Raw genomic sequence first — 53,887 nt, 5'->3', positions numbered from 1 at the left:
TAAGATAATCCTCGATAGCTCAATGGTAGAGCACTCGGCTGTTAACCGAGTTGTTGCAGGTTCGAGCCCCGCTCGGGGAGTAAAAAACAGGTTATTCGATATGAATAGCCTGTTTTTTTGTTGCGGCTCATAAGAGCGTACTTAAAAGCTTTTGACATGGAGGGACTTCAGTGTTAATATAATAACACTATGAATGGAGGTAACCTTTGATGACACGGGAAGAGAAAGACAGGGTTGAATATATTGCTTCGAACTTTCAGTTTGAAGGAAAATTGATGGGGCTGATCCCATGGGGGAACGGGCATATAAATGATACCTATTTGCTGACTTATGGTATTGGAAAAATGGGGTATATTAGGGTAATACTTCAGAGGATGAATAAAAATGTTTTTCCCCATCCGGTGGAACTGATGGAGAATATTGTAAATATAACAACTTTTCTTCACAAAAAGATTGAGGAGAATGGGGGCGATCCATATCGTGAAACGCTGAATGTGATTCCGGCGAAAGACAATATGCCTTATTATAAAGATTCGGATGGCGATTATTGGCGGGCTTTTGTATTTATTACTGATGCTTCCAGTTATGATATGGTGGAGAAGCCGGAGGATTTCTATCAGAGTGGTCTGGCCTTTGGAAAGTTTCAATGTCTGCTGGCTGATTTCCCTGCAGAAAAGCTGCATGAAACCATCGCTGATTTTCATAATACGAAACGGCGACTTTCCAATTTAAAAAAGGCTGTAGAGGAAGATGTGGCCGGAAGGGCGAATGAAGTGTCAAGGGAAATTCAGTTTGTTTTGGACAGGGAGAGTGACGCCGGCTTTTTTGTCGATTTGATTGATAAAAAAGAACTGCCGATACGTGTCACGCATAATGACACGAAATTAAATAATATCATGATAGATAATTACAGCGGTCAGGGGATTTGTGTGATTGATCTGGACACGACAATGCCGGGACTTGCAGCCTATGATTTTGGAGATTCTATCCGATTTGGCGCCAGCACGGCCAAAGAGGATGAGCCGGATCTGAGCAAGGTGAGCTGCAGTATGGAGCTTTTTGAAGCTTATACAAAGGGTTTTATCGAAGGATGTGACGGAAGGCTTACCAGAAGGGAACTGGAATTGCTGCCTATGGGGGCGAAGATGATGACCTATGAGTGCGGCATGCGTTTTCTCACGGATTATCTGCAAAATGATATTTATTTCAAAACATCCAGAGAGGGGCACAATCTGGACAGGGCACGCACCCAGTTTAAGCTGGTGGAAGATATGGAAAGTAAGTGGGAGCAGATGTGTCGTATTGTAAAAAAATATATTAAGTAGAGAACAGGTTTTTTATTTTTCAATCCGACTCTGTTTTCTGTATTCATTTGGACTAAGCCCGCATATCTTTTTAAAGGTCTGGGAAAAATAGCTTGGTGAGGAAAAACCAAGGAACCGGCTGATAAAAGAGAGCGGGTAGTCATCGTTTTTAAGGAGTTGTTTTGCCTCCTCAATTCTGCAGGAGATCATATAATTTATCGGTGATATTCCATATTCTTTTGTAAAAGCATGGACCAGATAATATCTGCTGACATGGCTCATTTCCACTAAAATATCCAGATTAATATTTTCACGATAATGGGTTTCGATATATCTTCGAATTGTAGTGCATAAATGTGAAGATTTTTTTGCACCGGAGACAATGGACATGGATAATCCCGTCTGGCGGAGAAGCAGAATCACCAGGATTTCCATTAGATCCTGGCAGATAATATCATGGTTAAAATCTTTATTTTCAATTTCTTTAAGCATACTTTGAAGATAAAATAAAATTTTATCCCGGATCGGACGACAGTTTACAATGTAATATTGTTGATTCCAGGCACTTGTCTCCGAAAGCTCGAAGCCCTCAATGCCAAGAACGATATATTCCATCGGGTTTGCATTTAAGCTCATTTCCGTATGGAGGACATGGGGATTGACGATCACAAAATCATTGGCGCCGACGGGATGGAGTTGATTTTCTATAAAAAACTGGCCAACGCCGTCAGTGACAAAAAACAGTTCACAGCAGTTGTGGGTGTGGGGCGTGCTATGCCAGTCGCCGCCGTATTTAGCTGAACTGATGTAAAGCAGTTTGGCTGAAGTGCGGATGTTTTTATTTTCATTTAAAGTAATATCATAACGATTTGTGCTCATATGCTGTATACCTCCAATTTGATTATAATATAGTCTTTAAAAACAAGCAATATAAATAGTCATATTGCATAAAAAAATAATCAAAAATATATATGTATTGGACAAAAAAACGGAAAATAACAATATATATAAAAAAGATAGCAATAAAGCGGTTGAATAGAAAATGGAATGGACTATACTAAGATTATATAGACGGAACGACTATTTTATCATTTAAGGAGGAGAAAAAATGAAAAAGAGATTATTAAGTTTGCTTTTATGCACAGCCATGGTTGCAACAGCTCTGGTTGGCTGCGGCGGCGGCTCAAAAGAGACGAAGGCTGCTGAGACAAAAGCAGAAGAAACAAAAGCCGGGGAAACAACGGTTGCGGCAGAAGATGTTACCATCAAAGTTGCAGCAATTGAAACCGCTTATGGTTCTGAGATGTGGCAGAAGGTATGTGAAGCGTTTACTGAGCAGACAGGTATTAAAGTTGAATTGACAACGGATAAAAAGCTTGAGGATGTCATCGGACCTTCCATGCAGGGCGGAGATTATCCGGATGTTATTCACCTGGCAACAGGCCGTGAAGCCGCTTTGACAGAACAGTTCATCAAAGGTAATCTGATTGCAGACATCACAGATGTATTGTCTATGCAGATTCCGGGAGAAGAAGCTATTGTTTCTGATAAAATTGCAGGCGGATTCACTGAGACAGCTCTGACAAATCCTTATGGCGATGGAAAAACTTATCTTGCACCGATGTTCTATTCTCCATGCGGACTTTTCTACAACGCAGGTCTTTTAAAAGAAAAGAATTGGGAAGTTCCTACAACATGGGATGAAATGTGGGAATTAGGCGATAAAGCCCTTGAAGAAGGCATTTATTTATTCACATATCCGACAACCGGTTATTTTGACGCATTCTTCTATGCGCTGATGTATTCGGCCGGCGGTCCTGAATTCTTTGATAAGGCCACAAAATATGAAGAAGGTATCTGGGATACAGAAGAAGCTAAGACATGTTTCGATATCGTTGCTAAATTAGCTAAGTATACAAATCCAATCACACCGGCTCAGGCAAATGACGAAGATTTCACTCAGAATCAGCAGTTAGTGCTTGACAATAAAGCAATCTTTATGCCGAACGGCACATGGATCGTCGGCGAGATGGCAGAAGCTCCTCGCGCAGAAGGTTTTGAATGGGGTATGACAGCGCTTCCGGCGGTTGCGGAAGGCGGAGACCAGTACAGCTATACATGGTTTGAGCAGGCTTGGATTCCATCCGGCGCTGCAAACGTAGATGCTGCAAAACAGTTTATAGCATTCCTTTACAGCGATACAGCATGTGAAATCTTTGCAGAAGCAGGCGCTATCCAGCCGGTTCTCGGCATTGCTGATAAACTGGAAGGCGATAATGTTATGTTCTACTCCATCTATGATAATGGAGCAAAAGCAGCTATGGGTAACTTTGCAGCATTCGAAGCTATCCCGGGCGTAGAAGTACGTACCGCATTCTTTGACCCTGTAAACTCCTTAGTATCCGGTGAGATGACAGAGGAACAGTGGATCGAAGGCGTTAAGGCGGCAAGCGATCAGATGCGTGCTAATTTAAAATAGTCGATAAAAGTGTTTATTTTGATGGCGGCGGGCAGGAGTATCTGTCCGTCGCTTTTCAATATAAAAATTTAAGGAAAGGGACGACAGCCTATGAAAAAAGATAAAAAGTTAAGTCGGTTTTTGCTGCTTTGTATTGCTCCGGCGGTTATACTTTTTTTCATTTTTATGATCGTGCCTACGTTTAATGTATTTCGAATATCTTTATATGAAAAGGGAGCTTATACGCCGGATGAAACCTTTGTCGGGTTAAAAAATTTTCAAATGCTTATTTCGGATACAAGATTTATCCAGTCCATGCAAAACATGATTTTGCTGGTTGTCGTAGTCACCATCATTACTTTTGCTTTTGCATTAGTATTTGCGGGGATTTTATCAAGAGAAAAAATTAAAGGGCAGAATTTTTTCCGGATTATATTTTACATCCCGAATATTTTGTCTGTAGTTGTAATTTCAGGTATTTTTTCCGCAATTTATAAACCGGAAAATGGTATGTTAAACAGTATTATCGGATTGTTCAGGGATATGACAACCCCAATTCTCTGGAAAGGCGAAAAGCTTGTTATGGTCAGCGTTATTATTGCGATGGTGTGGCAGGCTATCGGCTATTATATGGTTATGTATATGGCGTCCATGGCCAGTGTGCCTCAGAGTTTATATGAAAGCGCCAGTCTGGACGGCGCCGGACGTATTGAACAGTTTTTCCATATCACCATTCCATTGATTTGGACAAATATCCGTACAACCTTAACATTTTTTATCATTTCGACAATTAATATGGCATTCCTATTTGTCAAAGCAATGACCTCCGGCGGTCCGAACGGGGCGTCAAATGTTGCGCTGAACTACATGTACAGTCAGAAGGATGCCGGGTTATATGGATATAGTATGGCGATTGGCGTTGTGATTTTTATTTTTTCTTTCGCACTCTCTGCGTTGGTTAATAAAGTTACTGAGCGCGAGCCGCTGGAATTCTAAGGAGGAAGGATAATGAAAAATAAAAAAGAATCCACTTCCGCAGAACGCATATATAAAATATTTATTTATGTGGCTTTGCTGACACTGGCTATTGTGATCATTGTCCCGGTGGCCTGGGTGTTTATGGCTGCATTCAAGGAGAACAGAGAGTTTTATGGAAATCCGTGGACCCTGCCCGCCGGTTTATACTGGCAAAACTTTGTAAATGCGTGGAATACGGCGAAAATGGGCGAGTATATGCTGAACTCGGTGCTTGTGACGGCTTTGGCACTGCTCATTTTATTGGCGGTGGCATTGCCGGCAGCCTATTGTTTGTCGAGATTTAATTTCCGGGGCCGGAAGTTTTTAAATGGCTGTTTTATGGCCGGATTATTCATTAATGTAAACTATATTGTTGTTCCAATCTTTTTGATGCTGAGGGACGGGGATTTATGGCTTACAAAAATGATAGGCAAAGGATTTTTGCTGAATAATCTGATTGTTTTGGCAATTATTTATGCGGCGACGGCACTGCCGTTTACTATTTACCTGCTTTCCGGATATTTTGCGACTCTGCCTCATGATTATGAAGAGGCGGCCTATATTGACGGGGCAAGTTATCGGCGGGCGATGTGGGATATTATTTTTCCTATGGCAAAACCGTCGATAATTACGATTATTTTATTTAATTTTCTGTCCTTCTGGAATGAATATATTATCTCAATGACTTTGATGAGTTCGGCTACCGGGCAGAAAACTTTGCCGGTAGGACTGTTAAATTTGATGCAGGCACAGCAATCTGCGGCTGAATATGGTATGATGTATGCAGGGCTTGTATTGGTTATGCTGCCGACCCTGATTTTATACATCTGCGTGCAAAGTAAATTGACCGAAGGAATGACTGTAGGCGGATTGAAAGGATAGGTGAAGCCATGGAATTTTGGAAAGAACATGTAAAAGTCCGGGTTATGTTGATCGCATTGTTTTTTGTTGTGGGTCTTATCCTTGTTTTTGCGGGCTGGAAAATGACCGGAAAACTTGCTGGCCTGGGTCTTATGATCGTGGGAGTGATTTTATTGTTGGCAGCGTTACTTATTTATAATAAACCATTTGAGACACCGAATAAGAAATAAACAGTAAGGAATGTTGGAGCATGAAGCAAAACGAGACATTGAAAACCGGGCGTGTAACGATTCCGACAAATTTGGATGTGGTGCCGGAAACAATTGAGATTTTAAAACGGTGGGGCGCTGATGCGATCAGAGATTGTGACGGAACAGAGTTCCCGGAAGAATTGACACATACGGGTGCAAAAATTTATGCGACATATTATACGACACGTAAAGATAATGAATGGGCGAAGGCGAATCCGGATGAGGTGCAGCAGTGCTATATTATGACCGGATTTCATACGGCGGTGGACGGAAGGCTGGAAATCGGACTGATGAAAGGGGTTTCTCCCGAATTAATGCAGGTAAATACACGGGATGATATGAAGCGGTGGTGGGAAGTTATTGACCGTTCCACAGGAGAAATTGTTCCGGCAGACCAGTGGTATTATGAGGAGGAGAGCGGCTGCGTTATTATAGAGAATCCGGTGAAGTTTCATGAATATACGGTGAGCTTTCTGGCCTATATTATATGGGACCCGGTACATATGTATAATGCGGTGACCAATGGCTGGAAGAATTTCGAGCATCAGATCACATTTGATGTGAGGCAGCCAAAGACTCATAAGTATTCAGTGGAGCGCCTTCGACAGTTTTGTGAGGAACATCCATATGTTGATGTCATTCGATATACTACATTTTTTCATCAGTTTACGTTAATTTTTGATGAGCTCAAAAGGGAAAAGTTTGTGGACTGGTACGGCTATTCCGCATCTGTAAGTCCTTATATTCTGGAGCAGTTTGAGAATGAGGTCGGATATCCGTTCCGCCCGGAATATATTATCGATGAAGGTTATTATAATAATCAATACCGTATTCCGAGCAAAGAATTTAAGGATTTTCAGGCATTCCAGCGGCGTGAGGTGGCAAATCTTGCAAAGGAAATGGTGGATATCACCCATGAATACGGCAAGGAAGCCATGATGTTTCTGGGGGACCATTGGATTGGTACGGAACCGTTTATGCCTGAATTTCAAACTATTGGCCTGGATGCGGTCGTGGGCAGTGTGGGCAATGGGAGCACGCTGCGGCTCATATCCGATATATCCGGGGCAAAGTATACGGAAGGTCGGTTTTTGCCATATTTCTTCCCGGATACCTTCCATGCCGGCGGTGACCCTGTCAAAGAAGCAAAAATAAATTGGGTAACGGCGCGGAGGGCGATTTTGAGAAATCCGATTGACCGTATCGGATATGGCGGTTATCTCAAACTGGCGCTGGAGTTTCCGGATTTTATTGACTATGTGGAAAGCGTATGCAATGAGTTCCGCGAACTTTATGAAAATGCCCGGGGGACGGAACCCTACTGTGTAAAGACCGTTGCAGTATTGAATTGCTGGGGTAAAATACGCAGCTGGGGCTGTCATATGGTGCATCATGCTCTGTATCAGAAGCAGAATTACAGTTATGCCGGTGTGATTGAGGCGCTTTCCGGCGCAGCCTTTGATGTTCATTTTATTTCTTTTGATGACATCCGGGCAGATGAACATATTCTGGATGATGTTGATGTCATTATTAACGTGGGTGACGGTGACACGGCACATACCGGCGGCCGCGAGTGGGAAGATGCGGATCTGACTTCCAGAATACGGGAATTTATCTATAATGGCGGCGGTTTAATCGGCGTTGGCGAGCCGTCGGGCCATCAATATCAGGGACATTATTTCCAGCTTGCCAATGTGCTTGGCGTGGAAAAGGAGACCGGGTTTACTTTAAATTATGATAAATATAATTGGGAAGAACATGGGGACCATTTTATTCTTGCGGATATTACAGAATCGGTGGATTTTGGCGAGGGTAAAAAAAATATTTATGCCCTTGAAACTGCGGAAATTTTGGTTCAGCACGACAAGGAAGTTCAGATGGCGGTGAATTCCTTTGGAAAAGGCCGTGCGGTTTATATCAGCGGCCTGCCTTATAGTTTTGAAAACAGCCGGATTTTGTACAGGAGTATTCTCTGGAGTACCCATAGTGAAAAAGAACTTTATAAGTGGTTCAGCACAAATGTTCATGTGGAAATTCATGCTTATGTGAAGAATGGAAAGTATTGCGTTGTCAATAATACCTATGAACCGCAGGATACAGTCGTATACCGGGGGGATGGAACCAGTTTTGAACTTCATATGGAAGCAAATGAAATCCGATGGTATGGGATGGAGGAATAGTAATGGCAAGTTTAAAATTAAAAGATATTAAAAAGGTATATCCTAATACAGAAAAAAAGAAAAGCAAAAAAGGAGAGCAGGATAAGAAAAGTAATCTTTTGGTGACGGAGGAGGGCGTGGTTGCCGTCCAGGAATTCAATCTGGATATTGCGGATAAAGAATTTATCGTATTGGTCGGACCTTCCGGCTGTGGAAAATCCACAACACTTCGTATGGTTGCCGGATTGGAAGAAATTTCTTCCGGAGATTTGTATATTGACGGTAAGCGGGTCAATGATGTGGCGGCAAAGGAGCGGGATATCGCCATGGTATTTCAGAGTTATGCCCTTTATCCGCATATGACTGTATTTGAAAATATGGCCTATCCGCTAAAACTGAAGAAAATGGATAAGGCAACGATTGAAAAGAAAGTTAAAGAGGCGGCGGAAATCCTTGGAATTACCGAGTATCTGGACAGAAAACCCAAGGCTCTTTCCGGCGGTCAGAGACAGAGGGTTGCGATTGGCCGGGCGATCGTAAGAAATCCAAAGGTGCTTTTAATGGACGAGCCTCTCTCCAACCTGGATGCGAAACTTCGGAATCAGATGCGGGCAGAGATTATCAAACTTCGCAAACGTATCGATACCACGTTTATTTATGTTACCCATGATCAGACAGAAGCCATGACTCTGGGGGATCGGATCGTTATCATGAAGGATGGCGTGATTCAGCAGGTGGGGACACCGCAGGAGGTATTTGATCATCCGGCCAATCTGTTTGTCGCCGGATTTATCGGCATGCCGCGGATGAATCAGTTTGATGCGGAATTGATAAAGAAGGACGGAAAATATGCAGTGCAGATTGAAGGCCTGACGGTTGTGCTGTCGGAAGACAAGCAGCAGCGGTTGATGGAAAAGAATGTGGAACCGCAGCCTGTCCTGCTTGGCGTTCGGCCGGAACATTTAGTGCTGGATATGGAATCGGATGCCGTTATCCGGGGAACGGTGGATGTTTCTGAAATGATGGGCAGCGAAATACATTATCATGTAACAGCTCAGGGAAAGGACACAATCATCATTGTTCCGACAGTCGGGAGCCGCTCTTTTATCCCTATGGGCAAAGAGATCACATTTACATTACAGGGCAGTGTGGCCCATATTTTCAATAAAGAAACCGGAAAAAATCTGGAATTTTAAGTTTTTGGGGCGGCGGTGAAAGCCGCCCCGTAAAATATCGCATAATCAACAGGTTTGAGGCTGTGCAGGCCAATATTTTGCGTGATAAAAACCGGAAAAAGTCGGTCAAAAAAGTAAGTAAAAAATAAAAAAATGTCTTGCCAAACAAATGGAGATATGGTATGATAGTTTTTGTTGAGGCTCCATGGTCAAGCGGTTAAGACACCGCCCTTTCACGGCGGTAACAGGGGTTCAAATCCCCTTGGAGTCATTTAGTTATAAGCCGATGTGGCTCAATTGGCAGAGCAGCTGATTTGTAATCAGCAGGTTATCGGTTCGAGTCCGATCATCGGCTTTTATACCTTGTCGCGCGAAGCTTGACGAAGCGCGTCTATGCGAAGCATCTGATATCTGGGATGCCCGAATGGGTATACCTTGTCGCGCGGAGTTTGACGAAGCGCGTCTATGCGAAGCATCTGACATGCGGTATGCCCGAAGAGGTATACTATATTATGGACCTTTAGCTCAGTTGGTTAGAGCAACCGGCTCATAACCGGTCGGTCCTGGGTTCGAGTCCCCGAAGGTCCACTCAGGAGAAAGTAAGGCCTGTAGAGTTTAAAAATTTTTAAAATTAAGATTGATATATTGAATCAGAAATGATATAATATATGCATGTGGGATCTTAGCTCAGCTGGGAGAGCATCTGCCTTACAAGCAGAGGGTCACAGGTTCGAGCCCTGTAGGTCCCATTTTTGTGCCGGCGTGGCGGAACTGGCAGACGCACAGGACTTAAAATCCTGCGATCCTAACCGATCGTACCGGTTCGATTCCGGTCGCCGGCATTGATAGAAGAGGCTTCAAACCCTTATAAAAACAAGGGATTTGGAGCTTTTTTCTTTTGAAAAAAGATGTACAAATATGTACAGTTGCTGAAAGCGTTTTATATCAGGATTTTAGACATCTGTGAAATATCTCTTTCAGAAACTTGTTCGCCTATATAATGCTGTGTCATAGCCAAATTTGAATGGCCGAGAAGCGGTTGAATGTCAGTAACCTTAACGCCAGCATCAAAAAGCATGGATGCACCCGTAAATCGAATTTTATGACTCGAAAGATATGGAATACCAATCTCATCACAATACTTCTTTAAACGGCGGTTAAATCGGTCTGTATTCAGCGGCTTCTCGTTATGCATAAAGAGTAATTCACCATCTGGATTCAGTTCATACATCTTTTTGAGTATCTCTAGCCCCCTATCGGAAACAAGCTCCGTTCGTACACTATAGTCGGGGTTGCCCTTTGGAGCTTTAAGTACCTGTTGGGAATGGCCTAATGTCATATCACTTTGTAAGGTGCGTTCTTCAACAAGCTGGTGCCGGATAGTGACAGTGTGGCCATTTTTAGGGTGCCATGACAGGGCTTTGATTTCTCCAACCCGGAAAATCCCGCAAAATGCAAGCTGAATAGCGAGTACGTAAGCATCGGGCTCCAAGGTGCCTAGATAACTGAGCAGCTTTTTTCGTTCTTCAAGTGTGTAGGCTTTTTTTGAGGACGTCGGCGGCTTAAATTTTAAATCATTGCTTGAAATGGAAAGGATAGGATTAGATTCAATGATTTCGTTTAATACCGCATAATTGAAAATCCCGTTTAATAAAGATTTGCGGTTATTGAAGTCTTTGCGGGTAATCAATCCGTTTCCAGTCCATACATGAAAAAGTTTTAAAATATGTCGCGGCTTGATTGATTTCATCTGCATATTTGCAAATTCAGAATCCGCAAATAAACGTCTCCATAAACCTACATCCTCTTCAATCGTCTTATTCGATACAATCCCTGTGCTTTTTCTGTAAACAAGCCAGTCCTTATACACGCTTTCCAGAGTATCATTGAAATAATAAGTATAGAGCTTATCAATCAATTCCTCTTCGTTTCGAGCGATAAATTGAGGATTATAGGACTTTACCCGTCCATCCTTGCAGGTGTAAAATTCCTTTCGTTTTTTGTTTTTGAAATAAATTTCATAAACTAAGTTTTTCTTTTGCCTTTTCGTCATATCTGTATATTGCACTATCTCTGATGCATTTAATGTACCATTTTCCAGGAATGTTTGCAAGGATTTGATAGCGTTGTATGCGGATTTTTGTTCTTTTGTTAAGTTTAAAGCTTGATGTACCATTAGAATATCTATCAGCGGTATTAACGCTATCTCCTTTCTAGTATTTTTAAAACGTATCAGTCAGTCGCACGTAAGGGCGCATGAGTGCGCCCTAAGTGCTTTGTGCCAGCTTAGACGCTAAGCAATAGGTGAACAAGGGAAGCGTATTATTTATAATAAAAATTTTTCTTTAGAAGAATGTATCCCTCGTTATCTGGATGTATTAGAATAACGGTGTCCGGGCCTTGTTTATCGAGGTCAGCCGGTTCTATTATGTATTCTTTGCTTTCACTTTTTGTCTGGGTTGTCCGGGTTGAACTTTTACTTGTGCTTTTTTTGATTGCGTTTTTATATCCTATCAGCTCTGCAAAATACTTTTGACTTTCCGGCTCTCCCAAACCGCCAAGAAGCACTTTAAAGCGAAAATTAGCCATTAAAGCCTTTGTTGTATCATGACCATATAAAATGTCTAAATCGGCCAGATTCTGGGTCATTATCATAACTCTACAGAGTCTTTTTCTATATTTTCTTAATGCTTCTAGAATGGTTCCTGCATCAATTTTTAAGCTGGCATATTCATCAAGAAAAAGAAGTATATTTTCGCTCTCATCTGTAACCTTTCGATTGCTTATATATTGCATTTGCAAACTTGTTATGATATTTAATAGTGGGCTATATAACTCAATTTTTGGGTCCTCAATAATAACAAAAATATTGTATTTTTCTATCATCTTACCTTCTATGGATTTTTCATCCGCTGTTGGTCTTCTGACGGATTTTTTTATTTTCCCGTTTGTTGCAAAGAGCTTGATTGCATCATCACAGCTTTGCTTGCAACCGCTTATATTTTGCGCCGAAACTCCCTCAAATGAGTTGATATATGTGATTGCATCTTCGTTTTTAGTTTCATCTATTGCCTGGAATAAGTTTGGATAACTTGAACCCACTATCTTTTTGCATATTGGTATAAAATCCATTCCAGTTCCGTAAAAAGCGATTAAAGAAGCTGTTAAAATCTTTCTTCCGTTTGTCAGGAAATATCTTGCATTTTCGTTCATATTTGGAACCTCTGGTATAAGTAAAAATGCAAGCTGTTCAAGGGCTTCGTTTTTATCTTCTGCGGTTTTTAAATCATCAATAGCACCAAATATATTGTATGGTGTTGTGTCGGGGTCTTCTGGTTCATAAATGATTTTGTTCGGCATATCTGGACAATTTTTACAAATATCCCCGGATATATCTATTGTGAAACTTGTGCCTGTCCAACTCCTTAAAGTTGGTATTCCTATTGCGGATGTTTTTCCTGTACCGCTTGCCGCAAAAACAGCTATAGAACCTTCACTGCCTGTTGGCGAAAATATAATTTGCCGCCCCAACTTGCCGAAGAGCACTCCGTGAGCTTTATCTGCCGGAGCTTTTTTTAATTCTTTTAATATTTTTTTTTGGTAACTCCGGCGTATATAATCAAATAAAGTAAATACAAGCATTAATACTGCCATAATAACAACTGGCATGGCTATTTTTTCTGTTATTATCATTAACTTTTACCACCTCGCTATAGTTCTGTCTGTTCTGTCCGTCGGATTGCTCCAACGATTTAGGTTTTGCTCCCTTTTAATAATTCTGTTTTTCTTTAGTTCCCGGATGCTCAAAGCTCTTCCTTTAGAATCTCTTTGAGTAGCTCCGTTTAAGATATCTGTTTTTTTACAGATAGATAGCGCTTCTAATTCTCTGGCAAGGTCTTCATGGAATGTCTTTAAGTCATCCCTTCCTACACACTCTTTAGCGCAGAAGCTTTTTTCTCCTTTTCTTTCTATCACTGGAAGAAAAGCAAAATGCATATGGTCTGTGGTTTCTGATTTATGAATATAGGCACTTATACAAACATCTTCACCCATTCCGCTTTTGGTTCCATATCGGTCAATCAAGAAATTGTAGGTTGCCTGAAAAAATGCAGCCTTTTTTTCTTCCGGAAGATTGGCCGGTGCGTCCACTATCCAGCAGCACATTCTCACAGCATCTTTTCGCAGTGTTCTTCCATTCATGATTTCTTCGATTTTTGATTTGATGTAGGCCGTTTGTTTTCCTCTGTCCGGGGCAAGATTTGTACGGTCTTCATCCAATCTGTTTTGATCAATATCAGGATTGCCATAATGGCCCTTGCTCACACTTCTTTCGTAATGTGCGCAAAGGTGCCCTATGTCCTTCATGTCTGAAAATTTTTTCATATTCGCCATATTTTGGCTCCTTCCTTTTTATATCCGGGGGGAGTATATTGAGAGTGTAGCATGTTATACTTTGTCACATCGTTCCAAAGTATCCCCTCATTTACACTCGGTAACATGCCAGAGAAGCATCTCTGGACTCTCTTTTTTCATCCGAAAATCGGATGAAAAAGGGGGCTGTTTCGCCCCCATCCGATAAAATTTGATGATTAAAAACATCAAATTTTATCTTTCCCCCTCTAAAATCAGAGTGTGTCATTTTCCAAGCAGTGCTTAGAAACGATAAAATCGTTCTGAACAGCATAGCCTCTTGAAGAAGCATAAAATTCAAGTTCATTTTTCATTTGTTGAAAGATTACCATTTGATTGTTTATAAAACACAGATTTACTTTCTGTGCTGAGCAGTTTTCAAGAACCTGACAAACAGAATGATAAAATGCACTTAATTCGGATAAATTAAAGTCATTTAATACATCTAAATTTAGAATATTAAGTTTCACTGTTTCACCCCCTTACATTTTGGTTTCATTATTAATATGAGAGATTATCTTGAATGAAGAAATTCTCGTTTGACGAGTTGGCTATAGTTCGCATATTATGGCGGGGCTGATTGACAACAGCCGTTAAAGTGAATTTTTTTTACGCTTGCCACGGCAAACACTCCTTTCTGGTCTGGCATATATAATATGGTATTTCAAGTTTGCTGAAGACTACCATTTCCGGTAAACGGTTTATCTTGTCACCGTCTCACCCAGAGGGCAGGTGGGGCAAGTACCTGAGACATCTATCTATTTTAGACAGAGGTAATTTAATCTGTACGAGTCCCCCTTCGTTTTTGGCTCACTATTAATATGGGAGATTATGTTGAATGAAGAAATGAGATAGATTTTCAAATAAAAAACGCTTGAATGTTCAAGCGTTTACGATTGTAGATAAAGTATTTGCAAATGTCTGGATTTTGTAATATAATAAAGGGACAGTATATCTTAGCGTTTATTAGAAGTAAGGATAAGAATAAAGACATTGTTAAAAAAATGTCATACAGAAAGCGGAAATGATTTCCGCTTTTATTAAATCATCGATAAATATAAGAAGATGTTGTAACACCTGAGTTGTGGTCTTGAGGCTTGGAAGAAAAATATTGAAATGGATAAAAATTAATGCTAATAAGAAGTACACTGATAAAGCGAGATGTCTTTGGCTTTATTTGTTTATTTCTTTTTTATTTGTTCGATTCAAAAGGTAATCTACAGAACATTTATAGTGATCGGCAATTCCGATAAGAACCGTCAAGGGCATATTTCTATCGCCGGATTCATAATGAGAGTAGGCACGTTGGCTGATATTTAATTTTTTTGCGAGCTCTTTCTGTGATAAATCACTATCTTCCCTTAAACCTTTAATACGTTCCAGATTCATAATCTTCCTCCATGAATTTTATTATACAGAGAACAGTATGTTCTAATTGATTTTGAGAACAACATGGGCTATAATAAAATTTGAGCAGATTGAGAGGGAGGTTGGAGACATGGAATCTATGTATGAACGTTTGACAAAAATTTTTTCAGAAGTAGAAAATTTGAGAATTGCATCAAAAATATTTTCTGCCGGTTTAGAGGCGGAAGGAGAATATTATTCTTTATCTGTTTTGGATGTGTATCATACTATTTTGTCGGGAGTAGAAAAAGAATTACAGGATATCATAACGGACATAGAAAAAGAGAGCATGAAGGAGTAAAAAGTTGTACAAAAGTTGTACAGTTAGTATCAGAGATAGCGCAACCCTCCTTTCTAAGCGGTTTTATTTGATGTTTAATGGTTCGATTCCGGTCGCCGGCACTCATTTTATTCAGGAGAAACATTGAATTTTCAATGATTCTCTTATTTTTTTGTACTGAAAAGTTTGAACACCCGTTGAACACCCGATTATATCGAAAGGCCGGGTTCATATATGCCTGTGAAACATTAATTAATTCTTACAAAAAACTGTCAGGTGAAAAAATGTCAAAAAAACGATGGGAATTTTTTTATATATATGGTACACTATAGGTATTACAGAAAAAGAGAATTTATTAAGGAAAAGGAAATATATATTGGAGAGAGGTGAAGAACATGGATAAAAGAAGATCCAGATTATTTGCAGCGCTTTTAATGGCCGTCTTTATGATGACCTCTGTTTTTGCAGCACCGGCAAATGTGTATGCGGCGGAGGAGACAAACGAAGAGACAAAAAAGGAAACAAAAAAGCCGAACATTGAGGTGAAAGCAAAGACAAAGGACAGCATAACCCTGAAAGTGGAAGAAGGGTATGAATATGCGATTCAGATAACTAAAGATGATAAAACTGAGTGGAAGTGGGCTGAGGACAGTCAGTACACTGAGGATGAGGAGACCCATGAGCGGATAGAGGTTACTTTTTCTAAGTTGGAAGAAGGAGAAACCTATATTTTTGGAAAACGTGCTCAGGAGGATAAAGATGGAAAGATACTCACTCAGAAAGTTGAGTTGAAGATTTCTGAGTCGGGGGAAGATTCAAAGAAGTCGGATGAACCGGCTATTGAGTCAACTGAACCGGCCATCGAGTCAACTGAACCGGCAACAGAGTCGACAGAATCGACTACGGAAGCAGCGACACAATCCGGCGATCAGAATGTGCAGTCGCCGAAGGAAACGGAGCCTCCGGTAAGCGTGAGCAGTCCAAAAAAAGCATCGGCGAATGGTGTAACAGAAAACAAAGAAACAGAATCGAAGGAAACGGAATCAAAGCAGGAAGATGCAACAAATCCGGCGAACAATAATTCTAATGTCCCGAAGGAAAGCAAGTCAAATCAGGAGAGCGGAGCATCCCGGTTGGCACCGGCCGCTGAAGCTCCGGAAAAGCCGGAAGTAGCGTCTTTCACAGATACGACTGTTCAGTTGAAGAAAGTCGAGGGACAGGAATATGCTCTGATAAATGCCGATGGTAAGGCGGATTCCTGGGATAAGACAGGATTTTTCGAAAATCTGAAGCCGGATACGGAATATAATTTTGTAACACGGGTGGAATATGATTCTTCAACGGCGGATGAAAGTAAAATGAGCGAAACTGTGACTGTTCATACAAAACTTTCTGCGGCAGCAGCACCGGCCATTCCGAAGATGGCCTCCAGAACAGAGACATCGATTACATTGGCTGCGATAGAGAACGGGGAATACGGCCTTGTTCAGATGGATGCCGTAGCTGAGAATAATGAGGGCATTGCCGCCCAGTCTGAGGAAAACATTCTCTGGCAGGATAGTCCTGAATTTACCGGTTTAAATCCGGGCACGGAATATATGTTTAAGGTGCGGATGAAATTTGATTCGGCGACGGCGATGGAAAGCCTTGCCAGTGACAGCTTTATCCTTCAGACATTAGTTCCGTTTGAAGGCTCTACAGTCACCGGCGTGGCCATGGACGGCGTTTATGTTTCCGGCACTAAATTAACGGCGACAGCAGTCGGCAATGGAATGGACAATGTAAATCCAACAGAGGGAGACAGCCGTTGGATTCCGCGGACATGGAACTGGGTGCAGAGCTCTTTCAATTCATGGAAAGAGAATTATACGATACCGTTTACCCTGGTTGAAGTCGGCAATTATCGGTTAAACGTAGATTTCGAACGGGAAGAATATACAGATGGAGCATGGAAAGCGACAGGCGTTGTGCAGACATATACAATCGGCTTTAAAGTAACGGCTGCTCCGATAACCCAGTATACGATCACTGCGACATCCAATGGAAATGGAACGATTGATCCTCAGGGCAATATCACAGCCGAACATGGCAAAGATTATACGTTCACATTTACGCCAAATAATGGCTATAAAGTAGCTAAAGTTTATGTGGACGGCGTTGAAACAAAGGTTGAAAATAACAAGTACACCTTTAAGGCGGTTAGTACAAATCATACGATTTCCGTAACCTTTGAGCTGGCCAGAAAGCTTGATTCTCCAAAGACAGGGGATAGTATGAATATGCCGTTGGCTTTTGGTGTTTTAGTGGTTTCCGCAGTGCTGTTGGCAGGTATATTTATATATAGCCGAAAGAAAAAAGTTAAACGTTAAAAAGTGATAAAAGACTTGTTCAGAGTTTTCAAAAAAAGCTCCGAACAGGTCTTTTTGGGTGTGTTGACTATGACGGCTATTTTGCTATCAATGGTTTAATTTTTATCGATGTTATTTTTGACGGTATTGCAACTTGATAAAAAATAAAATAGTGCTTGACAATAGGAGAAAACTATTGTAGAATAATTACTGTTGTTAAGACGTGTGCGTTTAGCTCAGCTGGATAGAGCGTTTGGCTACGGACCAAAAGGTCGGGGGTTCGAATCCTCTAACGCACGGCAAAAATCGACAAACTTCGGTGAGGAGTTTGTCGATTTTCTTTTGTGACGGGATGTATTTTCGGTCTTGACTTTACATAGGAAAGCAGGTATACTTGATAAAAACTTGTTATTAGATGTTGGCCTGAAGCAGGCTTTCATTAAAGGGGAGTAGTTGAAATACACCGTCAACAAGCGCGGCCCTGGGGGTCTGGTGGTGTATACCATAGAGGAATGGTAACGAGACTTTTAATGTATCTATTTGATGGAAGATGGGAAGTCTAAATAGATACATTGGAAGTCTCTTTTTTTCGCTGAGACTGAGGAACGGCGGAAAGGTTTGGCCCATGAAGGAGGAATGAGTATGAAAAGTTGGTATCAACAAACAGAGGGAGACATTTTAGAAAATCTTCATGTGACAAAAGACGGACATACGCCGGAGGCGGCGGCAGAGCTCCTCGAAAGTAAGGGGAAAAATGTCCTGGAGGCGGGAAAAAGGAAAAGTACGCTGCAGGTATTTTTATCCCAGTTTGCCGATCTGCTTGTGATCATATTAATTATTGCCGCAGTGATTTCTGCTTTTACGGGCAGTGGGGAAAGCACGATTGTTATTATAGCGGTCATAATTTTGAACGCAATTTTGGGAACAGTGCAGCACAAAAAGGCGGAAAAATCGCTGGATAGTCTGAAATCCCTGTCCTCGCCGTCAGCGAAGGTGATCCGCGGAGGCCGGAAGATAGAGATTGCTTCGAAGGATGTAGTGCCGGGGGATATTTTGCTGTTGGAGGCGGGCGATTTGGTGGTGGCCGACGGCAGGGTTTTAAACGGCTATTCTCTTCAGGTAAACGAAAGTTCTCTTACCGGGGAATCCACCAGTGTGGATAAATCGGAAGGTCTTATTGAGGGGGAAGTACCTCTGGCGGAACGCTCCAATATGGTCTATTCCAGCAGCCTGGTGACCTATGGGCGGGGCGTCGTTGTGGTGACGGGAACAGGGATGGATACGGAAATCGGCAAGATTGCCGGTCTTATGAATGCAACAAAGGAAAAAAAGACGCCGCTGCAGGTGAGTCTGGATGAGTTCAGCAGTAAACTGGCCATGGTTATTATGGTCATTTGCGCTATTGTTTTTGCCCTGAGTCTGTATCGAAAGATGCCGGTTCTGGATGCAATGATGTTTGCGGTAGCGCTGGCTGTGGCAGCGATTCCGGAAGCTCTGAGCTCAATCGTCACTATCGTGCAGGCGATGGGAACCCAGAAGATGGCGAAGGAACATGCCATTATCAAGGAATTAAAAGCGGTAGAAAGTCTGGGCTGTGTGTCAGTTATCTGTTCGGATAAAACGGGAACGCTGACTCAGAATAAAATGACGGTTCAGGATATTTATATCGATGGAAGTGTCATTGCCCCTGAGGAAATAGATATAAAAAAACAGCTGCATCGCTATCTGCTTTATGATGCCATTCTCACCAATGATTCGACAATCGTCGACGGCAAGGGGATTGGGGATCCGACGGAATATGCCCTTGTCGAGATGGCGCGGAAAATTGATTTGCCGGATACGGCGATTCGGGATATGATGCCTCGAATCGAAGAGATTCCTTTTGATTCCGACAGGAAATTGATGACGACCAAGTATCGGCTCCATGGGGTCCCTACTCTGTTGACAAAAGGCGCGCTGGATGTGCTTTTGGAGCGAACGACCCGGATACGGACTTCGGATGGAATTCGGGAATTATCAGAAACGGACAGGGAAAAGATTTTAGAGCAGAATCTGCATTTCTCGGAAAATGGCCTGCGGGTTCTGGCTTTTGCCTATCGGGAGGCGGAAGAAAATGAAAGTCTTTCGCTGAAATCAGAAGATGATTACATTTTCCTGGGATTGATTTCAATGATTGACCCGCCGAGGGAAGAATCGGCCGAAGCGGTTGCCGATGCAAAGCGGGCCGGGATCCGGCCGATTATGATCACGGGCGACCATAAGATCACGGCTACGGCGATCGCCCGGCAAATTGGTATTTTTGAGGAGGGTGACATGGCTGTCACCGGGCCGGAACTGGATGCTATGTCGGATGAAGAGCTGGATAAGGCAATCACAAAAATATCCGTATATGCCAGAGTATCCCCGGAAAATAAAATACGAATTGTCGACGCATGGCAGCGGCGGGGCAATGTTGTGTCCATGACAGGTGATGGCGTCAACGATGCGCCGGCTTTGAAAAAAGCAGATATCGGTGTGGCCATGGGCATCACCGGGACTGAAGTATCGAAGGATGCCGCCTCTATGATTTTGACGGATGACAATTTTGCAACTATCATCAAGGCAGTGGCTAACGGGCGGAATGTGTACAGAAATATAAAAAATGCCATCGGTTTTCTGCTCTCAGGAAATATGGCGGGGATTCTGAGTGTACTCTATACGTCGCTTATGGGGCTTCCGGTGCCGTTTGCGCCGGTGCATCTGCTTTTTATCAATCTTTTGACGGATTCTCTTCCGGCTATTGCCATTGGTATGGAGCCGGCCGAAAAGGATCTGCTTTCCGAGGAACCGAGAGATCCGAGGGAGGGTATTCTTACAAAGAAATTTATGGGAACGATTTTGATCCAGGGGGCGTTGATCGCGGCTGTGACGATGGCGGCTTTTTATGTGGGGCTTCGACAGGGAAATTCGGCTCTGGCCAGCACGATGGCCTTTGCTACATTGACAGCAGCCCGGCTGTTTCATGGATTTAACTGCCGGAGCAAGCATTCGATTTTTAGGATCGGGTTTTCGGGCAACTGGTATAGCCTGGCGGCCTTTGCGGCGGGTATGATTTTGTTGAATTTAGTATTGTCCGTAACCTTGTTAAAACGATTATTCCTCGTGTCCGCATTGACTTTTGGACAGTTGGGAATGATTTACTTTTTTGCGATAATCCCAACAGTGATTATCCAGATTTACAAAATTATATGTGAACGTTAAAACAGCCGCCGCAGTTTTGCTGAAACTGCGGCGGCTGCCTTAAAAACTTAAAAAATTAAGGTGCAGGATAGAAACCGCTTGGTGATTCGCTCAAATTAATCATGATATTTTTCATTTGAGTGTAATGCTCTAAAATGACTTTATGGGTTTCACGTCCGATACCGGAGGCTTTATAACCGCCAAATGGAGCGCCTTCCGGAATGGAGTTATATGTATTTACCCACATACGGCCGGTTTCGATACCTCTTGCGACACGGAGTGCCCGGTTGATATCCCTTGTCCACACAGCGCCGCCAAGGCCATATTCGCTGTCGTTGGCCATTTCTATAACTTCTTCTTCTGTTTTAAATTTCAGGATGCAGGCTACCGGCCCAAAGATTTCTTCCTGTGCTACCCGCATATCATTGGTTACATCGCCGAGGAGCGTTGGACGCATAAAGCAACCATTGCCGAGTTCGCCATCGGTGATCGCTTCACCGCCGCAGAGGATCTTAGCGCCTTCAGATTTTCCGATATCAATGTAGCTGAGAATCTTTTTGAGCTGTCCCCCGTTAATTTGGCTGCCCATTTGGGTGTCTGCTTCCCATGGCATACCAACTTTGACTGCATTGAAACGACGCACAGCTTCTTCAACAAATTTATCATAAATGCTCTCCTGAACAAATACCCGGGAACCTGCGCAGCATACCTGTCCCTGATTGAAAAGAATGCCCATCTGAAGACCATCCATGGCCATTTCAAAATCACAGTCTTCAAAGAAGATATTTGCGGATTTTCCGCCAAGTTCCAATGTTGATGGAATTAACTTTTGAGCTGCGGCGAGGGCTACATCTCTGCCGACTTCCGTTGAACCGGTAAAGGCAAGTTTACGGAAGCCTTTGTGTTCAAGCATATACTGTCCGGCTTTGGAACCGGAACCGGTAACGACGTTAAATACTCCGGCCGGAATGACATCCTGAACCAGGCGTGCAAGTTCCAGAACACTTAATGAAGTCGTGCTGGACGGTTTAAATACGGTACAGCATCCGCTGGCAAGAACCGGTGCCAGTTTCCATGCAGCCATGAGGAATGGGAAGTTCCATGGAACAATCTGCCCGACAACGCCGATAGGCTCTCTCAAGATCAGGCTTAATGTATCATTTCCCAACATATTGGCGCTGCCCTCCTCGGCCATGATACAGCCGGCAAAGTAACGGAAATGCTGCGCAGATAATGGAATATCCACGGCCATTGTTTCCCGGATCGGCTTACCATTATCGAGAGACTCCACCATCGCTAAATGTTCTGTGTTTGCGTCAATAATGTCGGCAATTTTATTCAGGATGGCCGCCCGCTCATTAACAGGAACATTTTTCCAGGTTTTAAAGGCATCCCATGCGGCATTTACCGCGCAGTCTACGTCCTCTTTTGTTGCTTCGGCACATTCGGCCAAAAATTCATTATTGGCCGGACAGGTGCTTTTAAAAGTACGGCCGTCGGAAGCATCTTTCCATTCGCCGCCAATAAATAACTTATACTTTTCCTGAAGATTTACTTTTTTCATTTTATGACTCCTTTCTTATACATGAAGATAATTATGGTTAATTGTAAAAAAAATAACGCTGACACTCAACCGGATTTATGCAGTTCTGCCACACGTTGTAATTTTATTATACAATATAAGCAATTGTCTGTCAACTTAAGTTTATTTATTAACATTATCTGACAAAATAATAACATAAAACTGTCGTTCGGTTAAGCAGAGAAATGATATTAAGAAATTTTATCAGTCCGGAGTATAGACAAATTTAAAAAAGTATAGTATCCTTGTGGTTAGTTAAAGCTAACGTTAGTCAAAACTAATCAATGAAGGGGTGAACAGAAATGCTGACATGGTGGCGGCATCAGCCTTTAGAAGTAAAAATTGCGGGGCAATGCGCCCCGGTGTTGGCGGGTGTGAAACCGTCCAATATGCTAGTCCTGGAAAATAAACATATTAGAGATGTTGTTCGGACTCTGGAAGGGACCGGATTATCCCGGCGGTGTCTTTATGCCGGGAATGAAAAAAATATATGGCTGCTTTATCGAAAAGCGGCTCTCGAAGAAATCGTATTCCGCAAAGAAGAGCGGGAATTTTTAGAACAACAAGGTTATGCGGATGACTGTCTGGAACAGATGCTGGTGCGTTTGGGGCAGCGTTTTCGGGAATACCGCAAAACACAGGATATTCCGTTTCCCCATGAGATGGGTGTGTTTTTAGGATATCCGATGGCCGATGTAAAAGGTTTTATTAAATACGGGGGAAAAAATTATCTCTATTCAGGCTACTGGAAAGTGTATGAAAATGTGGAGGAGAGAAAGCAGTTGTTCGAAAGTTATGAACAGGTACGAAGCGTTTTTGTTCAGGAGGCGGAAAAGGGAAAGAATCTCTGGGAGATTACAAGTGAATGGCAGTGTATGACTGCGTGATAAGGATAACAGGAGGAATAAAAAGATGAGTGAGATTATGGTTGTATATTGGAGCGGTACAGGAAATACGGAAGCAATGGCGGGATTTGTCGGCCAGGGAATTAAGGAGGGCGGAAAGGAAGCAAAGGTCGTATCCGTCAGCGAGGTTGCGCCGGATGATTTAAAGGATTGCCCGGTATTTGCCCTGGGCTGCCCGTCTATGGGCGCGGAACAGCTTGAGGAAACGGAGATGGAACCTTTTGTTGAAGCGGTCAAAGCCTTTGCCGACGGGAAGACCATTGGCTTATTTGGGTCTTACGGCTGGGGAGACGGCGAGTGGATGCGTACCTGGGCAGCAGATATGGAAAGCGCCGGAGCACGTGTGTTTGGCGGAGAGGAAGCCATTTGTCAGGAGGCTCCGGATGAAAGCGCCCAGGAAGCATGCATTGAATTGGGAAAAGATTTAGCGAAAGCGTAAGGCAGGTGTTTGAAAAGTGAGTATCGTAATTGTAGGCGGGCATGACCGGATGGTTAGCCAGTATAAAAAGATTTGCAAAAATTATAATCATAAGGTGAAAGTGTTCACCCATATGTCCGCGGACTTAAATAAGCAAATGGGGAGACCGGATATGTTCATTTTGTTTACAAATACGGTCTCGCACAAAATGGTGCGCTGCGCTGTGGATGAGGCAAAACGCAGCAATGCTCAGGTCATTCGATGTCATACGAGCAGCAGCGCGGCATTGACGGATATACTTGAAAATGTCAGATAAGAGAAAAAGGGCCGCTCCGAGAAGAGCGGCTTTCTTATTCCTTCTGTTTTTGCGTATTATTTTTTCCCATGGCAACATGCGTTTTGATAGCCTGAAAACTTTCCGGACTGATGACATGTTCGATGCGGCAGGCATCCTGAACGGCAATTTCGCTGTCCACACCAAGATATTCCAGCCAGCTCGATAATAAAGTGTGACGTTCATAAATCGTTTCGGCAATCTGGAGTCCTTTTTCGGTTAAAGAAATGTGACCATGTTCACTCACGGTGACATATCCATTCTCGCGGAGGTTTTTCATAGCCACGCTGACGCTCGGCTTCGAGAAGCCGAGTTCGGTTGCAATATCGATCGAGCGGACCTGCGGTTGGCGCTGACTTAAAATGAGAATAGTTTCCAGATAATTTTCGGCAGATTCTTGTATTTTCACGAGTAACTCCCCCTGTCCAAAAATATTATTTTTATTATAACACATGAAAGGTGAAAAACAAAGTAAAAACATTTTGGGAAAAAATTCTCAAAAAAGTCTTGACAATGAGGTTAGACGGTGCTAATCTAAGAATAAGGTTAGAATTTCCTAACTCAGAAAGAAAGGGAGAGATGATGATGCCTTTAACAATGGCGAAAGCCGGAGAAAAGAATACAATAGTAAAGATTGGCGGAAAAGAGGAAGTACGTCGTTTTCTGGAAAGTCTTGGATTTGTTGCCGGGTCCATTGTTTCAGTAGTTTCTGAGATGAATGGAAATGTTATTGTCAACGTGAAGGGTTCACGAGTGGCGATCAGCAGGGAAATGGCCAATAAAATCATGATTTAGGCAGGAGGAAGAGAGGATGCAGACATTAAAGGATGTAAAATGCGGTCAGAGTGTGTCCGTAGTGAAGCTCCACGGCGAAGGTGCGGTAAAGCGCCGGATTATGGACATGGGTATTACGAAAGGCACGGAAGTCTATATTCGCAAAGTTGCACCTCTGGGAGATCCAGTGGAAGTGACTGTCAGAGGATATGAACTGTCTTTGAGAAAGGCAGATGCACAGATGATAGAAGTACAGTAATGTACTTTTTTTAACGACCATAGGTTAGAAATGACTAATCATAGGGGAAAAAGGAGGATGTTATTAAATGTCGATTAAGATCGCACTTGCGGGTAATCCAAATAGCGGTAAGACCACTTTGTTTAACGGATTGACCGGTTCCAATCAGTTTGTCGGAAACTGGCCGGGTGTTACTGTAGAGAAAAAAGAAGGGAAACTCAAAGGGCATAAAGATGTTGTTATTATGGACCTTCCGGGTATTTATTCCTTATCGCCATACACGCTGGAAGAGGTGGTTGCGAGAAATTATCTGATCACAGAGCGGCCGGACGTCATTTTGAATATTGTAGACGGCACAAATCTTGAGAGAAATCTTTATCTGTCCACACAGCTCATGGAGCTCGGGATTCCGGTGGTTATGGCTGTCAACATGATGGATATTGTTGAGAAAAACGGGGATCACATCGATGTGAAGCAGCTGAGTAAAGATTTAGGCTGCGAAATCGTTGAGATTTCTGCTTTGAAGGGCACGGGAATTATGAAGGCGGCGGAGAAAGCCGTCAGTGTTGCATCGAGAAATACATCCGCGCCTGTACATAAATTTGCGCCGGAGATTGAAAATGTTCTGGAAGATATTGAGAATATGCTGGATGCTTCAATTCCGGAAGAACAGAAACGATTCTATGCCATCAAATTGTTCGAGCGGGATGACAAAATAGCTCAGACAATGAAGACGGTGCCGGACGTTGAAGAAATCATTAAAAAAGCCGAGGATGCTCAGGATGATGATTCTGAAAGTATTATCACCAATGAACGTTACGGATATATCACTTCTGTGATCGGAAAGAGTTATAAAAGGGCCGGCAAAGGGCAGCTCTCCACATCGGATAAGATTGACCGTATTGTAACCAACCGTATTCTGGCCCTGCCGATTTTTGCGGTGGTTATGTTTATTGTATATTATGTTTCTGTAACAACGGTAGGAACGATAGTAACGGACTGGACAAATGATGTGCTGTTTGGGGAAATCATTCCTCCGGCCATTGAAAATGTGCTGGTAAGTATTAACTGTGCCGGATGGCTTCAGAGCCTTATCCTTGACGGTATTGTTGCCGGTGTGGGCGCGGTGCTTGGCTTTGTTCCGCAGATGCTTGTATTGTTTATTTTCCTTGCATTTCTGGAAGCCTGCGGTTATATGGCGCGTGTGGCGTTCATTATGGACCGTATTTTCCGTAAATTTGGTTTATCCGGAAAGTCGTTTATTCCGATGCTGATCGGAAGCGGCTGCGGCGTACCCGGGGTTATGGCATCCCGTACGATTGAAAATGATAGAGACCGTAAAATGACGATCATGACGACTACCTTTGTTCCTTGCGGTGCGAAGCTGCCGATCATCGCTTTGATTGCCGGAGCATTTTTTAACGGCTCTGCATGGGTTGCAACCAGCGCTTATTTTGTGGGTGTGGCGGCAATCATCTGTTCCGGTATTATTTTAAAGAAAACAAAAATGTTTGCCGGAGAACCGGCCCCGTTTGTTATGGAACTTCCGGCTTATCATATGCCGACGGTACTCAATGTTCTTCGGAGCATGTGGGAGCGCGGATGGTCCTTTATCAAAAAAGCCGGTACAGTGATTCTTTTATCAACCATTGTTCTTTGGTTCTTAATGAACTTCGGATGGGTGGACGGCGCCTTTGGCATGCTTGAAGCAGAACAGCTTGACAGCAGTATTCTGGCTTCTCTCGGAAGTGTTATTGCTCCGCTCTTTGCTCCGCTTGGCTGGGGCGACTGGAAGATGGCTGTTGCGGCAGTTACAGGTCTTATCGCCAAAGAAAATGTTGTCGGCACATTCGGTATTCTCTTCGGATTTGCCGAGGTTGCGGAAGACGGCGCTGAGATCTGGGGCGAACTTGCCGGAAGTATGACGGCTGCAGCCGCTTATTCCTTCCTTGTATTCAACCTTCTCTGCGCACCTTGTTTTGCTGCGATCGGCGCGATCAAGAGAGAGATGAACAGTGCAAAATGGACCTGGTTTGCGATTGGTTATCAGACAATTTTAGCTTATGTTGTTTCTTTATGTGTTTATCAGATTGGCACAGTAGTTACGGGCGGTGCTTTTGGCATCGGTACGATCGTTGCGATACTTCTTGTTATCGGATTTATTTATCTGCTGTTCCGTCCATATAAAGAAAGCACAAAGCTGACAGTTGATGTAAAAAAACCGGTGAAGGCATGATTTGAAAGGAGCGGAGTGCTATGGGAACTGTTTTAGTTGCTGCGATCGTTGCAGCGGTGGCCTGCCTGGCGGCACGAAGCATTTATAAAGATAAGAAAGCCGGCAAAGGCTGTAATGGAAATTGCGGAAATTGCAGAGGCTGCCATTAAAAAGAATATAGACCTAAGCGATTTGGAAGGACAGGGAGATTGAAGCCTATGTGGAGTTCGGAAGATATGATTCAGGAGTTGAAAAATCGCGGGAAACGTATTACCAAACAAAGACGCATTATGATCGAAGTCATAGCAAATAAGAAGGCGGGTGATTTTAAGGAGATTTATTATGAAATTTCCAAGAAAGATGCGACCATTGGCCAGGCTACCGTATACCGTATGTTATTGACTCTGGAAGAAATCGGAGCGATTCAGCGGGTTCAGGGCTATGTGGTCAATGAATCCTATACATTATCGCGCGGAGCCTGACGAAGCGCGCCCATGCGCAGCATATGACATACGGGGTGCCCGAATGGGCATACATTATCGCGCGGAGCTTGACGAAGCGCGCCCATGCGCAGCATCTGACATATGGGATGCCCGAAGGGGTATGAAAAAGTTGCGGTTTAAAAAGTGTTAAGTTGTATTTCCTTATAAAGTAGTGTATCCTTAGAGAGTGTTGGCAATAAAAGTTGTCGGCACTCTCTTTGTGTATTTGATGGGAGGTAGTGAAAGTGCCGGATAAAAAGCAGTTATTAAAAAACGGATGGAATCATTTTCAAACGATCACGGAGCATAAATGCCTTGTTATGAAGGAATGTTTTAAGGTCGGACTCTATAAGCAGGGGCTGCTCCATGATCTGTCCAAATATACTCCGGAGGAGTTTCGAACCGGGGTGTTATATTTTCAGGGGAATCGCAGTCCGAATGCGGCTGAAAAAGAGAAGATGGGTTATTCCGGGGCCTGGCTTCATCATAAGGGACGTAATAAACATCATTATGAATACTGGATTGATCTGCCGGCAGATAAAACTCAGGGGCTTCGCGGCATGAAGATGCCGGTTCAATATGTGGTTGAGATGTTTATGGACAGGGTGGCCGCTTCGAAAATATATGCGAAAAAGGATTATACGGACAGTCATCCGCTGAATTATTATAAAAAAAGTCGGAAATATATGACAATTCATCCGGATTCCAGAAAATTATTGGAGCGCCTTCTGGTGATGCTGAGCCGATATGGCGAGGAACGGACCTTTGCCTATATAAAAAATGTTGTTTTGAGCGGAAAATATAAATATGAATTGAATGAATAAATCTTTTGATTGAAGCCATAATAGCTACTGTAATCTTATTAAGGAGGTCCTATTATGGCAAAGAATTACAATCAGAACAATGAAAGCAACGCGACAACAAAGAATAATGAGCGGAACAATTCCACTCAGAACACATCCAGAAATATGGATAACAACACATCCAGAAACAGTTCCAGAAACGGTGTTTCTCAGAATTCTACTCAGAACACATCTGAGAGGGATGCATCTGAAAGAAACACATCAAAGAATTGTGACAGATAGTCTGCACTGATTCGCTAAAACCGCAGTGGGAAATGGCAGTACCGCTGCGGTTTTTTGTGTCATAGGCAACTTCGTTTTCTATGACACAAGAACGCTCTGCGGGGATGCGGTGCCGGGGAAACCGAGGGCGGTTTCTGCATATATTAATATATGTAGGAACGAGGTGATAGTGTGAGCTTGGATTTTATATCTCAGAAAGAGGTTTTTAATTATATACAGCAGGGCGATGCGGTGGTTATTGATATCCGGGACAGGGAATCATTTCAGAAAGGCCATATTCCGGGAGCTTTTTCCATGCCCTATGATTCCTTTGACGAGAAGGCGCCCATACTCAGAAAGTATGGAACAATTATTTTGTGCTGTGAGCATGGGGCTACCAGTCTTCTTTTGGGCAGAAGACTCAGTGAAAACGGATACCACATTTTGAGTATCGGCGGCGGCATGGAGGCATGGCGGGGCCCTGTTGTTTAAAATAGTATGGAACTGCCATATGCTGGAAATAAAATGTTCTTGCGGCAGCATAAGAAAAAGTATATACTATAAAAGTAATTTAAAAAAGGAGAAAATGTATGCCCCTCTATGAATTTACAGCGCCGTGCCATTTTGGCATGGAAGCGGTTTTAAAACGAGAAATTATAAACTTAGGATATGAAATTATACGGGTAGAAGATGGCCGTGTGTCTTTCCGGGGAGAGGCATCGGCCATTGCCCGGGCGAATGTATTTCTGCGGACGGCGGAACGGCTACTTTTATGTGTGGGACGGTTCAAGGCCTTCAGTTTTGATGAATTATTTGAGCAGACAAAAGCGCTTCCATGGGAAGAATATTTGCCTGCCGACGGAAAATTCTGGGTAAAAAAGGCGTCCACAACAAAGAGTAAACTATTCAGCAGTTCAGATATTCAATCTATTGTAAAAAAGGCGATCGTTGAACGGCTGAAGCAGACATACCGGATAGACTGGTTCAAAGAGGATGGGGCCATATATCCTTTGAGAGTGTTTATTTATAAAGATGAAGTGACGATTGCTCTGGATACTTCCGGGGAATCCTTACATAAACGGGGATATCGGAGGCTGATCAGCAAGGCCCCGGTATCGGAGACGCTGGCGGCGGCCATTCTGCTTTTGTCTCCATGGAATAAAGATCGTATTTTGGTGGACCCATTCTGCGGCAGCGGGACTTTTCCGATTGAAGCCGCCATGATCGGGGCGAATATTGCGCCGGGGATGAACCGGGAGTTTACGGCGGAAGCATGGAAAAATATTCTGCCGATGAAGGCCTGGTATGAAGCGGTGACTGAGGCAAATGATTTGATTCGGGATGATGTGGATATGGATATTCAGGGGTATGATATCGACGGGGATATTATAAAAAATGCCCGTCAGAATGCGGCGGAAGCCGGTGTGGATCATCTCATTCATCTTCAGCAGCGGCCGGTCAGCGCTCTGAGCCATCCGAAAAAATACGGGTTTGTTATTACCAATCCGCCTTATGGCGAGCGCCTTGAGGAAAAAGCGGCACTGCCGGCGCTCTATACGGAGATTGGTGAGGCCTTCCGTCGTTTGGATTCATGGTCCTGCTTTGTGTTGACTTCATATGAACAGGCAGAGAAGTATATCGGAAGGAAAGCGGATAAAAACCGAAAAATTTACAATGGAATGATTAAGACATATTTGTATGAATTTATGGGACCGCGCCCTCCGAAACGAAAAAAACAGGAGGATTAAATTGAAGCATGTAAGACGATATTTTTTGTTACTTGCTATCATCTGTGTGACCGGTGTTGTGATGACACGGCCGCAGGTACGGCATTTGGCCGGTCAGGCGTCAGAGTCGCTGCAGAGCTATTATATAAGCGCCAGAGCGGATGCCGTGAATGAAAAAGGATTTACGCTGTCCTATAATGGGACATTGCTTGATATAGAAAATATGCGGATGTCTTCGGGGATGAATCTACTGATACCTTTATCGGATGCTGTGAGATATTTTGAAACTTCCATTACTGTCGGCGAAAACGGAGGATGTTATGTGCAGGGGCAGTATTTGGAAAATGCGGCATTTATTGACGAACGGATGCCTGAGAAGATTATGATCGATATGACAGCGGCAGCACCGGCGATGGGGCTGGAATACCGGTGGGACGACGGGGCCCGTGCGGCAAGCCTTGAGTTTCCCGGGGACTCGGAGCTGCCGGAATATTTTGATCTGAGAGAAAATCGTGTTTTGAATGGCGTTGAGAATCAGGGGACCTTTGGAACCTGTTGGGCTTTTGCATCTACGGCTGCGCTGGAGACGGTTCTAAGCGGCGATGAAATACTGGATTTTTCCGTGGATCATATGACGATGAACAGCGGATTTAATATCGGGCCGACGGAAGGCGGCGATTATAATATGGCATTGGCCTATCTTGCATCATGGAGAGGACCGGTGTTGGAAGAAAATGATCCCTATGGGGATGGTATGACAGACGCCTCACTTACGGCGGTGAAGCACCTGCAGGAGGCCCGTTTTTTGGATGAAAGAAATCCGGAACAGATAAAGTCGATGATTCTTCGCTATGGCGGTGTGGAGAGCTCTTTATATATGTCCATTGAGAACGCCTGGGACTCATCGGAGGATTATGCGCCGGGAACATCTTCCTATTATTATACCGGTGATGAGAAGCCGAATCATGATGTGGTTATTGTAGGATGGGATGACAATTACAGTCGTGAGAACTTTAGCCATATGCCGGAGAATAACGGCGCTTTTCTGTGCAGGAACAGTTGGGGTGAAGAGTTCGGAGACAAGGGCTATTTTTATGTGTCCTATGAGGACAGTAATCTGGGAAACAACAGTGTGATTTATACCCGGCTGGATGGAGCGGATAATTATGACGGTATCTATCAGTCGGATCTGCTTGGCTGGGTCGGAACTTTGGGATATAAAGAGCCGTCAGCCTGGTTTTCCAATGTTTATACGGCGGGCGCAGATGAAATTTTAAAGGCGGTCAGCTTTTATGCGGTGGATGCGCATACAAGCTGGGAGTTATATGCCGTGCCGGATTATACGGGGATGGAATCATTGACGCAGCCGGTTTATCTGGGCAGCGGTTATTTTGAAAACAGCGGATATTATACGGTGGATATTCCGGAAATGTTTTCTCTGACAGCGGGCAGCCGTTTTGCGGTGATGGTGCATATTACTACGGAAAATAATGAACGGCCGATCGCCATTGAATATCCGGCGTCGGATCTGACGGCCGGGGCCGATCTGAGTGACGGCGAGGGATATATCAGTTATGATGGAAACCAATGGGTATCTGCGGAGACAGAGTACGGATGTAATTTATGTTTGAAGGCCTTTACGGTGAATAAGGAGAATATTTATGAATAAAATTATATTTGCCACATCCAATGCGGGAAAGATGAAAGAAATAAGGGAGATACTGAAGGATTTAGACGTGGAGATCCTGTCGATGAAAGAGGCGGGAATTAATGCGGACATTGTGGAAAATGGGAAAACCTTCGAGGAAAATGCATTGATCAAGGCGCGTGCGATTCGTGATCTGGCAGACTGCATCGTTTTGGCCGATGATTCGGGACTGGAAGTGGATGCTTTAAATAAGGAACCGGGAATTTATTCGGCCAGATATATGGGAGAGGATACGTCCTACGATTTGAAAAACGCCAATATTATTGAACGGCTGTCCGGTTTAACGGGGAGTGAGCGCTCCGCCCGGTTTGTGTGCGTTATTGCGGCGGCTTTCCCGGATGGTACGGAGGAAACCCGGCGGGCGACCATCGAAGGGCAGATTGCCGATGCCCCGGCGGGGGAAAACGGCTTTGGCTATGACCCCATTTTTTATGTGCCGGAATATAAGTGTACGACGGCCCAGTTGGCTGCAGAACAGAAAAATGAGATCAGCCATCGGGGGAAGGCGTTGAGGGCAATGAAAGAGGTTCTTCGGCAGAGGATGATATGATTGTATGAGAGTTTTAATTGTCAGCGATACACATGGTAAAAATGGCAACCTGGAAAAGGTTCTTCGCCTTGTTGCTCCGTTGGATTTAGTGTTCCATCTGGGAGATTTGGAGGGCAGCGAGGGGTATATCGAGAATATTGCGCCCTGTCCGGTACATATGGTGAGTGGAAATAATGATTTTTTCACTTCCGTTCCGGCGGAAAAGATCGTGGTTATCGGGAGGCATAAGATATTTATGTCCCATGGACACCGGTATGGCGTAAGCTTTGACACGGTGCGCATTAAAGAGGTTGCCAGAGAGCATGGCTGTGATGTGGTTTTTTTCGGGCATACCCATCGGCCGGTGATCGATCAGGAGGATGAAGTGATTGCGGTGAATCCGGGAAGCATCTCTTATCCGCGTCAGGAGAACCGTCGGCCTTCCTATGTTTTGATGGATATTGACCGTTATGGAGACCTTCATTTTTCACTATATTTTTTGGAAAAATAGTAGAAAAAGTTGTTGACAATTAATGTTAGATATAATATAATCTATCTTGCGTCACGGGGTAAGGCGTGATGAAACATCGGGGTGTGGCTCAGCTTGGCTAGAGCGCTTGATTTGGGATCAAGAGGTCGCAGGTTCGAATCCTGTCACCCCGATTTTTATTTATGTGCGGGTGTAGTTCAATGGTAGAACACCAGCCTTCCAAGCTGGATACGTGGGTTCGATTCCCATCACCCGCTTTGCGGGATGAAAGTTTCGCATAAAAACACTGTGAGTCTGTAGCTCAGCTGGATAGAGCAACGGCCTTCTAAGCCGTGGGTCGGGGGTTCGAATCCCTTCAGGCTCGCTTATGGTGGGTATAGCGCAGTTGGTTAGCGCGCCAGATTGTGGCTCTGGAGGCCCAGGGTTCGAGTCCCTGTATCCACCCTCTGCCGTGAGGTACATTTTTGATGGGCTATCGCCAAGCGGTAAGGCACAGGACTTTGACTCCTGCATTACGTTGGTTCGAATCCAACTAGCCCAGTTGGAGCAGCCACAGCAGTTGTGCAAAGGGTGTTCATAAAGTGTTCTGACTTGTCAGAATGATGTGGGGTATTAGCTCAGTCGGTAGAGCACTTGACTTTTAATCAAGTTGTCCGGGGTTCGAATCCCCGATGCCTCACTAAGACCTGCATTCGATGATTCGATGATGCAGGTCTTTTTGTTCGATGGGGAATTCATCGGACAAAAGATTATTCGGTATTTTTGCGGATATGGCGGAACTGGCAGACGCGCTAGACTTAGGATCTAGTGGGCAACCGTGCAGGTTCGAACCCTGTTATCCGCACGCTGTGGATAAGCTCCAAACCCTGAAAGGCCAGGGATTGGGGCTTATTTATGTTTTGAAGAGCGAAGATATATATCGAGGATGAATCAAAACAATTTGTGGATAATTGCAGTCATTGGGATTGAATTCTAATTTAAAATATGGTATTTTATATGGTATAGCGTACTTGTATCACGTTGATGTTTTAAAGTAGCCAAGCAGGAAAACAAAAAAGTGATGCTAGAACAGGGCAGGAAAGAGCGAGTGAAAAGCATGAGTCAGGCGGAGACGATATTAGAGATAAAAAATTTGTGCGTAGAATTTAAGACGGTTGAGGGTACCGTGCAGGCGGTCGACCATTTGAGTTATACATTACATAAGGGTGAAAAATTGGGCATTGTGGGAGAGAGCGGAAGCGGAAAAAGTGTTTCTTCTCTCGGTATGATGCAGTTGATTCCAAATCCACCGGGAAAGATCATCGGCGGAGAGATTTTATATAAGGGCCGGGATTTGGTCAAAGCATCAGAGAAAGAGATGCAGAAAATCCGGGGAAATGAGATATCCATGATTTTTCAGGAGCCGATGACTTCGCTGAATCCGATCATCAAATGCGGCAGACAGATTGCGGAATCTTTGCGGCTTCACCGGGGAATGGACAAGAAGGCGGCGATGGCGGAAGCAGTGCGTATGATGCAGGCGGTTGGTATTGCCAATCCGGAGGTCCGCGCCCATGAATATCCTCATCAGATGTCCGGAGGTATGCGCCAACGTGTCATGATTGCTATGGCCTTAGCCTGCCGGCCTCAGATTCTCATTGCGGATGAGCCGACAACCGCCTTGGATGTGACGATTCAGGCCCAGATTCTGGATTTAATCCGGGATTTAAATGAGAGTATGGAGACTTCGGTTATATTTATCACCCATGATCTGGGAGTTGTCAGCGAGTTGTGCGATACAGTGATTGTCATGTATACGGGGCATATTGTGGAGAAAGCGCCGGTTCGGGAATTGTTTGCGGAACCGAAGCACCCGTACACTGTAGGACTTTTGAACGCTATTCCGAAGATTACAAAAGAAAGAAATCCTTTAGAGACAATTGAGGGAATGGTGCCGAATCCGACGGAGAGGATTTCCGGCTGCAGTTTTTCTCCGAGATGTCCGCATGCAACGGAGCACTGCCGGCAGGAAAAACCGCCGATGACCCGGCTGTCCGGGGAACGGGCAGTGCGTTGCTGGTTATATGCGGATGAAAAGAAGGAGGGTTAGCTTATGGCAGCAAAAGAGAAAGAGATGCTGGTGAAAGCCGACCATGTGAAAGTATATTTTAAAGGTAAGAATAAACGATCCGGCACGGTGAAAGCCGTGGATGATATCAGTTTTGAAATTATGCGGGGAGAGACTTTCGGTGTTGTCGGCGAGAGCGGCTGCGGAAAAAGTACGCTGGGGCGGGCATTGATCCGGCTCATCAAACCGACAGATGGTCATATTTATCTGGAAGGACAGGATATAGCGTCTTTAAAAGGCGCTGAGCTGAAACAAATGCGGAAAAAGGCCCAGATTATTTTTCAGGATCCGTCGGCCTGCCTGAATCCGAGAAGAACGGTAAAACAGATTTTGATGGAGCCTTTTGAAATTCATCAGATGAAAGAGCAGGTGGATGTGGAAGCGCGAATTATGGAGCTGCTTCAGCTGGTCGGCCTTGACGCCTATCATTTGAGCCGTTATCCCCATGAACTTTCCGGAGGACAGAAACAGCGTATCGGCATTGCAAGAGCTTTGGCTTTGGAGCCGGACATTATTATCTGTGATGAGGCTGTATCCGCCCTGGATGTTTCCGTGCAGGCCCAGGTATTGAATCTTTTGCAGGAATTAAAAGAAAAGCTGGGATTGACCTATTTTTTTATATCCCATAATCTGAATGTGGTCTATCAGGTCAGCGACCGGGTGGGCGTTATGTACCTTGGGAAGATGGTAGAAATTGCAGATTACGACCAGTTATATGAAAAACGGTATCACCCTTATACGGAGGCATTGCTTTCTGCAATTCCGCAGGTTGGACAGAATGGGAGTAAGGAGAGGATTCATCTGGAAGGTGAGGTCCCGAGCCCTTCAAATCCGCCGTCAGGCTGTCGCTTCCATACACGGTGCCCAAAAGTCTGTGACAAATGCCGGGAAGAAGTGCCGGAATTAAAGGAGATAGAAACAGGACATTTTGTTGCCTGTCATTTATATAATTAAAAGGAGGAACTACTATGAAAAAGAAATTTATGGCTATGACCTTAGGATTGGTTATGGCTCTCAGCCTTGTTGGCTGCGGCGGCGGAAGCGACAGCGGCAGTACAACAACAAAAGAGACAGCGGCGGCAGAGAGCGGAGAAAGTACAGAAGCCTTTTCCAATACCGTTGTTGTGGCGATGGGCGCAGGCTTCTCAACGCTTGACCCGGGCTATGTTTATGAAAAATATCCGCCGTTAATTGTCAATGCCTGTTATGAAACCTTATTCAAGTTTTATGACAATGAAGGCGCTGCGGAACCGTGCCTCGTGGATACCTATGAATTCAGTGAAGACGGCCTGACACTGACAGTAACTTTGAAAGACGGTATTACATTTGCAAGCGGAAATCCTATGACATCTGCCGATGTTTTATTTAGCATCAATCGATGCAAGAATCTTCAGGGCAACCCGTCTTTCATCTGCGACACGATTGAAAGTATGGAAGCTCCGGATGAAAAGACGGTTGTATTCCATCTGACACAGCCGGACAGTGCCATTTTATCCAAGCTGACTTATAGTTCTACGGCAATTCTGGACAGTGAAGTCGTTAAAGCGAACGGCGGAACAGATGCAGAGGATGCCGCAACAGCAGATACGGCACAGGCTTATCTGGATACGACAAGCGCAGGCTCGGGCATGTATGTGATGACAAGCTATACTCCGGATGAGGAAGTTGTTCTTGAGAAAAACGCAAATTACTGGGGTGAAGGAACCAATGTCGATAAATATATCATTAAGATCCAGCCGGATTCCAACACTCAGATGATGACTCTGTCCACAGGAGACATCGATGTGGCTATGAATATGACGGATGATACGATCGCTGAGCTGGCCGGCGCTGAAAATGTTGAGATCATTAATGCTGCAACAAAGACAGTCGGCTTTGTTATGATGAACATGAATGAAGAGTACGGCGGACCGGTATCTGATCCAACCGTTCAGAAAGCTATCCGTAAAGCCCTTGACTACGCCGGAATTCAGACAATTGTCGGAGAAGGTACACTGACTCCATATTCCATTATCCAGTCCGGCTTCATGGGAAGTAAAGGAGAAAGAGCTGCAGATTATGCAGATATTGAGGAGGCAAAGAAGCTTCTTGCCGACGCAGGATATGCAGACGGTTTTGATGTGGATCTGACAGTATGCGATCTGGATATGGAAGGTGTCGCATTAACAGATCTGGCACAGAAGGTTAAAGATGACCTTTCCCAGATCGGTATTAATGTAAACATCGTTTCACAGCCATGGGCTGCCGGTTACGGCGATGACTACCGCGATGGCAAACTCGGCTTTACCGTAATGTACTGGGGAACAGATTATAATGATCCAAATGTACAGTTGGAATTCCTTCCGGGCGCCAGTGTTGGCCTGAGAGCAGGATGGACTGCTGAAATGGCCCCTGAACTTGCTGCTTTATATCAGGAAGCAATGAAAGCAACGGATAATGATGCGCGTACAGCAGTTTTGGAGCAGATCCAGGATATGACCTATGAAGATGGCCCATTTATCATGATTGCTCAGGCTCCGGCCCATATCGGTTATAATACAAGACTCGATGGCGTTGCCATTTCTGATCCATATGCATTAGATTTAACTTTAATTAACATTAAATAATTTTTATTTGGTTTTGCGGGACCGGCTTGGAGCCGGTTCCCGTAAAAACCGGAATAATGAGAGAAACAGGTATTACCGTGAACATGTATTGTGAAAAATGCTGCTGACGGAAATATCTGTTTGGATTTGTCATCAAAAGAAAAAGAAGAGGGGTGTCGTATGGAACGGCTGAAATTCATAGGAAAGCGATTGATATATCTGGTCATTATGCTGATTGGTGTTGCCACATTGGTATTTATTTTGACAAAAATGGTTCCCGGGGATCCGGTGACGGCTAATCTGAGTCAGAGAGCTTTGGGAGATCCGGAGATTGTGGCGGCCTATAAGGCAAAATACGGATTGGACCAGCCGATTTATGTGCAGTACATCAAGTATATGCAGAATTTGCTGAAGCTGGATTTGGGAACATCGATTCGTACCAATAAACCGGTATTGGATGAATTGTCCAGATGCTATCCGGCAACGATTGAACTGGCATTGTTTGCTATTGTTCTCGCGGCGATTTTTGGTATTTTGTTCGGCATTATCTCTGCAATTCGAAGAAACAGCGCGGTGGACCAGGTTGTGCGTGCTATCTCAGTCACGGGGGTAAGTATTCCGAGTTTTTGGTTTGCTCTTCTCGTACTCTATTTTATTTATTATAAATTCCATTTGCTGCCCGGTCCGGGACGCTTGAGCAATTCCTTTTCGGCTCCGGCGACGGTTACGGGCCTGTATGTGATCGACAGCCTGATCGAGGGCAACATTCCGAAGGCATTGGATGCTGTCAGCCATTTGATCTTGCCGGGAACAGTTCTTGCCGCATTTACCATGGGTCTGATTACACGGACAACCCGTTCCAATCTTCTGGATGTCATGTCCACGGATTATATTCGGACGGCCAGAGCAAAAGGGTTGAGCAGAGCCGGGCTGATTATCCGTCATGCCCTTGGCAATGCGCTGATCCCTGTTCTGACGGTGATTGGGCTTGGCCTCGGAAACCTGCTTGGCGGCATGGTTTTGGTTGAGACGATATTCAACTGGCCGGGGGTTGGCCAGTTTGCCTATGAGTCGGTTTTATCCAATGATTTTCCTTCGATTATTGGTGTGGCGCTTTTGATTGCACTGAATTATATGATCATAAATACGGTCGTGGATATTTTGTATGGTGTCATTGATCCGAGAGTGAGGTGCAGTTAATGTTGCGTTCTTTAAAAAAGATGTTTAAATCAAACTATTTATTTACATTGGGCGTGATCATCTGCCTGGCATGGATCATCGCGGCAATTTTGGCGCCGTCCATTGCGCCTTATGACCCGGTAGTACAGGATTTGGCGGCTCGTCTTCAGGCGCCGTCGGCACAGCACCTGTTCGGCACAGATAATTTTGGACGTGATATTTTCAGCCGTGTCATTTACGGCGGAAGATATTCTCTGTTGGCCGGATGTCTGACAGTTGTTATCGCAGGGGCCATCGGAACCTTTTATGGAGCGGTTGCCGGTTATGTCGGGGGACAGGTGGACAATGTGATGATGCGTCTTTCCGAGATGATTTTATCCTTCCCGTCATTGATCCTGGCCATGATCATCAATGCGGTTATGGGCTCAAACCTTTTTAACACCATGTTTGCGTTGATCATTGTAGCCTGGCCGACCTATGCCCGTTTGATGCGGAGCGTGGTGCTCAGTGTGAAGGAAAATGAATATGTTACTGCTTCGGAGGCTCTGGGAGCTTCAAAGCTTCGCATTTTAATGAAAGAGGTCATTCCGAACAGTATCAGTTCGGTTTTGATCATGGCGACAACAGATATCGGCAATCAGATTCTGATGTTTTCAACTCTGAGTTTCCTCGGGCTGGGTTCTGCTCCGCCGACGCCGGAATGGGGTATGATGGTATCTGACGGAGTGGATTATTTTAACAAGTTCTGGGTAGCCGGTTTTCCGGGCCTTGCCATTTTTACCATGGCTGTGGGCGCCAACTTTATCGGCGATGGCTTGAGAGACCTGCTTGACCCGAAGCTCAGAAAACAGTTTTGATCAAAGGAGCATATTGTAATGAAACAAAACAGAGCAGACCGCATTATGGCGGCATTAAAAGATATGGAACTTACCCAGATGCTGATCGTGGATCCGATGTCCATTTATTATCTGACGGGTGTATTTGTAGCGCCTTTTGAGCGCTTCTACGGTCTTTTGCTTCGGGCCGACGGCAAGCACGCTTTTTTCCTGAATCGATTGTTTACTGTGCCGGAAGAGGTTGGCGTGGAAAAAGTGTGGTATTCGGATACGGATCCGGCGGCGGAGATTGTAGCCCCTTATCTGGATAGAGAAGCAGTGCTTGGCGTGGATAAGGAATTAAAAGCGAGGTTCTTACTGCCCCTGATGGAAATGGGGGCGGCGAAAAGCTTTGTCAATGCGTCTCTGGCCGTGGATACGACAAGGGGTGTAAAAGACGAAGAAGAGCAGGAAAAAATGCGGGTGGCTTCCCACATTAATGATATGGCAATGGCTGAATTCAAGAAGTTGATCCACGAAGGCATCACTGAAAAAGAAGCGGCGGACCGGATGCTCAAAATCTATCTGGATCTGGGCGCTGACGGTTTTTCTTTTGAACCGCTGGTGGCCTTTGGACCAAATGCGGCGGATCCGCATCATGCGCCGGATGATACGAAAGTGAAGCCGGGAGATTCGGTTTTGTTTGACGTGGGTTGTATTAAGGATGGTTACTGCTCCGATATGACCCGGACATTTTATTTTAAAGAAGTGAGCGACATACATCGCCATATTTATGATACGGTGCGGAGGGCCAACGAAGCGGCAATTTCGAAAATCAAGCCGGGAGTTCCGCTGTGTGAGTTGGATCAGACGGCAAGAGATTTGATCGATGCGGAGGGATACGGCCCGAACTTTAATCACCGTCTCGGACATTTTATCGGTCTCAGCGAGCATGAATTCGGCGATGTATCCTCAACAAATCCGCAGAAGGCTGAACCGGGAATGATCTTTTCCATTGAGCCGGGAATTTATCTGACGGGTGACACCGGTGTCCGGGTGGAGGACCTGGTGCTGGTGACCGAAGAGGGCTGTGAAGTTCTCAATCATTATCCGAAAGAACTTGAAATAATCAGTTAGGGAGTTTGTGCGATGAATCCAACAGCAACATTACATATGAAAAACGGAAAAAAGATTGTGATCGAACTTTTGCCCGAGTCTGCGCCGAATACGGTAAACAGCTTCATTTATGCAGCTTCGAGGGGGTATATGGATAACCATGCCATTGAGCGGATCGTCCCGGGCAATTGGGTGGATATCAGCTATACCGCTTTCGGAAAAAAAGAATGTCAGTATCTGATTCCAAATGAATTTGAACTAAATCCCCGGGTGGTTCCGCTGGATTCCCATCCGGGAGTGGTGGCGATGGGCGGTTATGGCGAGGCCGGCCTGGCCGGTTGTGAATTCTTTTTTCCACTCAGAGACTGCCCGGAGCATAAGGGGATATATCCGGTGTTTGGCAGAGTGCTGGAAGGCATGGATGAAATCTGCCGGCTTGAGAAAGTCGATACTGTGCCGGTGACAGATTTTCCGATTGCCGGGGTGGAGGTCAATCGCCCGGTGGAGCCGCAGATTATCGAAAAAGTTGAGCTGGAACTTTTTGGGCAGAACTATCCGGAGCCGATTCGGGTTGAGAATCCGGAATTACCGCCGTGCTGGAAATGAATCTGTTATATGAACCTTTCGGTACTTTTTGGAGTGCCGGGAGGTTTTTTTGTCTGAAACTGCAAAAACTGTCGATAGATGATAATTGAAACTAAAATATCCTATGTTAAAATAATCATATCTGGAGGGCCGTTCCGGCTGACCGAAAAAATCCTTTATTGTATCATATGCTTTGTTCAAAGCAATATATTTCGGCAAAATGAAAAAGTGCAAACAAAAAATAGAAGGGAGAGGTGCCTATGACAAGGGGATTAAAAGATGCTTTTCCAATGCTTTGGAGTAGGGAGAAGGTTTTGGAATACATTAACATGCATGCGTATTTAAAAGGAATTTTTGATGAATGGAGTCGGGAAGAGAGAGAAGAGTTTCTGGATATCTGTACTGGAGTTAGGGGAGTAAAGACGCTGTATGATGGTTTCTTTAAAGAAATTATGAATCCGGAGTATGCGCCGCAGCGGCTTAATGATTTTTTATCCAATGTGTTGGAACGGCAAGTTCGGGTGACAAAAGTTTTGCCAAATGATTCAACTCGACTTACAGATGAAAATTCGTTGCTTATTATGGATATCGTGGTGGAATTTGAGGACGGGGCTATTGGAAATGTTGAGGTTCAAAAGATGGGGTATTTATTCCCGGGGGAACGCAGTGCCTGCTATTCTGCCGATTTACTGCTCCGCCAGTATAAACGGCTGCGAGATGAAAAGAAGAGAGAATTTAGCTATCGGGATATACGAACGGTTTATACGATTATCCTTTTTGAACATAGTCCAAAGGTGTTTCAGACATATTCGAGAATGTATAGACACTGTTTTGAGCAAAAATCGGATACCGGAATACAGTTAGAGATACCACAGAAATTTATTTATATACCTCTTGACATCTTTAGAAAAAAACAGCAAAATGAAAATGGAAGTATACATAATAAACTGGAGGCATGGCTGACATTTTTCAGCAGGGATGAGCCGGAAATGATTTTAAGGCTTATCAAAGAATATCCGGAATTTAAAGCTTTGTATGGGGATGTCTATGAACTATGCCGGAATGTGGAGGGAGTCATGCAGATATTTTCGAAAGAGTTGCTTGAAATGGACCGAAATACAGTGAAACTGATGATTGATGAAATGCAGGAAGAGATTGAAAAACAGAAAGAAGAGATTCGGGAAAAAGACGAAGTGTTGAAGCAGAAAGATAAAGAGGTTGAGGATGCAAAACAGAGAATTAAAGAATTAGAAAAACAGTTAGGTGAGAAATAGTTTCATGAGATACGAGAGATAAAACAGAAATCTGTCTTGAAAAAATAAAAAAAGTGTGGTAGTATAAACCAGTAAATGAAAGATGAGGAACCTGATTTCCCGAAAGACCGGGAACTCAGGTTTTTTTGCATAAAGCGCGAGGCAGGTGGCTTTCGGGGAGGGGCATTGGCTTAAGCAGAAGACGGCGAAGAAAATTGAAATTGTTTTTCAAAGGGAGAGTGGAGCAGTGAGACAGAGATATTATTTTGCAACGGATAACGGAATGTTGATCTGGGATGTGGATTCGATGCTGAAAGCCATCGAGAGTAACCCGGGGGATTATGAGCTGCGCTTAGTGGACACAGATGTGGTGGCCAGGGAGAATCAGGAGGCCAGAGTCAGCGAATCCTATGCGATGGAAACAAATCTTAGTGAGCCCTGTGTTCTGGCGGAAGTTGGAAACGGACATTATCTCCTTCTTGACGGTAATCACAGGCTCAGAAAAGCCGTACGGGAAAAATTGTCCTGCCTGCTCTGTTATTGCCTGAGAGAGGATCAGCACCGAAAATATATTGAAAATTACCGTCCAAAGGAATATGAGCGTGTCATTGCCGGAAAAAAGTATTGACAATCGAAATTGGAAGGAGTATACTTCATAACTATAAAGCGATAAAGAAAACCGATGAACGAGAGAAGTAGTTGAAGAAAGATATCCCAGAGAGCTGCGGATGGTGAGAATGCAGTATATTGGAATTCAATGAATGGACTCGCGAGGGCAGACTGAAACAACGGTAAAATGAAGAAATGTTGGAGTAGGCGCTGACGGGGCCCTGGCCGTTATCAGCAGGGAGCATATGTTAGTATGTTAGAGAGCGGGCGCATTGCGTCAATTTGGGTGGTACCGCAGAGGTTTCAGACTTTTGTCCCTTAGAGAAGAGGGATAAAGGTCTTTTTTTATTGTTGAGGAAAGGAGCAAAATTATGATACGTCCAGAATGTGAACAGATTTTGGCATTGGCGGAGGATTATTCCATTATCCCGGTATGCAAAGAAATTTATGCCGATATGATGACGCCGATATCTATGCTGATCCGGCTGTCCGCTATTAGTCAAAGATATTATTTACTTGAAAGTGTGGAAGGCGGAGAAAAATGGGGCAGGTACTCCTTCCTGGGGTATGACCCTGTGATGCGGGTAAGTTGCAAAGAGGGAAAAGTAACGATCGAATCCGAGGAGGAAACAAAAGTCGTGGAAACGGCCAAACCATTGACGGTGCTGCGGAATATACTGAAAACATACAAAGCGCCGAAATTGCCGGATATGCCGCCCTTTACCGGAGGTTTTGTCGGACATTTTTCCTATGGGATGATCGGCTATGCGGAGCCGACATTGAAATTAAAAAGGGGAGAGTTTGAAGATTATGATTTCATGCTTTTTGACAAAATTATTGCTTATGACCATTTGAAGCAGAAAATCTGTCTGATCGTCCATATGAAGACGGAAAAGGCCATGGAAAACTATGGCCGGGCCATGGCAGAACTTCAGAAGATGACGGATTTGATCCGTTCAAATGTGAAACTGCCGGAGTACAAATCCGATAAGAATGTGAATTTTACGTGTAATCAGACAAAGGAAGAATTTTGTGAAATGGTGGAGCGGGCGAAGCAATATATTTTTGACGGGGACAGTTTTCAGATCGTGACTTCCAGAAGGTTTGAGAGCGATTATAAAGGCAATCTCGTAAATGCTTATCGGGTCCTCCGGACAATTAACCCTTCGCCGTACATGGTTTATATGAAGATAGATGATAAAGAGATTATGAGTACATCGCCTGAGACGCTGGTCCGGCTGGAAAACGGACGGCTGATCACATTTCCGGTGGCCGGTTCACGGCCGAGGGGAGCGACGCCGGAGGAAGACAGGAAGCTGGAAGAAGAACTTCTGGCGGACGAGAAGGAACTGGCGGAGCATAATATGCTGGTGGATTTAGGAAGGAATGATCTGGGGCGTATCTGCAGATTCGGCACGGTGGAAGTGACCGAATATCAGCAGATTCATAAATATTCACGGATTATGCACATATGCTCTCAGGTTGAAGGAGATATCCGGGAGGATTGTGACAGCCTGGATGCCATCGAATCGGTACTTCCGGCGGGAACGCTTTCCGGGGCGCCGAAGATCCGGGCCTGTGAGATCATTGAGGAACTGGAAAAAACGCCGAGAGGTATTTACGGCGGCGCCCTTGGATATCTGGATTTTACAGGAAATATGGATACATGCATTGCTATCCGCATGGCGGTAAAAAAGGGCGATAAGGTTTATGTCCAGGCCGGGGCCGGAATTGTGGCGGACAGCGTGCCGGAAACGGAATATGAGGAAACGGCGAATAAGGCCGGAGCGGTCATTCGGGCTATCCAGAATGCCAGGGAGGTGGACGAATAATGATACTTTTAATTGATAATTACGACAGCTTTTCCTACAATCTGGTTCAAATGGCCGGAAGTATACAGCCGGATATCCGGGTGGTTCGAAATGATGCGGCGACGGTGGAGGAAGTGTTTGAGATGAGGCCGAGCCACATCATCCTTTCTCCGGGGCCGGGGTATCCAAAGGATGCGGGCATTTGCGAAGAATTGGTAAAAAAAGCGGAGGGCAGAATACCGATTCTCGGCGTGTGCCTCGGGCATCAGGGAATCTGCGAAGCCTTTGGAGCGAAGATTACCCATGCGAGACATTTGATGCACGGAAAGCAGAGTCGTATCCGGATACATAATGAGAATCCGATATTTAAGGGGCTGGAAACGGAAGAAGCGGTGGCGCGGTATCATTCCCTCGTGGCAGACCCGGAAACAATGCCGGAGTGTCTGGAAGTGATCGGGGAAGATATACACGGTGAGATCATGGCGGTGGCCCATCGGAAATATCCGGTCTATGGACTGCAGTTTCACCCGGAGTCAATTTTAACGCCCAACGGACGGCAAATGATGGAAAATTTTTTAGAATTATAGATATATATAACAGGAGGTTATAATATGATACAGGAATCTATTCAGGAAGTTATGGCAGGACAAAATTTGAATTTTGACGCGGCAAAGGCGGTAATGGACGAAATTATGAGCGGTCAGGCAACTCAGGCCCAGATGGGGGCATTTCTTACCGCACTGCGTATCAAAGGGGAGACGGTGGAGGAGATTACAGCCTGTGCCACATCAATGCGTGAGAAATGTGAAGCTTTGCACACAGAGACAGAGGTTATGGACATTGTGGGAACCGGCGGAGATGAGGTTGGAACCTTTAATATTTCAACGACAACGGCATTTGTTGTGGCGGCGGCCGGGGTTCCCGTGGCAAAGCACGGAAATCGGAGTGTCTCAAGTAAGAGCGGTGCGGCTGATGTGCTGGAGACTCTCGGAGCAAAATTGACGCTGAATGCAAAGCAGTGTGAGAAAGTTTTAAAGGAGACTGGAATATGCTTTATGTTTGCCCAGATGCACCACTCCTCCATGAAATATGCGGCGCCGGTTCGAAAAGAGCTTGGAATCCGCACCGTGTTTAATATATTGGGACCGCTGACCAATCCGGCCGGCGCCAGCATGCAGTTGATGGGCGTTTACAGTCAGGATATGGTGGAGCCGATGGCCCAGGTGCTTTCAAATCTCGGCGTGAAAAAGGGATTTGTTGTCTGCGGCAGCGATGGACTGGATGAGGTATCCTTAACGGGGCCGACCCATGTGTGCCGGATTAAAGAAGGACGGCTTGAATCCGTTGATATTATACCGGAGGATTATGGATTCGCGGCCTGTGATCTGAGTGAATTGATCGGCGGTTCTCCGGCGGAAAATGCGGAAATTACGCGGAATATTCTCTCGGGCGCGGAAAAAGGGGCAAAACGGGATGTGGTGATCTTAAATGCGGCCCTTTGTCTGGCGGCTGCCCTGGAAAAGGATATTTCCGAGGGTGTTCGTCTGGCCGGGGAGATGATTGACAGTGGAAAGGCGTTAGAAAAACTGGAAGCATTTATTCGGGCGACAAATGAGGTAGAAGAATGATTTTAGATGATTTGGTGGCGGCTACCCGGAAACGTATGGAGCGGGACATGAAGCGGGCGCCGTTGGAATATATAAAAAAACGGGCGGAGAGTGTGCGTGAAACCGAATTGGCCCAGGCAGAAAAAGGCGCTGTAAATACGGAAAATATATCCTTCAGATTCGAAAAGAATCTGAGACAAAAGGAGATGCAGTTTATCTGTGAGGTAAAAAAGGCTTCGCCGAGTAAAGGGCTGATCGCAGAGCATTTTCCCTATGTGGATATTGCCAAAGCCTATGAAGCCGCCGGAGCGGCAGCCATCTCTGTGTTGACGGAAACGGACTATTTTCTCGGAGACGACCGGTATTTAAGACAGATTTATGATGCGGTGCAGACGCCCCTTTTGCGGAAGGATTTTACGGTAGATGCCTATCAGATCTATCAGGCGAAAACCCTCGGGGCCGGCGCTGTGCTGCTGATCTGTGCGATTCTTGATGAGAAACGGATTCGTTCTTTTATTGAAATCTGCGACAGTCTTGGCATGTCGGCCCTGGTGGAGGCCCATGACGCGGAGGAGGTTCGCATGGCGGACAGTGCCGGAGCACGGGTGATCGGCGTCAACAACCGGAATTTGAAGGATTTTACAGTGGATATAGGAAATAGCCTGAGACTTCGGGAATTAGTGCCGGGAGATACTCTGTTTGTGGCGGAGAGCGGTATTTCCACACCGGAGGATGTCCGGGCCCTGCGGGAAGGCGGCGTCAATGGCGTATTGATCGGAGAATCATTGATGCGGGCGAAGGACAAAAAAGCCATGCTGGATTATTTAAGAGGAAAAAGCGATGATACGAATTAAGATCTGCGGACTGCGCCGGGAAGAGGATGTCCTGGGAGTCAATAGCTTTGATATTAATGACGCCGGGTTTGTTTTCGCCAAAAGCCCGAGGCAGGTGAGCGAGGAATGGGCTGCAGAGCTTCGGGAAAAGCTTCGGCCGGATATTGATGCGGTGGGTGTTTTTGTCAATGAAGCGCCGGAAAAGATTATCCGCCTTGTAAAAAACGGGGTTATTCAGAAGGTTCAGCTTCACGGTGATGAAGACAGGGCGTATATTCAAAGTCTGAAACAGAATATCGATTGTCCGATCGTGAAGGCTGTTCGCGTGCGGGACGAAGATTCTGTTCAACGGGCGGAGGGCCTTGGCGCAGATCTGCTTTTGCTGGATACTTATGTAAAAAATGTGCGGGGCGGCAGCGGTCAGACCTTTGATCTAAAGCATGTGCCGGAATTGGATATGCCCTGGTATATGGCCGGAGGATTGACCCCGGAAAATGTGGCGGACCGGTTAAAAGAAAGGAAGCCTTACGGCGTGGACGTTTCCAGCGGTGTGGAGACCGATGGTTATAAGGATATGAAAAAAATAGAGAAATTTACGGCGATGGTCCGGGCCTTTGAGGCGGACCGGGACAGAAAGGAAGTTATGAGATGAAAGGAAGATATGGCCTTTACGGCGGACAATATATTCCGGAGACATTGATGAATGCGATCATTGAACTGGAAGAGGCTTATGAATACTATAAAAATGATGCGGAATTTAACCGGGAACTGGATGAATTGCTTCGTGAATATGCGGGACGCCCATCATTGCTTTATTATGCGGAAAAAATGACAAAGGATTTGGGTGGAGCAAAGATTTATTTAAAGCGTGAGGATTTAAATCATACCGGTTCCCATAAAATCAATAATGTCCTCGGACAGGTTCTTCTGGCGAAAAAAATGGGCAAGACCCGTGTCATTGCCGAAACCGGCGCCGGACAGCACGGCGTAGCGACAGCGACAGCCGCCGCGCTTATGGGGATGGAATGTAAGGTGTTTATGGGTAAAGAGGACACGGAGAGGCAGGCTCTGAATGTATTTCGGATGGAGCTTCTCGGCGCAGAGGTGGAAGCCGTGACCAGCGGCACGATGACATTGAAGGATGCAGTCAATGAGACGATGAGAGAATGGGCCAGCCGGGTGAATGATACCCATTATGTTCTGGGGTCAGTCATGGGACCTCATCCGTTTCCGATGATTGTCCGGGATTTTCAGAAGATTATCGGCAAGGAGATCAAGGAGCAGCTTCAGGAAAAAGAAGGGAAGCTTCCGGATGCGGTGATTGCCTGTGTCGGAGGCGGCAGCAACGCCATGGGGGCTTTCTATGAGTTCATCCCAGATAAGAGTGTTCAGCTGATTGGCTGTGAAGCTGCCGGACACGGCGTGGACACGGATAAGAACGCGGCGACGATCGCCAACGGCACGGTAGGCATTTTCCATGGGATGAAGTCGCTGTTCTGTCAGGATGAGTACGGACAGATCGCGCCGGTGTATTCAATCTCGGCCGGTCTGGATTATCCGGGAATCGGGCCGGAGCATGCCATGCTTGCGGAAGAGGGACGGGCAAAATATGTGCCGATCACGGATGAGGAAGCGGTGGAAGCCTTTGAATATCTTTCAAGGACAGAGGGCATCATTCCGGCCATTGAAAGCGCCCATGCGGTGGCTTATGCGAAAAAACTGGCGCCGACGATGGGAAAGGATCAGATTATTGTTGTAAATATTTCCGGCCGCGGTGATAAAGACGTGGCGGCCATTGCAAGATACAGAGGGGTAGAGATTTATGAGTAGAATACATCAGGCATTTGAGAATAAAAAAGCATTTATAGCCTTTATTACCGGGGGTGATCCGGATTTGGAGACGACAGAAAAGTTAATTCCGGCCATGGAGGCCGCCGGAGCCGATCTGATTGAAATAGGTATCCCCTTTTCGGATCCGATCGCGGAGGGCGTTGTGATTCAGGAGGCGAATATCCGGGCTTTGTCTGCCGGGTGTACGACGGATAAATTGTTCGATTCCGTTAAGCGGGCGCGGGAAAAGGTGACTGTTCCGATGGTCTTTTTGACCTATATTAACCCGATTTATACTTATGGGAAAGAAAAATTTATGCAGCGGTGTGTTGAGTGCGGTATCGACGGATTGATCATTCCGGATCTGCCTTTTGAGGAAAAGGGAGAACTGTTGGATGTCTGCCGGGATTACGGTATTGATATCATTTCTCTGATTGCGCCGACCTCCCATGATCGAATCCGCAAAATTGCAGGGGAAGCCCAGGGCTTTTTATACGTGGTTTCTTCTATGGGAGTGACCGGGGTTCGAAGCAAAATTGAGACAGATATTGAAGGCATGGTGAAGCTTGTCCGGGAAAGCTCCAATATTCCGTGTGCGATCGGTTTTGGAATTGCCACGCCGGAGCAGGCGAAAGCGATGGCGGCTCTTTCCGATGGAGCCATCGTCGGCAGCGCCATTGTGAAGCTGGTTGCCGGGTACGGGCGGGAATGTATCGAACCGGTGGCAGATTATGTCCGCTCAATGAAAGCGGCGGTAAAAGAGGCTGAAGCAAATTGAAAAGCGGATATTTTACCGGATACAGTAAAATAATGTATAAAATTCAGGAAAAGTATAAAAATAGGTATAGGCAATGGTCTATACCTATTGTATTATAGTCCGATAGATAAGAGACAAAGATTGCGGAGGGAGAAAAACCATGATTTATACAGTAACCTTTAATCCGGCGCTGGATTATATTGTCCGGGTGAGGCAGTTAAATATCGGAGAGATCAACCGGGCGGAATACGGTGAGATTATGGCCGGGGGAAAGGGTGTCAATGTGTCGCTGGTATTGAACAATCTCGGGCATGAAAGCACGGCGCTTGGCTTTGCCGCCGGATTTACGGGGGAAAAGCTTATTGAGGATCTGAAGAAAAAGGGCTGTCAATGTGATTTTATTCTTTTGAATCAGGGAATGACCCGGATCAATGTAAAAATCAAAGGGCAGGAAGAGACGGAAATCAACGGCGAAGGGCCGGAGATCACGCCGACAGCGCTTCGCTCACTGATGATGCGGCTGGAGCATCTGAAGGAAGGAGACATTCTTGTCTTATCGGGGAGTATTCCGGGAACACTGCCGGAAGATATGTATGAACGGGTTATTTTGAGGCAGCAGGGGAAGAAGGTAAAAATTGTTGTAGATGCAACGAAAAATCTTCTGAAGGATACATTGAAATATCATCCATTTTTAGTAAAACCAAATCACCATGAATTGGGGGAACTTTTTGGGGTTGAAATTTCAAATCGGGAGGAAGCCATATTCTATGCGGAGAAATTACAGCAAATGGGCGCCGAAAATGTGCTGGTGTCTATGGCCGGCGAGGGCGCTGTGCTTTTGGATGTTTGCGGGGAACGGCATATGAGCCCGGCCCCTGAGGGGAAGCCGGTCAACTCCGTCGGCGCCGGCGATTCCATGGTGGCCGGATTTCTGGCCGGGTATATGGAAACAGGGGACTATGAGCAGGCCTTTCGGATGGGAGTTGCCGCGGGAAGCGCCAGCGCATTTTCGGAATATTTAGCGACGCGGGAAGAAATATTGGAAGTATTAAGCAGAACCTTTAAATGACGGGAGGATGAGGCATGAAGATCGTGGACTTGCTGGCGAAGGACAGCATTTGTTTAAACGGAAAGGTTTCGGACAAAAAGGATGCTATTGATCAGATGGTATCCCTGATGGCAAAGGGCGGACATTTATCCGATACGGCGGCCTATAAACAGGCGGTACTGAAACGGGAGGCGGAGGGAACAACCGGTATTGGCGAAGGGATTGCTATTCCCCATGCAAAGACAAGTGCGGTTTCAAGCCCGGGGCTGGCTGCGATGACTCTGCCGGATGGGGTGGATTTTGATTCTCTGGACGGTCATCCGGTCCGGCTGATTTTTATGATCGCTGCGCCGGATACGGAGGACAATGTGCATCTGGAGGTGTTGAGCCGCTTGTCTGTTTTGCTGATGAATCAGCAGTTCAGGGAACATTTGCTTCATGCCAAATCTCCGGAGGCATTTTTGAAGGTGATCGATCTGGCGGAACTGTCAGGCAGGGAGTCAGCCGGGACAACAGATACAGAGGATATGAGGACGTCAAAGTCGGCCGGGACTGAGGCGGAGAGAAAGGGATATCAGATTCTGGCTGTGACAGCCTGTCCGACGGGTATCGCTCATACTTACATGGCCCAGGAAGCCCTGGAACAGCAGGCCCTTAAAATGGGATATCGGATCAAGGTGGAGACCAATGGATCCGGCGGTGTAAAAAATGAGCTGACCCGGGAGGAAATTGCGGCAGCGGAGTGTATTATTATCGCGGCGGATAAAAATGTGGAGATGGCCCGGTTTGACGGAAAGCCGGTTATTCAGACAAAGGTCGCCGACGGTATTCACAAGCCGGCAGAGCTGATCGAAAGGGCTGTTCATGGCGAGGCGCCGGTGTATCATCACCGAAATGCCAATGGTGAGCCGGCCCGGGGCGGAGCAGACAGCGGAGGTATCGGACACGGTATTTATAAACATTTGATGAACGGTGTTTCCCATATGCTTCCATTTGTGATTGGCGGCGGTATATTGATCGCACTGGCCTTTTTAATGGATGATTATCAGATCGATCCGGCAAATTTTGGAATGAATACGCCGGTGGCTGCATTTTTTAAGACGATCGGAAATCAGGCCTTTGGTTTTATGCTGCCGGTTTTGGCGGGATATATCGCCATGAGTATTGCCGACCGGCCGGGGCTGGCAGTCGGTTTTGTGGGCGGCGCTGTGGCAAATGCAGGGTATACCTTTGGAAATATGATGCATTATGGAGAAACCATTCCTGTCAGTTCAGGATTTCTCGGGGCATTGCTTGCGGGTTTTCTGGCCGGATATATTGTTCTGGGCCTTCAAAAGCTGTGTTCCGGTCTGCCGGGAAGTCTGGAGGGCATGAAACCGATGCTCATCTATCCGGTGGCCGGCATAGGGATCATCGGGGCGGTGATGGTACTCATCAATCCGGTTGTCGGTGCCATTAACACGGGGATGAATCAGGCGCTGGTCTCCATGGGAGGTACAAGCAAGGTGCTTTTGGGAGCTCTTCTCGGCGGAATGATGTCCATTGATATGGGCGGACCTTTTAATAAGGCGGCTTATGTTTTTGGGACAGCCTCGTTGGCCAGCGGCGGTTTTGATATCATGGCAGCAGTTATGGCCGGCGGAATGGTGCCGCCGATCGCAGTAGCTCTCTGCGCGACATTTTTTAAAAATCGTTTTACAGGCAAGGACCGTCAGTCTGCCTATGTGAATTATATTATGGGACTGTCATTTATTTCGGAAGGTGCGATCCCCTATGCGGCGGCGGACCCGCTTCGGGTCATTCCGTCCTGCATTGTCGGTTCGGCAGTATCCGGTGCCCTGTCAATAATTTTCGGGTGCGGATTGAGGGCGCCTCACGGCGGCATTTTCGTCATTCCGACAGTCACCCATCCGTTCCAATATCTGATCGCTATTGGGGCGGGCTCGATTATCGGCGGGCTTTTGATGGGTATTTTTAAGAAACCGGTGAGAGAAAGTTAAAGGAGAAGAAGCGTATGAAAGAATTTAAATATGTGATTCAGGATGCACAGGGGATTCATGCCAGACCCGCAGGAATCCTTGTGAAAGCTGCAGGAGAATTTAAAAGTGATCTGCGCATTGATAAAGATGGCAAGAAGGGCGATTTAAAAAGAATTTTCGGCGTTATGGGACTTTGCGTAAAAAAAGGAGATGAAATCCGGGTGACGGCCGAAGGCGAAGATGAGGCGGAGGCCATCGAAAAAATAGAAGCATTATTTAAAGAGAATTTGTGAAATATTTGAAAAGGGGAAATCGGCTAATGCCGATTTCTACCCATTAAAAAGAGAAATAGAGATACCCTGCAGAAATGCGTGCATTACAACACTTGCATATTCTTCAGGGTATCTCTATTTCTCAG

At 45.1% G+C, this 53,887-nt stretch carries 52 protein-coding genes, 14 tRNA genes and 1 other annotated feature; of the genes, 58 read left to right on the top strand and 8 right to left on the bottom strand.

The genetic code is table 11. The annotated features are described in order from the left end of the window. Positions 1-8: 8 nt before the first annotated feature. Together ACMN7X_RS06670 and ACMN7X_RS06665 are read left to right on the top strand one after the other, a co-directional pair. Positions 9-80 (top strand) — tRNA-Asn (locus tag ACMN7X_RS06670). A gap of 129 nt (positions 81-209) precedes the next feature. Next, entirely contained in the window at positions 210-1,325 is a 1,116-nt protein-coding gene (locus ACMN7X_RS06665) for a phosphotransferase enzyme family protein (RefSeq protein ID WP_418746691.1), read from the top strand. 12 nt (positions 1,326-1,337) lie between these two features. On the opposite strand, the gene ACMN7X_RS06660 is transcribed toward ACMN7X_RS06665, so the two are convergent. Beyond that, positions 1,338-2,183: an AraC family transcriptional regulator gene (locus tag ACMN7X_RS06660; RefSeq protein ID WP_418746690.1), complete on the bottom strand. Its 846-nt coding sequence runs from the start codon at positions 2,181-2,183 to the stop codon at positions 1,338-1,340. 229 nt (positions 2,184-2,412) lie between these two features. On the opposite strand from ACMN7X_RS06660, the gene ACMN7X_RS06655 reads away from it, so the two are divergent. The 11 genes from ACMN7X_RS06655 to ACMN7X_RS06605 all read left to right on the top strand — a co-directional run bounded on the left by ACMN7X_RS06655 (position 2,413) and on the right by ACMN7X_RS06605 (position 10,067). Continuing rightward, on the top strand, positions 2,413-3,783 hold the full coding sequence (locus tag ACMN7X_RS06655) for a carbohydrate ABC transporter substrate-binding protein (RefSeq protein WP_418746689.1): 1,371 nt from the start codon (positions 2,413-2,415) through the stop codon (positions 3,781-3,783). 90 nt (positions 3,784-3,873) lie between these two features. Next, positions 3,874-4,758 carry a carbohydrate ABC transporter permease gene (locus tag ACMN7X_RS06650; protein WP_418746688.1) on the top strand — a complete coding sequence of 295 codons (885 nt, stop codon included), beginning with the start codon at positions 3,874-3,876 and terminating at the stop codon, positions 4,756-4,758. 12 nt (positions 4,759-4,770) lie between these two features. Beyond that, a complete protein-coding gene (locus ACMN7X_RS06645; protein ID WP_418746687.1) occupies positions 4,771-5,661 on the top strand; it encodes a carbohydrate ABC transporter permease in 891 nt (296 codons plus the stop codon). Positions 5,662-5,669: 8 nt separating this feature from the next. Continuing rightward, a complete protein-coding gene (locus ACMN7X_RS06640; RefSeq protein ID WP_418746686.1) occupies positions 5,670-5,870 on the top strand; it encodes a DUF6903 family protein in 201 nt (66 codons plus the stop codon). A gap of 20 nt (positions 5,871-5,890) precedes the next feature. Next, positions 5,891-8,071: a 1,3-beta-galactosyl-N-acetylhexosamine phosphorylase gene (gnpA, locus tag ACMN7X_RS06635; protein ID WP_418746685.1), complete on the top strand. Its 2,181-nt coding sequence runs from the start codon at positions 5,891-5,893 to the stop codon at positions 8,069-8,071. A gap of 2 nt (positions 8,072-8,073) precedes the next feature. Further along, complete coding sequence (locus ACMN7X_RS06630) at positions 8,074-9,246, top strand: ABC transporter ATP-binding protein (protein WP_418746684.1); 1,173 nt, start codon at positions 8,074-8,076, stop codon at positions 9,244-9,246. Positions 9,247-9,424: 178 nt separating this feature from the next. Further along, positions 9,425-9,496 (top strand) — tRNA-Glu (locus ACMN7X_RS06625). 11 nt (positions 9,497-9,507) lie between these two features. Then, positions 9,508-9,580 (top strand) — tRNA-Thr (locus ACMN7X_RS06620). A gap of 159 nt (positions 9,581-9,739) precedes the next feature. Continuing rightward, positions 9,740-9,813: transfer RNA gene (locus ACMN7X_RS06615), tRNA-Ile, on the top strand. Positions 9,814-9,901: 88 nt separating this feature from the next. Next, positions 9,902-9,974 (top strand) — tRNA-Val (locus tag ACMN7X_RS06610). Between the two features lie 7 nt (positions 9,975-9,981). Next, positions 9,982-10,067 (top strand) — tRNA-Leu (locus ACMN7X_RS06605). Positions 10,068-10,165: 98 nt separating this feature from the next. Here the strand turns inward: ACMN7X_RS06605 and ACMN7X_RS06600 are convergent. The 5 genes from ACMN7X_RS06600 to ACMN7X_RS06580 form a co-directional block, all read right to left on the bottom strand. Then, a complete protein-coding gene (locus ACMN7X_RS06600) occupies positions 10,166-11,401 on the bottom strand; it encodes a tyrosine-type recombinase/integrase (protein WP_418746683.1) in 1,236 nt (411 codons plus the stop codon). 146 nt (positions 11,402-11,547) lie between these two features. Beyond that, complete coding sequence (locus ACMN7X_RS06595; protein ID WP_418746682.1) at positions 11,548-12,918, bottom strand: type IV secretory system conjugative DNA transfer family protein; 1,371 nt, start codon at positions 12,916-12,918, stop codon at positions 11,548-11,550. A gap of 6 nt (positions 12,919-12,924) precedes the next feature. Further along, on the bottom strand, positions 12,925-13,617 hold the full coding sequence (locus ACMN7X_RS06590; protein ID WP_418746681.1) for a plasmid recombination protein: 693 nt from the start codon (positions 13,615-13,617) through the stop codon (positions 12,925-12,927). Positions 13,618-13,850: 233 nt separating this feature from the next. Next, a complete protein-coding gene (locus tag ACMN7X_RS06585; protein ID WP_418746680.1) occupies positions 13,851-14,105 on the bottom strand; it encodes a hypothetical protein in 255 nt (84 codons plus the stop codon). Between the two features lie 703 nt (positions 14,106-14,808). Then, entirely contained in the window at positions 14,809-15,024 is a 216-nt protein-coding gene (locus tag ACMN7X_RS06580) for a helix-turn-helix domain-containing protein (protein WP_418746679.1), read from the bottom strand. A gap of 109 nt (positions 15,025-15,133) precedes the next feature. Here ACMN7X_RS06580 and ACMN7X_RS06575 point away from each other — a divergent pair, with 109 nt between their 5' ends. The 4 genes from ACMN7X_RS06575 (at position 15,134) to ACMN7X_RS06560 (ending at position 20,910) form a co-directional block, all read left to right on the top strand. Beyond that, positions 15,134-15,343, top strand: coding sequence for a hypothetical protein (locus ACMN7X_RS06575; protein WP_418746678.1), 210 nt, complete (start codon positions 15,134-15,136; stop codon positions 15,341-15,343). 374 nt (positions 15,344-15,717) lie between these two features. After that, positions 15,718-17,691, top strand: coding sequence for an InlB B-repeat-containing protein (locus tag ACMN7X_RS06570; protein WP_418746677.1), 1,974 nt, complete (start codon positions 15,718-15,720; stop codon positions 17,689-17,691). 204 nt (positions 17,692-17,895) lie between these two features. Next, a tRNA-Arg gene (locus ACMN7X_RS06565) sits at positions 17,896-17,969 on the top strand. Between the two features lie 343 nt (positions 17,970-18,312). After that, a complete protein-coding gene (locus ACMN7X_RS06560; RefSeq protein ID WP_418746676.1) occupies positions 18,313-20,910 on the top strand; it encodes a cation-translocating P-type ATPase in 2,598 nt (865 codons plus the stop codon). Positions 20,911-20,965: 55 nt separating this feature from the next. On the opposite strand, the gene ACMN7X_RS06555 is transcribed toward ACMN7X_RS06560, so the two are convergent. Further along, the gene (locus tag ACMN7X_RS06555) at positions 20,966-22,453 is read right to left on the bottom strand and encodes an aldehyde dehydrogenase family protein (protein ID WP_418746675.1); all 1,488 of its coding nucleotides are present in this window, start codon (positions 22,451-22,453) and stop codon (positions 20,966-20,968) included. A gap of 320 nt (positions 22,454-22,773) precedes the next feature. On the opposite strand from ACMN7X_RS06555, the gene ACMN7X_RS06550 reads away from it, so the two are divergent. Genes ACMN7X_RS06550 through ACMN7X_RS06540 form a run of 3 tightly spaced genes read left to right on the top strand, consistent with a single transcriptional unit; the run spans position 22,774 to position 24,110 of the window. After that, on the top strand, positions 22,774-23,358 hold the full coding sequence (locus ACMN7X_RS06550; protein ID WP_418746674.1) for a DUF3793 family protein: 585 nt from the start codon (positions 22,774-22,776) through the stop codon (positions 23,356-23,358). 25 nt (positions 23,359-23,383) lie between these two features. Next, the gene (locus ACMN7X_RS06545) at positions 23,384-23,815 is read left to right on the top strand and encodes a flavodoxin (protein WP_418746673.1); all 432 of its coding nucleotides are present in this window, start codon (positions 23,384-23,386) and stop codon (positions 23,813-23,815) included. A 16-nt stretch (positions 23,816-23,831) separates the two neighbouring features. Then, a complete protein-coding gene (locus ACMN7X_RS06540) occupies positions 23,832-24,110 on the top strand; it encodes a DUF2325 domain-containing protein (protein ID WP_418746672.1) in 279 nt (92 codons plus the stop codon). Between the two features lie 34 nt (positions 24,111-24,144). Here ACMN7X_RS06540 and ACMN7X_RS06535 read toward each other — a convergent pair whose 3' ends face one another. Next, positions 24,145-24,537, bottom strand: a complete 393-nt coding sequence (locus tag ACMN7X_RS06535; protein ID WP_418746671.1) for a metal-dependent transcriptional regulator — start codon at positions 24,535-24,537, stop codon at positions 24,145-24,147. Positions 24,538-24,713: 176 nt separating this feature from the next. Between ACMN7X_RS06535 and ACMN7X_RS06530 the strand changes: the two genes are divergently transcribed. The 38 genes from ACMN7X_RS06530 to ACMN7X_RS06345 all read left to right on the top strand — a co-directional run bounded on the left by ACMN7X_RS06530 (position 24,714) and on the right by ACMN7X_RS06345 (position 53,762). Then, a complete protein-coding gene (locus tag ACMN7X_RS06530) occupies positions 24,714-24,923 on the top strand; it encodes a FeoA family protein (protein WP_418746670.1) in 210 nt (69 codons plus the stop codon). A 16-nt stretch (positions 24,924-24,939) separates the two neighbouring features. Further along, positions 24,940-25,161, top strand: coding sequence for a FeoA family protein (locus tag ACMN7X_RS06525; protein ID WP_132092775.1), 222 nt, complete (start codon positions 24,940-24,942; stop codon positions 25,159-25,161). Positions 25,162-25,228: 67 nt separating this feature from the next. Next, on the top strand, positions 25,229-27,376 hold the full coding sequence (gene feoB, locus ACMN7X_RS06520; protein WP_418746669.1) for a ferrous iron transport protein B: 2,148 nt from the start codon (positions 25,229-25,231) through the stop codon (positions 27,374-27,376). A 20-nt stretch (positions 27,377-27,396) separates the two neighbouring features. Next, the gene (locus tag ACMN7X_RS06515) at positions 27,397-27,525 is read left to right on the top strand and encodes a FeoB-associated Cys-rich membrane protein (RefSeq protein WP_418746668.1); all 129 of its coding nucleotides are present in this window, start codon (positions 27,397-27,399) and stop codon (positions 27,523-27,525) included. A gap of 48 nt (positions 27,526-27,573) precedes the next feature. Further along, entirely contained in the window at positions 27,574-27,837 is a 264-nt protein-coding gene (locus ACMN7X_RS06510; RefSeq protein WP_418746667.1) for a Fur family transcriptional regulator, read from the top strand. A 245-nt stretch (positions 27,838-28,082) separates the two neighbouring features. After that, on the top strand, positions 28,083-28,661 hold the full coding sequence (locus ACMN7X_RS06505) for a DUF5662 family protein (RefSeq protein ID WP_418746666.1): 579 nt from the start codon (positions 28,083-28,085) through the stop codon (positions 28,659-28,661). A gap of 54 nt (positions 28,662-28,715) precedes the next feature. Continuing rightward, positions 28,716-28,922, top strand: coding sequence for a hypothetical protein (locus ACMN7X_RS06500; protein WP_418746665.1), 207 nt, complete (start codon positions 28,716-28,718; stop codon positions 28,920-28,922). A gap of 171 nt (positions 28,923-29,093) precedes the next feature. Next, positions 29,094-29,393, top strand: coding sequence for a rhodanese-like domain-containing protein (locus tag ACMN7X_RS06495; RefSeq protein WP_418746664.1), 300 nt, complete (start codon positions 29,094-29,096; stop codon positions 29,391-29,393). Positions 29,394-29,491: 98 nt separating this feature from the next. Then, positions 29,492-30,649, top strand: coding sequence for a THUMP domain-containing class I SAM-dependent RNA methyltransferase (locus ACMN7X_RS06490; protein WP_418746663.1), 1,158 nt, complete (start codon positions 29,492-29,494; stop codon positions 30,647-30,649). 1 nt (position 30,650) lies between these two features. Further along, the gene (locus ACMN7X_RS06485; RefSeq protein ID WP_418746662.1) at positions 30,651-32,297 is read left to right on the top strand and encodes a lectin like domain-containing protein; all 1,647 of its coding nucleotides are present in this window, start codon (positions 30,651-30,653) and stop codon (positions 32,295-32,297) included. Continuing rightward, positions 32,290-32,886: an XTP/dITP diphosphatase gene (locus ACMN7X_RS06480; RefSeq protein ID WP_418746661.1), complete on the top strand. Its 597-nt coding sequence runs from the start codon at positions 32,290-32,292 to the stop codon at positions 32,884-32,886. The genes ACMN7X_RS06485 and ACMN7X_RS06480 overlap by 8 nt, the downstream gene beginning before the upstream one ends. A gap of 4 nt (positions 32,887-32,890) precedes the next feature. After that, on the top strand, positions 32,891-33,376 hold the full coding sequence (locus tag ACMN7X_RS06475; RefSeq protein WP_418746660.1) for a metallophosphoesterase: 486 nt from the start codon (positions 32,891-32,893) through the stop codon (positions 33,374-33,376). Between the two features lie 77 nt (positions 33,377-33,453). Then, positions 33,454-33,528, top strand: a tRNA-Pro gene (locus tag ACMN7X_RS06470). 13 nt (positions 33,529-33,541) lie between these two features. Beyond that, positions 33,542-33,612: transfer RNA gene (locus ACMN7X_RS06465), tRNA-Gly, on the top strand. Between the two features lie 33 nt (positions 33,613-33,645). Further along, positions 33,646-33,719: transfer RNA gene (locus tag ACMN7X_RS06460), tRNA-Arg, on the top strand. Between the two features lie 6 nt (positions 33,720-33,725). Continuing rightward, a tRNA-His gene (locus tag ACMN7X_RS06455) sits at positions 33,726-33,799 on the top strand. Positions 33,800-33,823: 24 nt separating this feature from the next. Next, positions 33,824-33,896: transfer RNA gene (locus ACMN7X_RS06450), tRNA-Gln, on the top strand. A gap of 65 nt (positions 33,897-33,961) precedes the next feature. After that, positions 33,962-34,034, top strand: a tRNA-Lys gene (locus ACMN7X_RS06445). An 85-nt stretch (positions 34,035-34,119) separates the two neighbouring features. Further along, a tRNA-Leu gene (locus tag ACMN7X_RS06440) sits at positions 34,120-34,199 on the top strand. A gap of 252 nt (positions 34,200-34,451) precedes the next feature. Continuing rightward, a complete protein-coding gene (locus ACMN7X_RS06435; protein ID WP_418746692.1) occupies positions 34,452-35,444 on the top strand; it encodes an ABC transporter ATP-binding protein in 993 nt (330 codons plus the stop codon). A 3-nt stretch (positions 35,445-35,447) separates the two neighbouring features. Next, positions 35,448-36,416 carry an ABC transporter ATP-binding protein gene (locus ACMN7X_RS06430; RefSeq protein ID WP_418746659.1) on the top strand — a complete coding sequence of 323 codons (969 nt, stop codon included), beginning with the start codon at positions 35,448-35,450 and terminating at the stop codon, positions 36,414-36,416. A 14-nt stretch (positions 36,417-36,430) separates the two neighbouring features. Continuing rightward, positions 36,431-38,068, top strand: a complete 1,638-nt coding sequence (locus ACMN7X_RS06425) for an ABC transporter substrate-binding protein (RefSeq protein ID WP_418746658.1) — start codon at positions 36,431-36,433, stop codon at positions 38,066-38,068. Positions 38,069-38,227: 159 nt separating this feature from the next. Continuing rightward, complete coding sequence (locus ACMN7X_RS06420) at positions 38,228-39,247, top strand: ABC transporter permease (RefSeq protein ID WP_418746657.1); 1,020 nt, start codon at positions 38,228-38,230, stop codon at positions 39,245-39,247. Continuing rightward, a complete protein-coding gene (locus tag ACMN7X_RS06415) occupies positions 39,247-40,083 on the top strand; it encodes an ABC transporter permease (RefSeq protein ID WP_418746656.1) in 837 nt (278 codons plus the stop codon). Before ACMN7X_RS06420 ends, ACMN7X_RS06415 begins: the two co-directional genes overlap by 1 nt. Before the next feature lie 18 nt (positions 40,084-40,101). After that, positions 40,102-41,178, top strand: a complete 1,077-nt coding sequence (locus ACMN7X_RS06410; protein ID WP_418746655.1) for a M24 family metallopeptidase — start codon at positions 40,102-40,104, stop codon at positions 41,176-41,178. 12 nt (positions 41,179-41,190) lie between these two features. Beyond that, positions 41,191-41,763 carry a peptidylprolyl isomerase gene (locus ACMN7X_RS06405; RefSeq protein WP_418746654.1) on the top strand — a complete coding sequence of 191 codons (573 nt, stop codon included), beginning with the start codon at positions 41,191-41,193 and terminating at the stop codon, positions 41,761-41,763. Between the two features lie 239 nt (positions 41,764-42,002). After that, positions 42,003-43,016, top strand: a complete 1,014-nt coding sequence (locus tag ACMN7X_RS06400) for a PD-(D/E)XK nuclease family transposase (RefSeq protein ID WP_418746653.1) — start codon at positions 42,003-42,005, stop codon at positions 43,014-43,016. A gap of 226 nt (positions 43,017-43,242) precedes the next feature. Continuing rightward, positions 43,243-43,623, top strand: coding sequence for a hypothetical protein (locus ACMN7X_RS06395; protein ID WP_418746652.1), 381 nt, complete (start codon positions 43,243-43,245; stop codon positions 43,621-43,623). A gap of 45 nt (positions 43,624-43,668) precedes the next feature. Further along, positions 43,669-43,926, top strand: a binding site (T-box leader). Positions 43,927-43,975: 49 nt separating this feature from the next. Next, a complete protein-coding gene (gene trpE / locus ACMN7X_RS06390) occupies positions 43,976-45,436 on the top strand; it encodes an anthranilate synthase component I (RefSeq protein ID WP_418746651.1) in 1,461 nt (486 codons plus the stop codon). Further along, on the top strand, positions 45,436-46,002 hold the full coding sequence (locus ACMN7X_RS06385) for an anthranilate synthase component II (protein ID WP_418746650.1): 567 nt from the start codon (positions 45,436-45,438) through the stop codon (positions 46,000-46,002). Before trpE ends, ACMN7X_RS06385 begins: the two co-directional genes overlap by 1 nt. A 24-nt stretch (positions 46,003-46,026) precedes the next feature. Then, positions 46,027-47,043, top strand: a complete 1,017-nt coding sequence (gene trpD / locus ACMN7X_RS06380) for an anthranilate phosphoribosyltransferase (protein WP_418746649.1) — start codon at positions 46,027-46,029, stop codon at positions 47,041-47,043. Then, positions 47,040-47,876, top strand: a complete 837-nt coding sequence (gene trpC, locus ACMN7X_RS06375; RefSeq protein WP_418746648.1) for an indole-3-glycerol phosphate synthase TrpC — start codon at positions 47,040-47,042, stop codon at positions 47,874-47,876. Before trpD ends, trpC begins: the two co-directional genes overlap by 4 nt. After that, complete coding sequence (locus tag ACMN7X_RS06370; protein ID WP_418746647.1) at positions 47,863-48,507, top strand: phosphoribosylanthranilate isomerase; 645 nt, start codon at positions 47,863-47,865, stop codon at positions 48,505-48,507. The genes trpC and ACMN7X_RS06370 overlap by 14 nt, the downstream gene beginning before the upstream one ends. Next, on the top strand, positions 48,504-49,685 hold the full coding sequence (trpB, locus tag ACMN7X_RS06365; protein ID WP_418746646.1) for a tryptophan synthase subunit beta: 1,182 nt from the start codon (positions 48,504-48,506) through the stop codon (positions 49,683-49,685). Before ACMN7X_RS06370 ends, trpB begins: the two co-directional genes overlap by 4 nt. Then, a complete protein-coding gene (gene trpA, locus ACMN7X_RS06360; protein WP_418746645.1) occupies positions 49,678-50,463 on the top strand; it encodes a tryptophan synthase subunit alpha in 786 nt (261 codons plus the stop codon). The genes trpB and trpA overlap by 8 nt, the downstream gene beginning before the upstream one ends. A gap of 139 nt (positions 50,464-50,602) precedes the next feature. After that, positions 50,603-51,511 carry a 1-phosphofructokinase gene (pfkB, locus tag ACMN7X_RS06355; protein WP_418746644.1) on the top strand — a complete coding sequence of 303 codons (909 nt, stop codon included), beginning with the start codon at positions 50,603-50,605 and terminating at the stop codon, positions 51,509-51,511. Between the two features lie 14 nt (positions 51,512-51,525). Continuing rightward, positions 51,526-53,490 (top strand): PTS fructose transporter subunit IIABC, encoded by a 1,965-nt coding sequence (locus tag ACMN7X_RS06350; RefSeq protein WP_418746643.1) that lies wholly within the window; start codon positions 51,526-51,528, stop codon positions 53,488-53,490. Between the two features lie 14 nt (positions 53,491-53,504). Continuing rightward, positions 53,505-53,762 (top strand): HPr family phosphocarrier protein, encoded by a 258-nt coding sequence (locus tag ACMN7X_RS06345; protein WP_418746642.1) that lies wholly within the window; start codon positions 53,505-53,507, stop codon positions 53,760-53,762. Positions 53,763-53,887: the final 125 nt, after the last annotated feature.

Source organism: Frisingicoccus sp. (assembly GCF_048388605.1).
Taxonomy (GTDB): domain Bacteria; phylum Bacillota; class Clostridia; order Lachnospirales; family Lachnospiraceae; genus Frisingicoccus.
Note: the sequence above shows the minus strand (reverse complement) of the source record. Positions and strands in the feature narration are given on the sequence as shown.

What these genes read in the sequence shown, in the direction of transcription:
- ACMN7X_RS06660 (WP_418746690.1), bottom strand. Translation starts at nt 2,183, where the DNA reads ATGAGCACAAATCGTTATGATATTACTTTAAATGAAAATAAAAACATC.
- ACMN7X_RS06435 (WP_418746692.1), top strand. Translation starts at nt 34,452, where the DNA reads ATGAGTCAGGCGGAGACGATATTAGAGATAAAAAATTTGTGCGTAGAA.
- ACMN7X_RS06640 (WP_418746686.1), top strand. Translation starts at nt 5,670, where the DNA reads ATGGAATTTTGGAAAGAACATGTAAAAGTCCGGGTTATGTTGATCGCA.
- ACMN7X_RS06500 (WP_418746665.1), top strand. Translation starts at nt 28,716, where the DNA reads ATGGCAAAGAATTACAATCAGAACAATGAAAGCAACGCGACAACAAAG.
- pfkB (WP_418746644.1), top strand. Translation starts at nt 50,603, where the DNA reads ATGATTTATACAGTAACCTTTAATCCGGCGCTGGATTATATTGTCCGG.
- ACMN7X_RS06480 (WP_418746661.1), top strand. Translation starts at nt 32,290, where the DNA reads ATGAATAAAATTATATTTGCCACATCCAATGCGGGAAAGATGAAAGAA.
- ACMN7X_RS06570 (WP_418746677.1), top strand. Translation starts at nt 15,718, where the DNA reads ATGGATAAAAGAAGATCCAGATTATTTGCAGCGCTTTTAATGGCCGTC.
- trpE (WP_418746651.1), top strand. Translation starts at nt 43,976, where the DNA reads ATGATACGTCCAGAATGTGAACAGATTTTGGCATTGGCGGAGGATTAT.
- trpA (WP_418746645.1), top strand. Translation starts at nt 49,678, where the DNA reads ATGAGTAGAATACATCAGGCATTTGAGAATAAAAAAGCATTTATAGCC.
- ACMN7X_RS06400 (WP_418746653.1), top strand. Translation starts at nt 42,003, where the DNA reads ATGACAAGGGGATTAAAAGATGCTTTTCCAATGCTTTGGAGTAGGGAG.
- ACMN7X_RS06645 (WP_418746687.1), top strand. Translation starts at nt 4,771, where the DNA reads ATGAAAAATAAAAAAGAATCCACTTCCGCAGAACGCATATATAAAATA.
- ACMN7X_RS06665 (WP_418746691.1), top strand. Translation starts at nt 210, where the DNA reads ATGACACGGGAAGAGAAAGACAGGGTTGAATATATTGCTTCGAACTTT.
- ACMN7X_RS06655 (WP_418746689.1), top strand. Translation starts at nt 2,413, where the DNA reads ATGAAAAAGAGATTATTAAGTTTGCTTTTATGCACAGCCATGGTTGCA.
- ACMN7X_RS06630 (WP_418746684.1), top strand. Translation starts at nt 8,074, where the DNA reads ATGGCAAGTTTAAAATTAAAAGATATTAAAAAGGTATATCCTAATACA.
- ACMN7X_RS06490 (WP_418746663.1), top strand. Translation starts at nt 29,492, where the DNA reads ATGCCCCTCTATGAATTTACAGCGCCGTGCCATTTTGGCATGGAAGCG.
- ACMN7X_RS06385 (WP_418746650.1), top strand. Translation starts at nt 45,436, where the DNA reads ATGATACTTTTAATTGATAATTACGACAGCTTTTCCTACAATCTGGTT.
- trpB (WP_418746646.1), top strand. Translation starts at nt 48,504, where the DNA reads ATGAAAGGAAGATATGGCCTTTACGGCGGACAATATATTCCGGAGACA.
- trpC (WP_418746648.1), top strand. Translation starts at nt 47,040, where the DNA reads ATGATTTTAGATGATTTGGTGGCGGCTACCCGGAAACGTATGGAGCGG.
- ACMN7X_RS06575 (WP_418746678.1), top strand. Translation starts at nt 15,134, where the DNA reads ATGGAATCTATGTATGAACGTTTGACAAAAATTTTTTCAGAAGTAGAA.
- ACMN7X_RS06550 (WP_418746674.1), top strand. Translation starts at nt 22,774, where the DNA reads ATGCTGACATGGTGGCGGCATCAGCCTTTAGAAGTAAAAATTGCGGGG.
- ACMN7X_RS06525 (WP_132092775.1), top strand. Translation starts at nt 24,940, where the DNA reads ATGCAGACATTAAAGGATGTAAAATGCGGTCAGAGTGTGTCCGTAGTG.
- ACMN7X_RS06370 (WP_418746647.1), top strand. Translation starts at nt 47,863, where the DNA reads ATGATACGAATTAAGATCTGCGGACTGCGCCGGGAAGAGGATGTCCTG.
- feoB (WP_418746669.1), top strand. Translation starts at nt 25,229, where the DNA reads ATGTCGATTAAGATCGCACTTGCGGGTAATCCAAATAGCGGTAAGACC.
- ACMN7X_RS06580 (WP_418746679.1), bottom strand. Translation starts at nt 15,024, where the DNA reads ATGAATCTGGAACGTATTAAAGGTTTAAGGGAAGATAGTGATTTATCA.
- ACMN7X_RS06650 (WP_418746688.1), top strand. Translation starts at nt 3,874, where the DNA reads ATGAAAAAAGATAAAAAGTTAAGTCGGTTTTTGCTGCTTTGTATTGCT.
- ACMN7X_RS06350 (WP_418746643.1), top strand. Translation starts at nt 51,526, where the DNA reads ATGAAGATCGTGGACTTGCTGGCGAAGGACAGCATTTGTTTAAACGGA.
- ACMN7X_RS06560 (WP_418746676.1), top strand. Translation starts at nt 18,313, where the DNA reads ATGAAAAGTTGGTATCAACAAACAGAGGGAGACATTTTAGAAAATCTT.
- ACMN7X_RS06410 (WP_418746655.1), top strand. Translation starts at nt 40,102, where the DNA reads ATGAAACAAAACAGAGCAGACCGCATTATGGCGGCATTAAAAGATATG.
- ACMN7X_RS06430 (WP_418746659.1), top strand. Translation starts at nt 35,448, where the DNA reads ATGGCAGCAAAAGAGAAAGAGATGCTGGTGAAAGCCGACCATGTGAAA.
- ACMN7X_RS06475 (WP_418746660.1), top strand. Translation starts at nt 32,891, where the DNA reads ATGAGAGTTTTAATTGTCAGCGATACACATGGTAAAAATGGCAACCTG.
- ACMN7X_RS06590 (WP_418746681.1), bottom strand. Translation starts at nt 13,617, where the DNA reads ATGGCGAATATGAAAAAATTTTCAGACATGAAGGACATAGGGCACCTT.
- ACMN7X_RS06515 (WP_418746668.1), top strand. Translation starts at nt 27,397, where the DNA reads ATGGGAACTGTTTTAGTTGCTGCGATCGTTGCAGCGGTGGCCTGCCTG.
- ACMN7X_RS06595 (WP_418746682.1), bottom strand. Translation starts at nt 12,918, where the DNA reads ATGATAATAACAGAAAAAATAGCCATGCCAGTTGTTATTATGGCAGTA.
- ACMN7X_RS06600 (WP_418746683.1), bottom strand. Translation starts at nt 11,401, where the DNA reads ATGGTACATCAAGCTTTAAACTTAACAAAAGAACAAAAATCCGCATAC.
- trpD (WP_418746649.1), top strand. Translation starts at nt 46,027, where the DNA reads ATGATACAGGAATCTATTCAGGAAGTTATGGCAGGACAAAATTTGAAT.
- ACMN7X_RS06405 (WP_418746654.1), top strand. Translation starts at nt 41,191, where the DNA reads ATGAATCCAACAGCAACATTACATATGAAAAACGGAAAAAAGATTGTG.
- ACMN7X_RS06345 (WP_418746642.1), top strand. Translation starts at nt 53,505, where the DNA reads ATGAAAGAATTTAAATATGTGATTCAGGATGCACAGGGGATTCATGCC.
- ACMN7X_RS06555 (WP_418746675.1), bottom strand. Translation starts at nt 22,453, where the DNA reads ATGAAAAAAGTAAATCTTCAGGAAAAGTATAAGTTATTTATTGGCGGC.
- ACMN7X_RS06425 (WP_418746658.1), top strand. Translation starts at nt 36,431, where the DNA reads ATGAAAAAGAAATTTATGGCTATGACCTTAGGATTGGTTATGGCTCTC.
- ACMN7X_RS06545 (WP_418746673.1), top strand. Translation starts at nt 23,384, where the DNA reads ATGAGTGAGATTATGGTTGTATATTGGAGCGGTACAGGAAATACGGAA.
- gnpA (WP_418746685.1), top strand. Translation starts at nt 5,891, where the DNA reads ATGAAGCAAAACGAGACATTGAAAACCGGGCGTGTAACGATTCCGACA.
- ACMN7X_RS06420 (WP_418746657.1), top strand. Translation starts at nt 38,228, where the DNA reads ATGGAACGGCTGAAATTCATAGGAAAGCGATTGATATATCTGGTCATT.
- ACMN7X_RS06510 (WP_418746667.1), top strand. Translation starts at nt 27,574, where the DNA reads ATGTGGAGTTCGGAAGATATGATTCAGGAGTTGAAAAATCGCGGGAAA.
- ACMN7X_RS06530 (WP_418746670.1), top strand. Translation starts at nt 24,714, where the DNA reads ATGCCTTTAACAATGGCGAAAGCCGGAGAAAAGAATACAATAGTAAAG.
- ACMN7X_RS06415 (WP_418746656.1), top strand. Translation starts at nt 39,247, where the DNA reads ATGTTGCGTTCTTTAAAAAAGATGTTTAAATCAAACTATTTATTTACA.